At 60.8% G+C, this 57,671-nt stretch carries 48 protein-coding genes and 1 tRNA gene; 23 read left to right on the forward strand and 26 right to left on the reverse strand.

Annotated features, from left to right (window positions below; all coding sequences use genetic code 11):
• Positions 1–183 precede the first annotated feature (183 nt).
• The 8 genes from ACIGGE_RS16940 to ACIGGE_RS16975 form a co-directional block, all read right to left on the reverse strand.
• Positions 184–2,586 carry a glycoside hydrolase family 3 N-terminal domain-containing protein gene (locus ACIGGE_RS16940; protein ID WP_397491208.1) on the reverse strand — a complete coding sequence of 801 codons (2,403 nt, stop codon included), beginning with the start codon at positions 2,584–2,586 and terminating at the stop codon, positions 184–186.
• A gap of 82 nt (positions 2,587–2,668) precedes the next feature.
• Complete coding sequence (locus tag ACIGGE_RS16945) at positions 2,669–3,853, reverse strand: MFS transporter (protein ID WP_397491209.1); 1,185 nt, start codon at positions 3,851–3,853, stop codon at positions 2,669–2,671.
• Positions 3,846–4,907, reverse strand: coding sequence for a LacI family DNA-binding transcriptional regulator (locus ACIGGE_RS16950; RefSeq protein WP_196847822.1), 1,062 nt, complete (start codon positions 4,905–4,907; stop codon positions 3,846–3,848). The genes ACIGGE_RS16945 and ACIGGE_RS16950 overlap by 8 nt, the downstream gene beginning before the upstream one ends.
• 65 nt (positions 4,908–4,972) lie before the next feature.
• Entirely contained in the window at positions 4,973–6,475 is a 1,503-nt protein-coding gene (locus ACIGGE_RS16955) for a tryptophan halogenase family protein (protein ID WP_397491210.1), read from the reverse strand.
• Positions 6,472–7,503 carry a cupin-like domain-containing protein gene (locus tag ACIGGE_RS16960; RefSeq protein WP_397491211.1) on the reverse strand — a complete coding sequence of 344 codons (1,032 nt, stop codon included), beginning with the start codon at positions 7,501–7,503 and terminating at the stop codon, positions 6,472–6,474. The genes ACIGGE_RS16955 and ACIGGE_RS16960 overlap by 4 nt, the downstream gene beginning before the upstream one ends.
• Positions 7,496–8,215, reverse strand: coding sequence for a SapC family protein (locus ACIGGE_RS16965; RefSeq protein ID WP_397491212.1), 720 nt, complete (start codon positions 8,213–8,215; stop codon positions 7,496–7,498). Before ACIGGE_RS16965 ends, ACIGGE_RS16960 begins: the two co-directional genes overlap by 8 nt.
• Positions 8,212–9,765 (reverse strand): tryptophan halogenase family protein, encoded by a 1,554-nt coding sequence (locus ACIGGE_RS16970; protein WP_397491213.1) that lies wholly within the window; start codon positions 9,763–9,765, stop codon positions 8,212–8,214. The genes ACIGGE_RS16965 and ACIGGE_RS16970 overlap by 4 nt, the downstream gene beginning before the upstream one ends.
• Before the next feature lie 110 nt (positions 9,766–9,875).
• Positions 9,876–12,896, reverse strand: a complete 3,021-nt coding sequence (locus ACIGGE_RS16975) for a TonB-dependent receptor (RefSeq protein WP_221598777.1) — start codon at positions 12,894–12,896, stop codon at positions 9,876–9,878.
• A 220-nt stretch (positions 12,897–13,116) separates the two neighbouring features.
• Here ACIGGE_RS16975 and ACIGGE_RS16980 point away from each other — a divergent pair, with 220 nt between their 5' ends.
• From ACIGGE_RS16980 to ACIGGE_RS17005, 6 genes are all read left to right on the forward strand, one after another.
• Positions 13,117–13,707: a flavin reductase family protein gene (locus tag ACIGGE_RS16980; RefSeq protein WP_222827909.1), complete on the forward strand. Its 591-nt coding sequence runs from the start codon at positions 13,117–13,119 to the stop codon at positions 13,705–13,707.
• A 57-nt stretch (positions 13,708–13,764) separates the two neighbouring features.
• Complete coding sequence (locus ACIGGE_RS16985) at positions 13,765–14,742, forward strand: nitronate monooxygenase family protein (protein ID WP_103024153.1); 978 nt, start codon at positions 13,765–13,767, stop codon at positions 14,740–14,742.
• Between the two features lie 14 nt (positions 14,743–14,756).
• A complete protein-coding gene (locus ACIGGE_RS16990; RefSeq protein WP_397491214.1) occupies positions 14,757–15,899 on the forward strand; it encodes an acyl-CoA dehydrogenase family protein in 1,143 nt (380 codons plus the stop codon).
• Positions 15,900–15,909: 10 nt separating this feature from the next.
• A complete protein-coding gene (locus tag ACIGGE_RS16995; protein WP_397491215.1) occupies positions 15,910–16,653 on the forward strand; it encodes an SDR family NAD(P)-dependent oxidoreductase in 744 nt (247 codons plus the stop codon).
• A 14-nt stretch (positions 16,654–16,667) separates the two neighbouring features.
• Positions 16,668–17,690 carry an aldo/keto reductase gene (locus ACIGGE_RS17000; RefSeq protein ID WP_196847830.1) on the forward strand — a complete coding sequence of 341 codons (1,023 nt, stop codon included), beginning with the start codon at positions 16,668–16,670 and terminating at the stop codon, positions 17,688–17,690.
• A 101-nt stretch (positions 17,691–17,791) separates the two neighbouring features.
• Entirely contained in the window at positions 17,792–18,469 is a 678-nt protein-coding gene (locus tag ACIGGE_RS17005; protein WP_103024157.1) for a response regulator transcription factor, read from the forward strand.
• A 93-nt stretch (positions 18,470–18,562) separates the two neighbouring features.
• On the opposite strand, the gene ACIGGE_RS17010 is transcribed toward ACIGGE_RS17005, so the two are convergent.
• Positions 18,563–20,731, reverse strand: a complete 2,169-nt coding sequence (locus ACIGGE_RS17010; protein WP_397491216.1) for a glycogen debranching N-terminal domain-containing protein — start codon at positions 20,729–20,731, stop codon at positions 18,563–18,565.
• Between the two features lie 24 nt (positions 20,732–20,755).
• Positions 20,756–21,886, reverse strand: coding sequence for a glycosyltransferase family 4 protein (locus ACIGGE_RS17015; RefSeq protein WP_397491217.1), 1,131 nt, complete (start codon positions 21,884–21,886; stop codon positions 20,756–20,758).
• Between ACIGGE_RS17015 and ACIGGE_RS17020 the strand changes: the two genes are divergently transcribed.
• Positions 21,885–22,163 (forward strand): hypothetical protein, encoded by a 279-nt coding sequence (locus tag ACIGGE_RS17020; protein WP_397491218.1) that lies wholly within the window; start codon positions 21,885–21,887, stop codon positions 22,161–22,163. The two genes, ACIGGE_RS17015 and ACIGGE_RS17020, sit on opposite strands and share 2 nt — an antisense overlap.
• A 180-nt stretch (positions 22,164–22,343) precedes the next feature.
• Here the strand turns inward: ACIGGE_RS17020 and ACIGGE_RS17025 are convergent, their stop codons facing one another.
• Entirely contained in the window at positions 22,344–25,097 is a 2,754-nt protein-coding gene (locus tag ACIGGE_RS17025) for a TonB-dependent receptor domain-containing protein (RefSeq protein ID WP_397491219.1), read from the reverse strand.
• 122 nt (positions 25,098–25,219) lie between these two features.
• On the reverse strand, positions 25,220–26,794 hold the full coding sequence (locus tag ACIGGE_RS17030) for a hypothetical protein (RefSeq protein ID WP_397491220.1): 1,575 nt from the start codon (positions 26,792–26,794) through the stop codon (positions 25,220–25,222).
• Positions 26,795–27,059: 265 nt separating this feature from the next.
• Between ACIGGE_RS17030 and ACIGGE_RS17035 the strand changes: the two genes are divergently transcribed.
• The 10 genes from ACIGGE_RS17035 to ACIGGE_RS17080 all read left to right on the forward strand — a co-directional run bounded on the left by ACIGGE_RS17035 (position 27,060) and on the right by ACIGGE_RS17080 (position 38,487).
• Positions 27,060–27,443, forward strand: a complete 384-nt coding sequence (locus ACIGGE_RS17035; RefSeq protein ID WP_397491221.1) for a tetratricopeptide repeat protein — start codon at positions 27,060–27,062, stop codon at positions 27,441–27,443.
• Positions 27,444–27,592: 149 nt separating this feature from the next.
• Complete coding sequence (locus tag ACIGGE_RS17040; protein WP_397491222.1) at positions 27,593–28,222, forward strand: lytic transglycosylase domain-containing protein; 630 nt, start codon at positions 27,593–27,595, stop codon at positions 28,220–28,222.
• Positions 28,223–28,226: 4 nt separating this feature from the next.
• Complete coding sequence (locus ACIGGE_RS17045) at positions 28,227–28,526, forward strand: TrbC/VirB2 family protein (protein ID WP_375246122.1); 300 nt, start codon at positions 28,227–28,229, stop codon at positions 28,524–28,526.
• A gap of 1 nt (position 28,527) precedes the next feature.
• On the forward strand, positions 28,528–28,812 hold the full coding sequence (locus tag ACIGGE_RS17050) for a type IV secretion system protein VirB3 (RefSeq protein WP_103024165.1): 285 nt from the start codon (positions 28,528–28,530) through the stop codon (positions 28,810–28,812).
• Positions 28,802–31,240: a VirB4 family type IV secretion/conjugal transfer ATPase gene (locus ACIGGE_RS17055; RefSeq protein WP_397491223.1), complete on the forward strand. Its 2,439-nt coding sequence runs from the start codon at positions 28,802–28,804 to the stop codon at positions 31,238–31,240. Before ACIGGE_RS17050 ends, ACIGGE_RS17055 begins: the two co-directional genes overlap by 11 nt.
• Positions 31,237–32,415, forward strand: a complete 1,179-nt coding sequence (locus tag ACIGGE_RS17060) for a type IV secretion system protein (RefSeq protein WP_397491224.1) — start codon at positions 31,237–31,239, stop codon at positions 32,413–32,415. Before ACIGGE_RS17055 ends, ACIGGE_RS17060 begins: the two co-directional genes overlap by 4 nt.
• Positions 32,412–33,182: a TrbG/VirB9 family P-type conjugative transfer protein gene (locus tag ACIGGE_RS17065; protein ID WP_397491225.1), complete on the forward strand. Its 771-nt coding sequence runs from the start codon at positions 32,412–32,414 to the stop codon at positions 33,180–33,182. The genes ACIGGE_RS17060 and ACIGGE_RS17065 overlap by 4 nt, the downstream gene beginning before the upstream one ends.
• Positions 33,183–33,185: 3 nt before the next feature.
• Entirely contained in the window at positions 33,186–34,316 is a 1,131-nt protein-coding gene (locus tag ACIGGE_RS17070) for a TrbI/VirB10 family protein (RefSeq protein ID WP_397491226.1), read from the forward strand.
• Positions 34,317–34,329: 13 nt separating this feature from the next.
• Positions 34,330–35,355 (forward strand): P-type DNA transfer ATPase VirB11, encoded by a 1,026-nt coding sequence (virB11, locus tag ACIGGE_RS17075; protein WP_397491227.1) that lies wholly within the window; start codon positions 34,330–34,332, stop codon positions 35,353–35,355.
• A 201-nt stretch (positions 35,356–35,556) separates the two neighbouring features.
• Positions 35,557–38,487, forward strand: a complete 2,931-nt coding sequence (locus ACIGGE_RS17080) for a TonB-dependent receptor (protein ID WP_397491228.1) — start codon at positions 35,557–35,559, stop codon at positions 38,485–38,487.
• A 60-nt stretch (positions 38,488–38,547) separates the two neighbouring features.
• Here ACIGGE_RS17080 and ACIGGE_RS17085 read toward each other — a convergent pair whose 3' ends face one another.
• A complete protein-coding gene (locus tag ACIGGE_RS17085; protein WP_397491229.1) occupies positions 38,548–39,276 on the reverse strand; it encodes a queuosine precursor transporter in 729 nt (242 codons plus the stop codon).
• 59 nt (positions 39,277–39,335) lie between these two features.
• Here ACIGGE_RS17085 and ACIGGE_RS17090 point away from each other — a divergent pair.
• Positions 39,336–39,412: transfer RNA gene (locus tag ACIGGE_RS17090), tRNA-Arg, on the forward strand.
• 80 nt (positions 39,413–39,492) lie between these two features.
• On the opposite strand, the gene ACIGGE_RS17095 is transcribed toward ACIGGE_RS17090, so the two are convergent.
• Both ACIGGE_RS17095 and ACIGGE_RS17100 read right to left on the reverse strand, forming a co-directional pair.
• A complete protein-coding gene (locus ACIGGE_RS17095) occupies positions 39,493–39,666 on the reverse strand; it encodes a hypothetical protein (RefSeq protein ID WP_397491230.1) in 174 nt (57 codons plus the stop codon).
• A 77-nt stretch (positions 39,667–39,743) separates the two neighbouring features.
• Positions 39,744–39,965 carry a hypothetical protein gene (locus ACIGGE_RS17100; protein ID WP_397491231.1) on the reverse strand — a complete coding sequence of 74 codons (222 nt, stop codon included), beginning with the start codon at positions 39,963–39,965 and terminating at the stop codon, positions 39,744–39,746.
• 182 nt (positions 39,966–40,147) lie between these two features.
• Here ACIGGE_RS17100 and ACIGGE_RS17105 point away from each other — a divergent pair, with 182 nt between their 5' ends.
• Positions 40,148–40,516 (forward strand): PilZ domain-containing protein, encoded by a 369-nt coding sequence (locus ACIGGE_RS17105; protein WP_103024173.1) that lies wholly within the window; start codon positions 40,148–40,150, stop codon positions 40,514–40,516.
• Between the two features lie 116 nt (positions 40,517–40,632).
• Here the strand turns inward: ACIGGE_RS17105 and ACIGGE_RS17110 are convergent, their stop codons facing one another.
• From ACIGGE_RS17110 to ACIGGE_RS17125, 4 genes are all read right to left on the reverse strand, one after another.
• On the reverse strand, positions 40,633–42,822 hold the full coding sequence (locus tag ACIGGE_RS17110; protein ID WP_397491232.1) for a xanthine dehydrogenase family protein molybdopterin-binding subunit: 2,190 nt from the start codon (positions 42,820–42,822) through the stop codon (positions 40,633–40,635).
• Positions 42,819–43,805: an FAD binding domain-containing protein gene (locus tag ACIGGE_RS17115; RefSeq protein WP_397491233.1), complete on the reverse strand. Its 987-nt coding sequence runs from the start codon at positions 43,803–43,805 to the stop codon at positions 42,819–42,821. Before ACIGGE_RS17115 ends, ACIGGE_RS17110 begins: the two co-directional genes overlap by 4 nt.
• The gene (locus ACIGGE_RS17120) at positions 43,805–44,311 is read right to left on the reverse strand and encodes a 2Fe-2S iron-sulfur cluster-binding protein (protein ID WP_397491234.1); all 507 of its coding nucleotides are present in this window, start codon (positions 44,309–44,311) and stop codon (positions 43,805–43,807) included. Before ACIGGE_RS17120 ends, ACIGGE_RS17115 begins: the two co-directional genes overlap by 1 nt.
• A 150-nt stretch (positions 44,312–44,461) precedes the next feature.
• A complete protein-coding gene (locus tag ACIGGE_RS17125) occupies positions 44,462–46,042 on the reverse strand; it encodes a carboxylesterase/lipase family protein (RefSeq protein WP_397491235.1) in 1,581 nt (526 codons plus the stop codon).
• Positions 46,043–46,269: 227 nt separating this feature from the next.
• On the opposite strand from ACIGGE_RS17125, the gene ACIGGE_RS17130 reads away from it, so the two are divergent.
• Both ACIGGE_RS17130 and ACIGGE_RS17135 read left to right on the forward strand, forming a co-directional pair.
• Complete coding sequence (locus ACIGGE_RS17130; protein ID WP_397491236.1) at positions 46,270–47,415, forward strand: dihydrodipicolinate synthase family protein; 1,146 nt, start codon at positions 46,270–46,272, stop codon at positions 47,413–47,415.
• Positions 47,416–47,431: 16 nt separating this feature from the next.
• Positions 47,432–49,054: a carboxylesterase/lipase family protein gene (locus tag ACIGGE_RS17135; protein WP_397491237.1), complete on the forward strand. Its 1,623-nt coding sequence runs from the start codon at positions 47,432–47,434 to the stop codon at positions 49,052–49,054.
• 56 nt (positions 49,055–49,110) lie between these two features.
• On the opposite strand, the gene ACIGGE_RS17140 is transcribed toward ACIGGE_RS17135, so the two are convergent.
• The 5 genes from ACIGGE_RS17140 to ACIGGE_RS17160 are packed head-to-tail and all read right to left on the reverse strand — an operon-like array spanning position 49,111 to position 53,085.
• A complete protein-coding gene (locus tag ACIGGE_RS17140) occupies positions 49,111–49,509 on the reverse strand; it encodes a VOC family protein (protein ID WP_397491238.1) in 399 nt (132 codons plus the stop codon).
• Between the two features lie 11 nt (positions 49,510–49,520).
• Positions 49,521–50,333, reverse strand: coding sequence for an SDR family NAD(P)-dependent oxidoreductase (locus ACIGGE_RS17145; protein ID WP_301641546.1), 813 nt, complete (start codon positions 50,331–50,333; stop codon positions 49,521–49,523).
• On the reverse strand, positions 50,330–51,094 hold the full coding sequence (locus tag ACIGGE_RS17150; RefSeq protein WP_397491239.1) for an SDR family NAD(P)-dependent oxidoreductase: 765 nt from the start codon (positions 51,092–51,094) through the stop codon (positions 50,330–50,332). The genes ACIGGE_RS17145 and ACIGGE_RS17150 overlap by 4 nt, the downstream gene beginning before the upstream one ends.
• Before the next feature lie 18 nt (positions 51,095–51,112).
• Positions 51,113–52,150, reverse strand: a complete 1,038-nt coding sequence (locus ACIGGE_RS17155; protein WP_397491240.1) for a phosphotransferase family protein — start codon at positions 52,148–52,150, stop codon at positions 51,113–51,115.
• A complete protein-coding gene (locus ACIGGE_RS17160) occupies positions 52,147–53,085 on the reverse strand; it encodes an acyl-CoA thioesterase (RefSeq protein WP_397491241.1) in 939 nt (312 codons plus the stop codon). Before ACIGGE_RS17160 ends, ACIGGE_RS17155 begins: the two co-directional genes overlap by 4 nt.
• Positions 53,086–53,198: 113 nt before the next feature.
• Here ACIGGE_RS17160 and ACIGGE_RS17165 point away from each other — a divergent pair, with 113 nt between their 5' ends.
• Positions 53,199–54,377, forward strand: coding sequence for an amidohydrolase family protein (locus ACIGGE_RS17165; protein ID WP_397491242.1), 1,179 nt, complete (start codon positions 53,199–53,201; stop codon positions 54,375–54,377).
• A gap of 64 nt (positions 54,378–54,441) precedes the next feature.
• On the opposite strand, the gene ACIGGE_RS17170 is transcribed toward ACIGGE_RS17165, so the two are convergent.
• Entirely contained in the window at positions 54,442–55,935 is a 1,494-nt protein-coding gene (locus ACIGGE_RS17170; RefSeq protein WP_397491243.1) for an MmgE/PrpD family protein, read from the reverse strand.
• 158 nt (positions 55,936–56,093) lie between these two features.
• Between ACIGGE_RS17170 and ACIGGE_RS17175 the strand changes: the two genes are divergently transcribed.
• Positions 56,094–56,684: a TetR/AcrR family transcriptional regulator gene (locus ACIGGE_RS17175; protein ID WP_397491244.1), complete on the forward strand. Its 591-nt coding sequence runs from the start codon at positions 56,094–56,096 to the stop codon at positions 56,682–56,684.
• Here the strand turns inward: ACIGGE_RS17175 and ACIGGE_RS17180 are convergent.
• Positions 56,681–57,529, reverse strand: coding sequence for a TetR/AcrR family transcriptional regulator (locus ACIGGE_RS17180; RefSeq protein ID WP_397491245.1), 849 nt, complete (start codon positions 57,527–57,529; stop codon positions 56,681–56,683). The genes ACIGGE_RS17175 and ACIGGE_RS17180 overlap by 4 nt on opposite strands.
• Positions 57,530–57,671: the final 142 nt, after the last annotated feature.

Genomic DNA, 57,671 nt, shown 5'->3' on the forward strand with positions numbered 1-57,671 from the left:
GCCTTGATCCCTTCGCCATCCTCGACAACCGCCGCAGGATCCGTGCTCGCTGCAACATCAGGGGCCAGTGCCATCTCTACATTCCTCCCAGGTGTCGGGCTCAATGACGCCCGACATTGATCTTATCTTTGCGCTGTTTGCCAGTCTTTCGGCACTACACAAAGTGAATACGATTTCGTTTCCTCAAAACGAGCAAGGGGTGCCTTCTGCGACATCTTCACGCGTGATGCTCGAGATCCGGAACGTAATGTCGCCTTCGGTCTCAAAACGGATGCGATTGCCGAGGCCCGGCGCGCAGGCATCGGTAATCAACATCTCGCGCCACCCCTTGCCTAGTGCGAGAGCGAAATGGTCAGTCAGGTTCACCACCGCATCTTCACCCACGCGCAGGGTGACCGGTGCGGCCGGGCGTGTGACGACCTCGTAAGCAATGCGATAGGCCCCGCCGCTGTCCCGATCCTGCCTGAGACCGAAGCGCGAGCCGGCACGCATATAAACTTCCCGCGCATCTTCCTGGGCATCACGGTCATATCCGCGCACTGTCACTCCCGCATCGGTCAGGTCTCCGCGCATCTGGGCGAGATATTCTCCCTCGCCTTCGACATTGGGCTTGACCGCAAAGGCGAATGTGCCGTCGGCCAGCCGCCCTGCTTCGAACAATGCACGCGTCGGCCCGGCCAGGAGAGGCGCGCAATCTTCGTCGAGCTGTTCGGTGGGAGAGGTGTCGGTAAGAGCACGACCATAGCCCACCGGGAAGAGCGCACCATCAGGACCGTTGAGGGGCCCGAAGTCGCATGTCGCAGGCCAGCTGAAGCCCAGCTTGCCTGTAGCAGGCGTCGCGCCTGTCAGAACATCGGCAACACCTGCGCCTTCGCTCCCCGGCAGCCAAGATGCGACGAAAGCGTCAGCCGCATTCATTTCGCGGTTTACCCACATCGGACGGCCGGAAAGGAACACGGCCACAGTAGGCACGCCTTCCGCCTTGAACTTACGCAGCAGACCGAGGCCTTCCTCATCCGTGAAGCCGAGGTGTTTACGGTCCCCTGCAAATTCGGCGTAAGGTTCCTCGCCGAAGACCACGACAGCGGCATCGGGCTTGGAGGAATACTGGCCGTCCGGCGATAACGTAGCGCTGCCGCCGCCTTCCTTCACGGCCGTTTCCAGGCCCTTCCAGATCGAAGTGGCGCCGGGGAAATAGCTGTTGTCGAGATCGCCGCCGCCCTGCCAGGTGAGCGTCCAACCGCCCGAAGCCTGAGCGATATCGTCTGCCGCGCGGCCCGCGACTAGAATGTTCGCGCCCTTCTTGAGCGGCAGGATGCCGTTGTTTTTCAGCAGGACCTGCGACTTCGCGACGGCTTCGCGCGCGATTGCGCGATGATCAGCAGAGCCAAGCAGAGCATAATCGCCGGCATTTGGCCGCTTGGACGGCTGAACCATGTCCCCAAGCAGACCTGCCCGCATTTTAACACGCAGGATGCGGGTAACGGCCTCGTCAAGCCGGGCCATCGGGATCGTGCCGTCCTTGACCTGCGCCACGGTGGTTTCGAGCAGGCCCTTCCAGTCGTCGGGAACCATGTAGATGTCGAGACCGGCCAGCAGCGATTGCGGGCAATCGGTGTTGGTGCAACCCGCGACCTGGCCGTGGCCATTCCAATCGCCGACGACGAGCCCATCGAAGCCGAGTTCGCCGCGCAGGACATCGGTCAGCAGCGACTTGTTGCCATGCATCTTTTCGCCGTTGATCGAATTGAAGCTGGCCATGATCGTTTCCACACCGGCAGCGATGGCTGCCGGATAGGGCGCGGCGTGGATCGCCTTCAACGCTTCGATATCGCCGGTGACTTCACCCTGATCCACGCCCTGATCGGTGCCGCCATCGCCGAAAAAGTGTTTCGCTGTGGCAATCACATGCCCCGCGCCGAGACGGTTCGGGTCGCCCTTGCGACCCTGGAGGCCTTCGACCAGCGCTGCGCCCAAGGGCGCGACGATTGCCGGATCCTCGGAGTAGCTTTCGTAGGTGCGACCCCACCGGTCATCCTGAGCGACGGCGATCGTGGGAGAGAAGTTCCAGTCGATCCCGGTGACCTCGATTTCCACTGCGGTCGCTTCGCCGACGCGGCGAACGAGGTCGGCATCGCGGGTGGCGCCGAGCGCAATGTTGTGAGGGAAGATCGTGGCGCGGATTATATTGGTATGGCCATGAACGGCATCGGTGCCCCACATGGTCGGAATGACAGGTTCGCCGCCTGGCATCGGCTCGACGGAGGCAAGATACATCTCGTCAGCGAGTTTGAGCCATTCACTCGCTTCGGCGTATTCGTTGCCATAAGGCCCACCGTTGCCGCCATTCAGATAGCTGCCGAACCGATAGCGGCGCATGTCTTCTGCGGTGAAACTGTTGATCTGGGGTTGTATCAGCTGAGCAACCTTGCGTTCGACGCTCATGCGCGAAATCAGGTCTGCTATGCGGGCATCTTCGCTCGTGTCCGTGGCTTGAGCCACCGGAAGATTTTCAACACCGGATTGCGGCACGGTGCATCCAGCCAGAGCAACACAGGCAACGGAGGCCCACAAGAACGCTTTCATACTCTATCCCCTCGCGATCCCGATTTGTTTGGGAACGTTATCAATCGAGGAACTGGCACGGGCGGAATGCCAGGTCAAGCCGCTAGGCGCGGGGAAGAGTGATCAACAGGACGCAGGCGATCATGCAGAGCGCTGCGAGCAGCATGAAGAGAGCCGCGAAGCCGAACACCGGTACGAGAGCAAGAGTGAGCCAGGGCATTATCAGTGACGGCACGGTGTTGGTCAGATTGAACAGGCCCAGATCCCTTCCGCGGGTTCGCGGTCTTGGAAGTACTCGCAGCGTCTGGCTGGAATGCAGAGCAAGGAAGATGCTGGTCGAGAAGCCGAATACTACATAGCCAACGACCGCTACGGCCATGCTGTCGGAAAAGGCCATGATCAGGAGGCCGATGCTCCCTACGCCGGATCCGAGGACCAGGGGCAAGATCGGCCGCTGACTACGATCGGACCAGCGACCCACAAACATCGCAAGCGGCACCGATATACCGAGGACGAGGCTGAAGATCGTGGCCGTGTTATTGTCGGTAGTCGTCTCATCAATGGCGATGAACCAGAACAGCAGAAACGCAAAGAGAGCCGCCTCGGCAATCTGCACCAGCAGGCGGGCCAGCCACATGCGGGCGACCGTAGTGTGCGGCTGCGAGGCGACTGCCTCTCCTGTCTCCGACTTCTGCATGAGCTGCGGCATGGGCAAGGGGCGGGCAAAGAGAAGAGCTGGGCCGACCATAAGGGCAACGAGAATTGCGACCAGCACCAGGCGCGTGTCCTGTGCGGCCAGACCGGGAACTGTCACCAATGCACCGGACAAAGCCCCAAGGGCCGGTGACAGGGCGAGCAGACCTCCGAGCAACCCTTTCTGATGGTCGGGAACACAGTCCCCGGCCCAAGCGGCAAGGGGGGCGAGCATCATGTTCAATGCGCATTGCCAAATGACGATCATTGCCACGAGTGCTGGCACGGTTTGCACGAATTGCATCGAAACCAGCAGGAGCGAGGACAAGACGAGCCCGCCGGCTATCCACGGGCGGCGCACCCCGGTCCGATCGCTGATCCAGCCGAAGGCGATGTTCGTGATGCTCGCCGCAATCGCCCCGGCAAAGGCGGCGTAGGCAAGCGATTGTATCTCCTTACCTTCGGCAATGGCGTTCATTCGCAGGGGAAGCATGATGGTCAGAAACGGCACATAGGCCACAGCTCCGCCAGCGGCTGCCAAGGCATAAAGCCAAAGGAAGCGAGCTGGCTGCCCCTGTTTGAAATCTTCAGGCACGAGCACCTGCAGCCACGCGCGCAGTAGAGCCGCGCACGACAAGCTCGCCCTCGAGGACCACCGGTTCGGAGGGATGACCATTTTTCTTAGCGTCGATCAACAATTCGACCGCTCGCGCTGCGGTGGCCGAAATCGGCTGATCCAGCGCCGTCAGTGGTGGGTTGCTGAAGCGAACGATCGGCGTGTTGTCGAAGCTTATTACGGAGAGATCTTTGGGTACGTTGAGCCCGCGTTCCTTTGCGGCTTCGAGCGTGGCCAGAGCCATCTGATCGCTACTGGCGATAATTGCCGTCGGCCTGATATCCCCATCGAGCAGAGCGCGCGCTGCGGCAAGTCCGCTCTCGAAACCGAAATCCCCTCGTTCGAGAAGGCCGTCGCAATCGAATTCGGCATTGGCCATGGCCTCGCGCCAGCCATCGACACGCCAATTCGTAAGGCTGTATTCGGCGGGGCCGGAAATAAAGCCGATGCGTGTATGACCGAGTTCGATCAGGTGGTCGGTCGCCTTGCCGGCCAGCAGTTCGTCGCCCATGGTCATGGCGATGCCGGGGCCAGCCTCCTTGGAGCCGATCCGGGCGAACGGGATGCCGCTTTCCGCCAGCAAGCCTGTGATCTGCGCGTTCTCCGAGTGCGGCGGGGTGACTATCACCCCGTCCGGCTGCAGGGCGGCGATGGCCGCGCCAAGTTCGCGTTCGACATGGTCGCTATGCGTATCGACCAGTTCGAAAATCATCCGATAGCCGAGCTCTGCAGCAGTCAGCATGCCGCCTAACAGCATCTGGTCCACCCAGTCCCGCCCATCACGAGCTTTCCAGTCCGCAATGGTGCGGTCGCGGTCGTTGATGGCCAGGATCAGATAGGAACGCGATCCGCTCATTCGCTGGGCGGCGATCGACGGAACATAGCCGAGCTTTTCGATACTGGCCTGAACTTTTGCCTTCATGGCAGGCCGTACATTTGGCTCGTTATTTATGACGCGACTGACCGTCTGCAGGGACACCCCTGCATCCGCTGCAACGTGTTTGATGGTGACTGATTGACGCCGCCGGCCCATGTTATCGGTAACCCCTCGAGTATTTTTCTGGCTAATACGACGCCGCGTGAGTTGGAAGGCTGCTTTCAGGCAGCAGCGACCTCTTTTGCCCCGCAAAATTGCGCAACATAGGCGTGATGGGCAGGGAGACCTTGCACCGTACGCGCAACATTGGTGCGGAGCATCTCGAGAAACTTCGAAAGTTCCTCGTCGCTCATTTTCTTCGCCACAGGATGAAACGCCTGAGGCAGGATGCCTTGGCCGAGCATCACCTGAACCCAGCTGTTCTCGACGAAGAGCTCGTCGTTCTTGCGGAACACGCGTCCGGTTTCGCGGAACAGTTCCATCTTCTGTGTAAGGCTATCGGGAATATCCATCGTTGCGCATTGACGCCAGAACGCGCTGTCGCGCCTGTCGGTGGCTTTGTAATGCAGGATCAGGAAGTCGCGGACCTGTATCATATCGGTCAGCTGCTGATCATTGAATTCGGCGATGTCGCGTTCACTCACATCGCCGGCAGGCATCATGCGGAGGAGGCGGATCACTGCACGCTGGATCAAGTGGATGCTCGTCGATTCCAGCGGTTCGAGAAAACCTGAAGACAGCCCGATGGCGATGCAATTGCGATGCCACTGCTTGCGCCTTGATCCGGTGGTGAACGGGATTGCACGAGGTTCGCTGATCGCTTTGCCTTCGAGGGTCGACATCAGTCGATCATGTGCGGCATCTTTGGACAAGTATCGGCTGCAATAGACAATCCCATTGCCGCCGCGGTGCTGCAATGGAATGCGCCACTGCCATCCCGCATCGTGCGCGATAGCGCGTGTGTAGGGCACGGGAGACGCAGATAATTCCGTCTGCACGGCAATTGCGCTGTCGCATGGCAAGTGATGAGACCAGTCATCGTAGCCAACGTGCAGCGCACCTTCGATTAGCAAGCTTCGGAAACCAGTACAGTCGACGAAAATATCGCCTTCCAACCGCTGTCCGTTCTCCAAGCCGATCGCAGCGATATTCCCGCTTTCACCGTCGAGTTCGACGTGCGCAATCTTTCCTTCAACTCTGCTCGCGCCGGCACCTTCGGCAATCCTGCGAAGGAAGGCGGCGTAGGCGGTCGCATTGAGGTGGTAGGCATAGTTCAATCGGTTGTCGGGCAAATGCGCGAACTTTCCGGCATATGCCGCGCACAGTTCGAGGCAATAGTCATCATAACTGTAGTCGTGCCCGCGCAGTAGCCCTTCGCCCCAGAAATGCTGGAACCCGGCCGACCAGTGGTCGCGTCCTGTCGAACCGAAAGAATGGAAGTATTTCTCGCCGTCGCGCTTCCAGTTCTCGAACTCGATGCCGAGTTTGAACGTCGCCTGCGTCTCGCGCATGAACTCGGCTTCGTTGATGCCAAGCAGACGGTTAAAGTTGATGAGTGGCGGGATGGTTGCTTCGCCCACTCCGACTGTTCCGATCGCATCGCTTTCGACGAGCGTCAGATCGATCGCATCTCCCATCGTCTTTGCCAGCGCGGCCGCAGTCATCCAGCCTGCGGTGCCGCCGCCAGCCACTACGATGCGCCGGGGCTTATAGTCGCTGCTCATCGATTGAGGGTCCTCAAAAGAAACGCCCGGATCTGACCAGCTGTTCTGGATGTCAGCGGCGACAAGATGCCTCGGGCTTGTTCGGGTATGTGATCTGTTACTTCGGCGGGATTCTCGAACACATAATGATCGAACAACTTCCGCCAGAAATTTCGTTCTTCGGGTGGTAGGTCCCGGATCGCAAGAATTGCGTGGTTAAGGGCCTCTTGTGGCTGACCCAGGAACGCGGGCGTATCGCGCCACCAATAATTCACCAGAACATTGAATGGATCGAGGCCCTCTACATGATGCCACCACATCGAGGGTATGTAGACTGCATCGCCGGCTTCAAGTTCGACGACTTGAGCATGTCTTAAAGCTTCTGCGAACCGAGGATGAGCATCGAAATCGGGCCCGTGAAAATCCACCATGCTGACCGCCCGCCCTGCGGGTGTGTTTTCAAGTGGACCGACGTAAAGGTTCTCAAACTGCTCCGGCGGAAAGATGGTAAAACGTCGCCGGCCAACTGCGCAACACGCAAGGTTGCGCGGGAAGTCGTTGTGGGCGGCAATTCTCGTGGCAGTGCCTATCCAAATGCTGTGGAGCGGGTCGCGGTCATCGACTGGCGACAGGTTGTCTTCAACGAGACCGTCGAAAAACAGCTTCATGTCGACCGACGTGAGATAGATCGCAGGAGCGTCCGAGCGACCTTCGTTGTCGTCAAAGCCGCGGAAAATATCAGGTAATTTCCCACGTGCGGTGCGGAAGTTCATCTCGAAATCGTCGTCGTAGAAGAGGCGACCGTCACGCCCAGGTTGTCCGATCGTGACCGTGAACGGTACGGGGCGGGCCCGTTCGAGCAGATATTCACGCGCCTCGTGCGCAGAGTTCAGCCCGCGAGTTACGAGAGGCCAATCCTTTACCAGCCCTCGCACGACAAATGGCTGCGGGTCGTCGTCAAGCAGGGCCGAAAGCGCGGCAGCGTCTGCTGCCTCGCGGCTCTCGACGTGCTTCATCTGCGCGAAAATAGAGGGAGCGGCTTCAGCCACGATCCTCCTTTGCATTCTTCCGGACGACCAGTTCGGTCAGGTTGGAGAGGGATGCGACAGCCATGAATATCGGCATTAGATGTCCGTCGGCTTGAAGTGCTCCAAGCGCATCGGCGTCCATCGAACGCAGCTTATCTTCATTTATCATGTGGAAGCCGACAAGCGACTGTTTCGATCCGTTTGAAAGAGGCACCTCAAAGACGAACGGTTCGACCAAGTCATATCGCGTCAGCGCTTCAAAGAAGTGTTTGGACGTTTCATAGCCAGCGTGAAGCAAACCCAGCTTTTCCGACATATCATCCAGTAAAGGCGTCGCCTGTCCGTGCTCGTCGAAAACCCGCGTTCCTTCCTCGCCGATTGCTATGCGGGGATGGTCCATATCGATGTGAACCTGCGCGTCACCGCCCTCATCCCGACTGCGACCTATGAGAAAAGGGCGGACGGAGATTGATAGCGGGATGTACCGGGCGTCCCAGGCGTCCTCGCCAAGGAACAGGTTCTCGCCATTTTCAAAACCGAAGAGGGCTAACGCACTGAACTCGTCGCTTTCCGCATCGCGGCGGAACACAATCGGATAATGCGCCTGAACTTGCCGAAACTCCTGAGGAACAACAAGGGCGGCCATGACAGCATCGCCGAGCGTACTGCCTGCTTCGGTACGCACGCGCAGTTCCGCATGATCGGCAGTGTTCAGAACTTCGTGGCTAGTCATTGTCTGGTCGGTACCCCTCGTGCCGAATTCTTGTCCATCGATGAGCACAGTGCATCGAAATAGGCCCGGTTGGAAGGCAGCGCCGCGCTTAGCGCACGACTACGTTCGGCGACCTTCGCGAACTGTCGTTGTACCTCGCTGCTCGGCGCACTGCTGATGTCCGCTGGCTGCGGGAAGCGCATGCCGTAAAGCACATATTGGTGGCTCGTCGCTGAGAAAATCTCGTCGATCTGTGGGAAGTCGCCGCTGGATGGCGCATGATCACGCCACAGATCGAGGTGGGCAGCAAGGGAGGAGGGTATGGTAGCGGGATCGCGGTGAGCCTGCCAATATGGTTCCGTCCGGGTACTGAGAACATAGTGGAGCTTGAGAAAGTCCACGATCCGCTCCCAGCGATAACGGAACAGGCTGTTGAAGCGATCTGCGAGCCGGGGAAGCGCTGCGCGGCTTTGCGGATAGCCGTCGGCCAAGGCTTTCAGCGACAATTCGATCAGTACGATGGCCGAGGCTTCGAGCGGTTCGATAAACCCTGCCGAAAGACCAATTGCCAAGCAGTTGCCTGCCCAGAACTTCTCGCGATAGCCGGTGGAGAACTTGAGCCCGCGCGGAGTAAGAGCCGCCTGCTCGGCGCCGGCTATCTTGGCACCGACATAGTTCATCAAAATGGCTTGGGCCTCGTCATCTGAGAGAAAACGAGACGAGTAGACACAGCCCACACCGCGGCGGGTCGGCAAGCCGATATCCCATAACCAACCGGCCCGATGCGCCGTGCCGATTGTTTGTGATGCGATCGCGCTATCAGGCACGACTGGGACCTGAACTGCAAGAGCGCGATCGTTGAACGAAACGTCGGACCGGTCGACCCATCCAATCTCGAGTTCTTCGCCGATCAACTTGCTGGCCATTCCGGTGCAATCGATGAAGAAGTCGCCCTCGATTGCTAAGCCGTTATCAAGCAGCAACCGAGTAAATAGCCCATCTACTGACCGCTCGGTACCCGTCACCTTCCCATGCACATGACGAACACCAAGCCTCTTTACGCCGTGACTGGCAAGCAACGCACCGAACTTGCCAGCGTCGAGGTGGTAGCCGTAATTGAGCGCTCCGGCGAAGGGAGGCATAGTTCGCTGCCGGGGGGCGAGGTCGCGGTTGCAGATTGCGGCTTGCGGGCTCACCGCCTCGGCATAGGGTTGCCCGTCATTCTGCATCTTCCAGGCCGTCAGAATGTCCGGCATGGAGCCCGAAAGCGGGGCGGAGAAGGGATGGTAATAGCAGTCGCGCTCGGAGCCATCGACCCATCCGTCGAAGCGGGAGCCTTGCTTGAACGAAGCGTCGCATTCCGTGAGGAACTCGGTCTCATCGATCCCGATAACGGCCAATGTCTCGCGTAGCGTTGGCCAGCTTCCCTCGCCCACACCGACCGTCGGGATGTCCGGCGCTTCGATCAAAGTAATTGCGAGTTCCGGCCGCCTGGCAGCCAGGATGCAAGCGGACAGCCATCCGGCCGTTCCCCCGCCTACAATCACCAGATTAGTAAATTCGCCTGACATCGATCTGGTCCATAGCCTTGCTTATCTGCCGTGCCAAAAGAGCCGCACTGCTTGCTGGCAGTGCGGCTCTCCTAACATTCGAATACGAAGGACGTCGCCTCCGCTTTCGATTACCACGTAAAGCGCAGGCCAGCGGTATAGCGGGCGTGGCCCGGAGCGGCAAAGTAAACCGCCTGATCGGCGCGGCGATGACCGCGGCGATCTTCATTGAGCAAGTTGATCGCCTCGCCGAAAATCGTCACGCCATTGCTGAACTCGTAGCTCGCGCTGGCGTCGACTTGACCGTAGGCTTCGATATAGAACGGATCGAGGCCGTATCCGGACAGGAATTCGTCGCGCCAGTTGTAAGCTACGCGGGCCTGGAGGCCGCCCTTGTCATAATACAGGACAGCGTTGGCGCTATCCGACACGCCGGTCACGGCGAACTGCGAGGTGGTATACTGCAGTGTATTGTCGTAGTCCGTATCGCTGTTCACGATTGTGTAGTTCAGGATAACGCCGAAGCCCGTTTCCCAGAAGCTGTGCTGCAGCGCGAATTCGAACCCGTCGAGCGTAGCGGACTGATCACTGTTGAACGGCTGGGTCAAGGTGAACACGAGTTCAGGATCGCCCGGTTGACCCACCAAGCCTACTGGATTGCCATCTGCATCGAAGGTGACCACTTCCGGATTGTTCGCAGCGGCGTAGGCCAGAATTTCAGCGAAAGTGGCATCTTCACCCAGTGCTGCACGGGCAGCTTGTGCCGCGGCGCCCTGGCTAGGGTTCGTAAGGTCAAATGCGGGGGTCTGGGTGGTCGCGTTCGCGATGAAATTGCTTACGTTCTTTCTGAAGTAGCCGGCCGAAACGTAGCTGGCAGGAGCATAGAACCACTCGGCCGATATATCGATATTCTTCGATTTATACGGGAGCAGGTTCGGGTTGCCGGATTGGCCAGAGCCAAAACCGTCGGGTCGCGCCGGCGAGTTAATCGTCAGACCACCATTTAGACTCGCATAGTCCGGGCGCGTAATCGTATGGCTGTATGATGCCCTGAGCACGACGTCGTTGATCGGCGAAATATCGAAATCAACAGCAGGGAGCCAATTGTTGTAACTCCCGGCAAATGTCGTAAAGCCCACGACGTCGTCATCAGTTCTAATAGCAATCTCATTTTCCGACGACTGCTCGGTACCGGTAGGAATGGGAACGAGCGCCGACGACTTCACGTCGGTTGTTTCATACCGCAATCCCAGACGGAGATGCGCTTCGTCCGCCATGAGGTCGAAAGTGTGAAGGGACTGGACGAACGGAGCGAGCGTCTTTTCACGCAGGCGACGATCGACCGAATACTCGGCGAGACATCCCTCCCCAAGTGGAACGCCTACGAACGGATCGGAACAGATACCGATGCTGGATTCGAGCAGATCGATCAGTTGTTCGGTGGCGATATTGTAATAGGTAGGGATGATGTTCGGACTGTCCGCACCGTTCATCCCTTGAAGGTCTTCTGACGTGCTGCGCGGAGTGAAGAAATCGTCCGGCGTTTCGTCTGCGCTCAGCGTTCCGCCCCAGGTTTCATTCTGGAGGAAGCCGTAAGCCGTGCGAACCTTGTTGTCGGTGAAGGTGACGCCAAAGTCGAGGCTTTCGATGAAGCTGTCGTCGAAGTCATATCCACCACGCAGGGACGCCTCGATGATCCGGTCCTTCATATAGGCATTGCGGAATGCGTTGCCGGAAGGACGAATGTTCGAGGCATCGATCTCCGATCCCGGATACATGTTAACGGAGATCACCGGCAGGTCGGTGGTGAAATCGACAGTCTGGCTCTGCACGCCAAAGATCGATGTGCCCACGGCAACGTTGCTGCCGTAAGGGGAGGTCGGCTTCGATTCAGCCGTCGAATAGTGCGCATCCAACACCCACCGCATGCCGCTCGGATGATTCCATTCGAGATTGGTGCCGATTGAATGATTGATGTTGCGGTTGGCCGCCACAGCCCCGGTTATCGCAAGGTCTTTTCCCGCATCGTTTCTTCCCGGATCCGGAGCCGGAAAGACTTCCGAATAGAAGTTTGGACCGGCGACCGGGCCGTCGGTCCAGCTGCTGCTGGTCTCGCCATGGTTGAACCATACACCGATACTGCTCGTACGCGCATCGATGGTGTTCTGAGAGAATGTATAGTCGAGGGTTGCCGTGAACTGGTCGGATGGCTGGAATTGCAGCACGGCCTGGCCGTTGATGCGTTCACGATCGATGTCGGTGAAGTCGTAAGCCGCGTTCTGCGGGACCTGATAGATATCGTCGCCTTCGGGACGGTTTTCGATATTATCGAAACGTGGGTCGCCCGGCATCGCGAGCGAGCCCCAGTTTCCTTCGGTGGCGAGATAGCCTTCGCGCCATTCACCGACCGAGAATTGCGACAGGCTCGCCTTGCGGCGCTGATATGAGCCGGTCACCAGAACGCCGATTGTATCGTCTGCAAAGGTCTTGCTGATGATGCCGGAAACTTCCGGAGTGATTTTCGTGTCCTCGAACGTGTAGTCCAGCACACCCTTGACGCCGATGCTTCCCTGGAAGCCAGGACGGTCCAGAGGACGCGGCGTCTTGATATTGATGACCGAGCCAATCCCGCCGGTTGGCAGGGACGCGCGCCCCGATTTGTAGACCTCCACACCTGCGACGCCTTCAGATGCGAGGTTCGCGAAATCGAAGGAACGCGATGCCGGCGCAGAGCAGCAATCGCCCAGCGTGGAGGCGGGCATCTGGCGACCATTGAGAAGCACGAGGTTGAAATCCGGTCCGAAACCACGGACGGTCACTCGCGAACCTTCGCCATTTTGACGGTCGATCGAAACACCGGTGATGCGCTGGAGCGATTCAGCCAGGTTCGTATCGGGGAATTTACCGATGTCTTCAGCGCTGATCGCGTCGACCACGCCGACGGCATTGCGCTTGATGTTCATCGCATCTTGCAAACTGGCACGAATGCCCGAAACGATGATGACATCGCCCTCGTCTTGCGAAATTTCATCCGAAGTTTCGTCGCCAGCGGTCGCATCCTGCGCCATGGCGAGCGGAGCGCTGGCGCCCATTGCGGCAACCGAGGCGCCGGCCAGAAATTGGACGAGCGAAGGCTTGCGCTTCAAATTCATGCTGATTCTCCTCCCAATTCGTGCGCATGCCACGCACGAAACACTCTTATGTGAACGTTCACCTATTTGATAACGTTCACTTGGTCAATTCTTCTACGAAGGCGGCGCTGGAAAAAGGCGGAAATGTTGCAAAGATGTTGCAGCTTTCATGGGATGGAATTTACGCGGATATCGGCTTCAGCTGTTGCCGAAGAGGCAGTGCAAGGTTAGCTGAGCGACGATGTTCGAACCCAAGGCTTTCCGCGACGCATTAGGTAGCTTCGTTACCGGCGTAACGATCGTGACTGCGAGAGACGCGGAAGGGCGGCCTTTCGGCCTGACGGCGAACAGTTTTAATTCGGTGAGCCTCGATCCCCCGATGGTGCTGTGGAGCCTGTCGCTCAAGTCGGGCTCACTGCCGGTATTTCGCGATGCCGAAAGCTGGGCGGTTCACGTTCTTGCCGCAGACCAGCAATCCATGTCAGACCGGTTTGCGCGCCCGGGCGAAGACAAGTTCGCCGGCATGGATAGTGCCGATGGGCCGGAAGGCGCGCCGCTCTTGAATGGCTATGCCGCACGTTTCGGTTGCCGCGCGCGGTTCGAATATGAAGGCGGCGATCATGCGATCTTTCTTGGCGAAGTGGTGGATTTCGACCGGCGTGAGGCCGAACCACTGATCTATCACGGCGGCCAGTACGGAAGAGTGATGCGTTCGCCGACCGGTGACGATCTGGAGAGGGAAGGCCTGGCCGAAAGGCTGGGTGGTGAGCTTTCCCTTACGACGAGCGGCAAGGAATTGCTCGAGGCTCTCGAAGCCTTGGCGAAGCGCTAGACTCATCGGCTGCACACCGATACCCGTTGCGAAAAGCAACTAGGGAAGATGCAGGCTATGAAAACCCGTATTACTGAAATGTTCGGAATCGAACACCCGATCATCCAGGGCGGGATGCACTACGTTGGCTTGGCAGAGATGGCAGCGGCTGTATCGAACGCCGGTGGGCTCGGCATAATCACGGGTTTGACACAGGGCACGCCCGAAAAGCTCGCCAACGAGATAGCCCGCTGCAAAGACATGACGGACAAGCCCTTCGGTGTGAATCTGACATTTCTCCCCACCGTGAATGCCCCGGATTACCCTGGGCTCGTTCGGGTCATCATCGAGGGCGGCGTAAAAATCGTCGAGACCGCGGGCAACAATCCGCAGCAGGTGCTTCCCTTCTTCAAGGATGCAGGCGTCAAGGTTATCCATAAATGCACCAGCGTGCGGCATAGCCTCAAGGCACAGTCGATCGGATGCGATGCTGTTTCGGTCGACGGGTTCGAATGCGGTGGTCACCCTGGCGAGGACGACATTCCGAACATGATCCTGCTTCCGCGCGCGGCGGACGAACTGGAAATTCCCTTCGTGGCCAGTGGCGGTATGGCCGATGCGCGCAGTCTCGTCGCCAGCCTGGCCATGGGTGCCGATGGGATGAACATGGGCACGCGCTTCATCGCGACGAAAGAAGCGCCGGTGCATGAGAATGTAAAAAAGGCGATTGTTGCTGCGAGCGAGCTCGACACGCGCCTCGTCATGCGGCCGTTGCGCAATACCGAGCGGGTGATGACCAACGATGCTGTCGAACGGCTGCTGGAGAAAGAACGGAAGCTGGGCGCGGATCTGAAATTCGAAGACATCATCGAAGAAGTGGCGGGGGTCTACCCGCGCATCATGACCGAAGGAGACATGGACGCTGGCGCATGGTCATGCGGCATGGTGGCGGGACTGATCGACGATATTCCGACCTGCAAGGAACTGATCGACGGCATCATGGCGGAAGCGGAGAGCCTGATCCGCCAGCGCCTCACTGGCTTGCTGGCCGCCTGAAGGGGAAAACGACAATGCTCGATACAAGCCAGCGCACCGCGTATAACGAAGATCACGAGGCCTTTCGCGATACTGTGCGCAAGGTCTTTGCAGAACACATGACCCCCAATCTCGACCAGCATGAGGAAGAGGGAATTGTTCCCCGCTCAGCATGGAAGGCCTTGGGCGAGGCGGGGATGCTGTGCCCGACCGTCAAGGAAGAAAATGGCGGCCTGGGTCTCGATTTCGGCTTCAACTGTGTGTTGTGCGAGGAGCTGTCCTATCTCGGCAGTTCGGCCGGCTTTACCCTTCAGAACGACATCACCGCCAATTATATCGAACGCCTCGGCACGGATGAACAGCGCGCCAAGTATCTGCCTGGCATGGTGTCGGGCGACGTCATTTCCGCAATTGCCATGACCGAACCGGGGGCCGGGAGCGATCTGCAGGGCATTCGCACGACTGCGATCAAGGATGGCAACCATCTGGTCGTCAACGGGTCCAAAACTTACATCACCAACGGGCAGAATGCCGATGTGATCATTGTGGTCGCCAAGACCGATCCCTCGCAGGGCGCGAGGGGCACCACGCTGGTGTTGGTGGACGCCGACACTCCGGGCTTCGAGCGTGGGCGCAATCTCGACAAGATCGGGCAGCATTCTGCAGATACGTCCGAGCTGTTCTTTAACGACTGCCGCGTGCCGATGACCAATATCTTGGGCGGTGAAGGAAGAGGCTTCGTGCACCTGATGGAAGAGCTTCCGCAGGAACGCCTCGGGATCGCCGTCGGCGCACAGGCGGCGGCACAGCGCGCTTTCGACGAGGCGGTGAAATTCACCAAGGATCGCAAGGCTTTCGGCAAGACCGTGTTCGAATTCCAGAACACCAAATTCGTTCTCGCAGATCTCAAGGCCAAGCTGCAAGTCGGCTGGGCGCATCTCGACTGGGCGATCAGGAAACACCTCGCCGGCGAGCTGACGACGGACGAGGCGAGCGCGGCGAAATTGTGGCATACCGACTTGCAGTGGGAGGCTTGCGACAAGGCGCTGCAACTGCACGGCGGGGCGGGGTACATGAACGAATACGCCATCGCCCGCCTGTGGCGCGATGCGCGCGTGACGCGCATTTTCGGGGGTACGAACGAGATCATGAAGGAAGTGATCAGCCGGTCGATCTGAGGAGTGAAGAGTGTCCGAACCGCTTGATTTCACGGGTAAGACCATTCTTGTCGTAGGCGGGTCGAGTGGTATCGGAAATGGCATTGCGCATGGCTTCCTAAGCCGCGGCGGGCATGTCCATGTCACCGGCACACGCGCGGCACAGGAGTATTCGGCCGAGGAGGGCAGCGATCTTCGCGGGCTCCATTTCCATCGCTTCGACGCCACAAAGCATGTCAATCATACGTATGATTTGAGCCGAACACTGCCCCGAACACTCGATGTGGTGGTCCTGTGTCAGGGTACCGTTCGGTACGGCCGCGAAGAGTTCGAGCGCGAGGGCTGGGACGTGGTGATGGCAGTCAATCTCAATTCGCTGATGGACTGCGCGCGCATGGTGCGGCCCATGCTGGCCGAGCGCGGCGGATCGCTGATCGTCGTGAGTTCGGTGGGGGCCTATCACGCGATGATCGGCAACCCTGCCTATGCCGCGAGCAAGGCCGGTGCGGTGAGCCTGGTCGGCAGCCTGGCGCAGGCGTGGGCTGGCGAGGGCATTCGCGTAAACGGTATCGCGCCCGGCCTGGTGCCCACCAAGCTGACCAAGGTCACCACCGACAATGAGGAGCGGGTAGCAGGTGCCGTCGCGCGGATACCCGCCGGCCGCATGGGCACGCCGCAGGACATGGCTGGCGCAGCGCTGTTTCTCGCCTCGCCGCTGGCAGATTACATCGTCGGCCAGACCATCCGCGTGGATGGCGGCATGACGCTTTCCTGAAAGGAAGAAGGATTATGGAATACGTCAATCTCGGCCCCTCGGGCCTCAAGGTTTCGCGCCTCTGCCTCGGCTGCATGAGCTATGGCGATACCAGCCGCGGCTGGCATGGGGACTGGGTGCTCGACCAGGACCAGTCGCGTCCCTTCATTCGCGAGGCGATGGAAGCCGGGATCAACTTCTTCGACACCGCCAACATGTATTCGCTCGGCGCATCGGAAGAAGTGGTCGGCAAGCTGCTGCCCGAATTTGCCAAGCGGGACGAGATCGTGCTGGCAACCAAGGCCTTCATGCCCTGGCGGCAGGCACCCAATGCCGGCGGCCTGTCTCGCAAGGCGTTGATGCAGGCAATCGACGACAGCCTGACCCGGTTGAATATGGATTACGTCGACCTGTTCCAGATCCATCGCTGGGACAAGGACACGCCGATCGAGGAAACGATGGAGGCGCTCCACGACATCGTGAAGGCCGGCAAAGCGCGCTATATCGGCGCGTCGTCCATGTGGGCATGGCAATTCGCCAAGGCGCAGGAGGTCGCCAGGGCGAATGGCTGGACACGCTTCATCTCCATGCAGAACCACGTCAATCTGCTCTACCGCGAGGAAGAGCGCGAGATGCTGCCGCTATGCGCAGATCAGGGCGTCGGGATCATTCCATGGAGCCCGCTGGCGCGCGGCAAGCTTGCGCGCAGCTGGGACGAGACGACCGTACGCAGCGAAACTGACGGTTTCGGCAAGACGCTCTATCGCCAGCAGGAAGAAGCGGACCGCGCCATCGTGGAGGCCGTGGGTGCAATTGCAGAGGAGCGCGGTGTCTCTCGCGCGACGGTGGCGCTGGCCTGGCATTTCGCCAAGGGCGTGACGGCGCCGATCGTCGGGGCGACCAAGGAGGGCCATATCGCCGCCGCAGTAGCGGCCATGGACCTGGGCCTGACCGAAGACGAGGTCGCGCGGCTTGAAGCGCCATATCTGCCCAAGAGCCCCGTCGGCGTCGAAACCACGGTCCCGCGCAACTGGTCGCTATCGGTCGCGGACACGTAGGAAGCGTAACCGGCGCAAAGTGTTACAATCGCGCCGAACGGGTCACAAACCAGTCACATGAGTGCGCCATCGCAGCCCCGACAGGGTGGGATGAAAACCGCGTGCGCACGATCAATATTTTCCTGACCGATCCGATTGCTGGGGAGCTTCCCGATTTCGAAAATGGCGAGATGCGCTATGCATTCGCCCGTCTGTATTCCGATGGGCCGAGACGGCTGGTCGAAGGGCCGGTCTGCGCTTTCGTCGACTGGGTGATGGAAGACCTTTCGGGTCTGGAGATGTGTCGCCGTCTGCGAGGCGACCCGCGTCTCGACGAAGCGCATATCACCATCGTGCTCGAACAGGATGATGCAGACGACAAACGCCGCGCCCTGCGCGCTGGGGCGGACGACTATCTGGTCGGCCCGGTCGATCGCACAACGATCCTGGACCGGGTCATGGCGTTGCAGGGCGGTATCGGGCAGCCGCGGATCAACGAACGGCTGGAACTGGGCGCGCTGCTGGTCGATCTTGCAGCCCTGCAGGCGCGCTGGGCGGGACAGCCATTGAACCTGCGGCCGAACGAATTCCGCCTGCTGCATTTCTTCGCCCAGCATCCCGACCGCGTGCTGACCCGCACCGATCTGATCGAAGCCCTCGGCAAACAGGAACCGCCGATCGACGAGCGCACCGTGGACGTCTGGATCGGTCGCCTGCGCCGCGCCCTGCGGATCGTCGGGGCAGGCGAGCGGGTACGCACCGTCCGTTCGCTGGGCTATGTTTACGACAGCTACGAATGAAGCGGGCTGGTGAGCCAGCGACGTGAGGAATTTCCGGAGCGATGACGGGAAGACTGCCCGCCGACTGCGCTTTGAAGAACCAGCTTTGACCGATTAAATTCCAATTGCCACTTTAACGTTCTTACCTGCGCGGCGCACGAAAACGCTGGTCGCCGGACCGATCTGCTGGACGTCAAGGTCAACGCTTGCTTCGCCGCAGGCCAGCCCGTCGAGCGACAGGTTGGACAAAAAGGCGGGCAGGCTCGGCTTGTCGAACCGGACCGCGTCAGGCGCGCAAACGTTAAGCCCGAGTGCCGCCTGGATCATGTACATCGGTGCGCCGCTTGCCCAGGCCTGCGGTGCGCAGGCCACGGGGTAGAGCGTGGGTCCGCGGCCATGGCGGCGACCGAAGCCGCAGAACAGTTCGGGAAAGCGCTGCTGGTCGAAATAGAAGGTCGCTTCGAACAGGGCACCGAAGACCCTGGCGACCGCATCCTGCAAGCCGTAACGGGAAAAACCCGCTGCGATCAGGGCGTTGTCATGCGGCCAGATAGAACCGTTGTGATAACTTATCGGATTGTAGCGGCTTTCCCCGCGCGCGAGCGTCCTGATGCCCCAACCGGAGAAGCAATCAGGCTCCAGCAGACGCGCCGCCACCGCTTCCGCGTGGCGCTGCGTGGCAATGCCGGTCAGGAGAGCATGGCCCGCGTTGGAGGAAACGACGCGGCATGGTTGCTTGTCGCCATCGAGCGCAAGGATATAGCATCCAAGCTCCTCATCGAAAAATGTGGCATTGAAGCGCTGCTTCAGATCGGCTGCCTTCGCGCGCCATTCCCTTGCCGCCGCACGGTCGCCACGGGCCTTCGAGATGTCGGCCATGGCCCGCCAGGCGCCATAGACATAGGCCTGCATTTCGACGAGCGCGATCGGGCCTTCGGCCAGCCTTCCATCGGCATGAGAGATCGCATCGTGGCTGTCCTTCCAGCCCTGGTTGCGCAAGCCATTCTGGTTTCGACGGCCATATTCGAAGAAGCCGTCACCATCGCGATCGCCTGCATTTTCGATCCATGCGCAAGCTGACTCGAGGTGGGGCCACAGCGTTTCGATGCTTTCCCTGTCGCCCGTGCGGCGAAAATACTCGCCCGCAAGGAAGATGAACAAGGGGGTGGAATCGACGCTGCCGTAATAATGGCGAAAGGGAACTTCGCCGGTATTGGCCATTTCGTTGAGCCTGGTTTCGTGCAGGATTTTACCCGGCTCCGCATCGGCTGCCGGGTCATCTGCAACTGCCTGCAATTCGGCCAGGCGGAGCAGGGTCCCACGAGCCAGGGAAGGATCGTACCAGAGCATTTCCAGCGCGGTCACGAGGGAATCCCTCCCGAACAGGGTGCAATACCACGGAATGCCGGCATATGCCGCAGGCCCCTGCGGCGTCTGGGTGGTCAGCGTCGTCACATCTGCGATGCTGCGCGCCATCATCGCATCGAAAGAGGTATTGGAAGAGACGATCGAGGGACGTCCGACCAGCGCATCGCGGCGCCCCCGGCGCAGTGCACGATAACCTTCGAGATACGCGCGCGTGGGGTTTTCGTTCTCATTGTCGGTAAAGGCGATCTGGGTGTAGAAAACCTTCCGCTCGCCCGGCGCAAGGCTTACATCGAAACGCACCTTGTGGTCGCTGATGAAGTCCGGCTTGGGAGCGAAACTGATCGCGGTCCGACGCTCGATATCGTCGAGCCCGGTATAACGATATTCGACCCCATCCGGGGTGCAGCGGGGTTGAGCATGGGTTCCGCGCCGCTCGCGCTTGTCGCCGCGCACTTCGAACATGTCGCGAAAATCCGCGCCCAGGGTCAGTTCGATGCTGAAACTGTGCGCACACTGGTCGAAGTTTCGTACCGAAAGCCGTTCGAACGCGCTGCCTTCGTGCAGAAACTTGACCCGCCCGAAATGAAGGACATCATTGGGGATGCGTTGGCCGGTTCGGTTGGTCAGGCTGGAATTGGTCAGATCGACGATCAGGGCATCGACCCGGTCATCCAGCGCCGATCCCAGAAGCATGGGGTAGGTGCCGCAGATCGTGAGGCGCCAGAAAGAAAGTTGCCGCGTATCGCGAAAGTAGACCCCTTCGGGCGTGGCTTCGGCGCCGACGACGTCGCCGTGGGTATCGAATAGCGCAAAGGAATCGCCGTGTTTTACGGCGCGAAGTTCCTGTTCCTGAATCGACGTCGATGATTGCACCTGGTGCTGCCCATCGAGAACGACCGTCCCGTTTTCTAACAAGATTTTCCTGCCCTCCTTTTCAATTCAGGCAGCCGTATCCAGCGCAGGCGGCCGCCCTGTGCGGAAGGAACCCTGGCGCAGCGCATCCGGAAAAACATCGACGGTATCGATGGCGCGCAAATTCTGGTGCCTGGCGATCTGCTGTTCGAACATCTGCACGTAATCGTCGGCCATGCGGCGAACCGTGAAGCGTCGTTCGAAATAGTCCCGAACCTTCGCCCGGTCGAAACCGAACACCTCGTCCACGGCTGCAACGGCATCGTCCATCGTGTCGACGATCCGGCCGCTCACCTTGTCCTGCATCACTTCGGGTACCGACCCGTTTCTCCAGGCGATAACGGGCGTGCCGCAGGACATGGCTTCGATCATCACCAGACCGAAGGGTTCGGGCCAGTCGATCGGGAACAGCAGCGCGCCTGCGCCGCCCAGCAATTCCGCCTTCTGCGCTTCGTTCACTTCGCCGATATATTCGATGTTGTCGTGCGCTTCGACCAGAGGGCGGATTTCCGCGTCCCAATAGGCCTGGTCCACCGCGTCGATCTTGGCCGCCATCTTGAGTGGCCGACCGCTTCGCACCGCTATCTCGATCGCCCGATCGGGGCGCTTTTCCGGCGAAATTCGACCGAGGAATACCAGATAGTCGCCGCCGTCCTTGTCGTAGGGCAGCATCTGGTCCGGGAGACCATGATAGACGGTGTCGATCCAGTTTACCGGCGGCATCGGCATGCGCTGGTTCTGCGAGATGGATACGAGAGGAACCTGCGAGAATGTACGATAGCAGGTCTGCAGATCCGGAATGTCCAGCCGCCCATGCAACGTCGTGACCGTCGGCGTGTCCCAGGTGAGGATGGCGGGATAGTGAAACAGGTCGATGTGAAAATGCACGATGTCGAAATCGCCGAGCCGCCGCCGCACGCGTTCCACCATGCTGAGATGATGCGGTACGAGGTTCTGCGCCCCGTCGACCAGCCTGAGCGCCTGAGGGACGCACGGCACCAGCTCGGCGCTGGTAAGGGAATCGCCCGAGGCGAAAAGGGTGACATCATGCCCCATGCCGACCAGTTCTTCGGTCAGGAAGTGCACGATCCTTTCGGTTCCACCGTATAATTTTGGGGGGCAACTTTCCGCAAGCGGAGCGATTTGGGCTATGCGCATGAAGACCCTTTCAAAGCGTCACAGTCCAAACAGAAATTCCGGCATTCCAGCTCGCGGCTGCCGGCTTTTAGCGATAGAAGGGGCGGCCGGTGCGACGGAAGGAATAATGCTGCCTGTGATGTACTTGGGCGTAGCCTTGGTTTTATTGGCGGCGCCGGACCTTTCCAGCTACATACTGCTATTGGCGGGGATAGGCCTGCATGTGGGTTATCAGTACTTTATGATAGTGTCTTGCAATGCCGGCGATCTGACGCAGGTCTATTCGCTGGCGCGGTGAAGCGCGCCATTGATCGTGGCGCTAGTTTCGGCGGCGCTGCTGGGTGCCAGCCTGCAGCCGGTCGGGTTGGGTGCAAACGCGCTGATCGGAAAGAGGGACGCGGTTACGACCCGGGACGATCGACTTGAGGATGACGAGGGGCCGCCCGAAAGCGGCCCCCAGCCAAGTGTTGGCAGAAGCTTAGAATTCAGCCGATAGCGAGACTGCGAAGTTGCGGCCCACGCGGTAGCTGTTGTTCTCGATCCGGGCGTCGCCGGCCGTCTGGTATTCGAAATGATCGCGTCCGGTCAGGTTGCGCGCTTCGAGTTTCAGTTCCAGCTCGGCGCCTGCCAGCTGGAACCCCTGCCGAGCGACGAGGTCGATCGTCAGGCCCGGGTCTTCGATGATGTCTGGACGCGAGAGGGTGCTGCGGCTGATCACACGCTTGCTGCCGTAATTGAACAGCACGGTAAGCTGGCTGACGCGGTCGAGATCCTCGAGGCCGAGCTGCACATTGGCGATGTGATCGGACTGGCCGGTCAGCGCCGTGCCGTCTTCGAAGAAGTTCGACGCCGGCTGAAGCCCGCCAAGTTCCGGGATGTTGACGAGATCGCCATCCTGAACACTGATGTCGGATTTGGTGTAGGTGTAGTTGGCGATGGCGACGAAGCGCTTGCTGTCCCACCATTCGCCGAGGTCGTAGAGGTCCTTGTTCCACTGCAACTCGACTTCGGCACCGTAGAGCTTGGCCGACGGGGCGTTGGCGAAGCGGCTGACGACCGCGTTGTCGTTGAAGCTCGAGAAGATTTCGATCGGGTTTTCGATATCCTTGTAGAAGCCTGCCACGCTGGCCCGGCTGTTCGATCCCCAATAATGCTCGAGGCGGGCTTCGTAATTGGTTAGGCGGCTGTCGATCAGGCCGGGGTTACCGGTGAATTGCCGGTTCGTTTCCGGATCGTAATAGGTTTGCAGGATCAGTTCGCGGAACTGCGGGCGGGCAATGGTCTTGGACGCGTTGAGGCGCAGCTGGACGCTATCCATCACTTCCCATGTGAGCGTGGCGCCAGGGAGGAAGTAATCGTTGTTCAGCAGGGTGGCATTGGCCGAGCCGTTCGGACGCCCGTCGAGCCCGAGCGGTACCACTTCCTGCGTGGCGTCTTCGTAGCGGATGCCAAGGTCGAGGGACAGGGCATCGGATTGCGTCAGATTGGCCTGCACGTACCCCGCCTTGATCTCCAGCCCGGCGGAAAAGGCCGGGTCGGATGCGGTCGTGTCGATGATCTGATAGCCGAAGGGGCCGATGCCGCCAGCAGCCTGCGCCGCCGTATCGTAGCCGAGATTGATCAGGGCATCGCCAAGCAGATTGTCGGGGCGGAATGCGCCGAAAACGAGCGGATATGCGCCCGTGGCGCGGATATCGAATTCCCGGCGGCGCGAGAGGCGGGTCGTGTCGGTATAGGCACCGCCAACCGTCAGCGTAACCCAGTCGGCGAACTGATAGCTGAGATCGAGACCGCCGTAATAGAGATCTTCAGTCAGATCGGAAAAGGCCACCGTGGTGCGCCCGCGCTGGCCACCGTTCTGGAGGTTCAGATAGATTTCGTCGAGCTGGGTCGTGGGCGTAAGGTCGCGGGTATAGACGAATTCCCATTCATTGGGCGCTTCGCGCTGCGTTTGCGCATAACCGGCCCGCAGATCGACCGAAAGATCGCCGAATTCGAGTTCACCGACAAACTGCGTATCGAACAGCTGGCGTTCGTACCAGCCGGTATTCTGGAACAGGTCGTCATCATCGTCGGTCAGATCGTTGATCTGTGCCAGCGATGCGCGCTTGAGCGAGTCCCGGATAAAGAGATTTGTCAGGCGGAACCGGTGCTCGCCCACCTCGAGACCGAGGCCGAGCATCGCATTTGCGAGAATGCGCTGGTCGGTCTGGAACTGCGTGCCGTCCTGATCGAGATCGAGCGCGCCGTTCACCGCGACCTGGCGGGTGATGAAGCGGTTGCGCCATTTGTTGCTGAGCGAGGCGGTGGCGATGATGCCGAACCGTCCGTCGGCAAAAACGTCGAAGCTCGTGCCTGCCGTGATGCCTGCCGACCAGTTGACCGGCAGTTCATCGGTGCTCTGGAGGAGGATCTGATTGGGATCGCCCAGTTCGAGCAGGATCGCCTGCTGATCGACCTGCGGGTCGGTAATCTGGAGGCCACTGTTAAGGAAGGACTGCAGGTTGGGACCAGGTTCGCGGCGACCGTCGTCGAAACCGAACCAGTCATAATCCGAGCCGTAATAGCTGTATCCGGTCCCAAATGTGGTTTCGGTGTCGCCGGAGATGCCGGCGCTGACCTTGACGAAGCTTTCGTCCGGTACCGCGCGGGTCGTGAGATTGATCACGCCGCCGCCGAATTCGCCCGGGAAGTTGGCCGAGTAGGTTTTCTGCACGAGGCTGGACGCGATGACGCTGGTCGGGAAGATGTCGAGCGGGACGACACGGCTCAGCGGCTGCGGCGAGGGCAGGGGAAGACCATTGAGCAGGGCGAGCGAATAACGATCGCCAAGGCCGCGAACGAAGACGAGACCGTTCCCCACGGTGGAAAGACCTGTCACGCGGGTAAGGGCGCCCGCAATGTCGCCTTCGCCGGAGCGGGCGATGCTGGCACTGTCGAGCACGGACACGACCTGCGAGGACGCGCGGGTGACGTCCTGCCTGCGGCGACCGGTAACAACGATAGAACCGCCGGGCACCGAAATATCGGGTTCTTCGAACTCTTCTTCCTGCGGCGTGTTGTCGATGCCCTGGGCTTGCTGTGCCTGAAGGGCATCGGTAGCGGCATCTTCATCTGCGGGTACGCCTTCGGCACCGGTGCCGACACCCGCATCCTGAGCGAATGCCGCTGCGGGCAGGGTGAGCGCGGTGGTGAACAGGAGCAGCGAAGTAAGCTGCTTGCCGGTCGACATGGTTCGAGACCCCCTCATATTCAGGCCTTTGAAACTGGAGTGGGCGAAGCGATCGCCCCACTTGAAAAGCGTAGGCGGCCGGGGACGCTCGAATGCGTTTGCCCGGCCGCCATGTGTTCAGATCAGTAGATCGGCAGGCTGGTGCAATCGGACACCGCGGTGTCGAAGGTCACCGTTGCCGAGTTGCAGGTCCACCCCTGGAACCAGGTATTGTTACCGGGATAAACGGCGCCGATATTGGTCGGAAGCGTGAAGAAGGAACCAAGCGAAGTCGGATCGAATACCGCAACACCGTTTTCGTTCGCGCCATTGATGAAGGTCATCGACAGCGTGTTGGTGAAGCCTGCATTGTTGTTCGAACCAGCATTGAAGCGGGTCTGAACGTCGGCTGCGGTGACACCGCCCGATCCATCGCGGAAGTCCGTTGCGCAATCGAGGACGAACGAATTGAAGACGACCGGGCCGGCTTCGTCGATGCTGGCATTGGCAGCGCGGTTGAGCGTTTCGGGGTTGTCGACCCGCAGGCACGGCGTGTTGCCCGATTGATCGATGAGAACCGAGTTGACGATGGTGAAATCGGCAAAGCCGCGAATGCGGATGGCCTGATCACCAACACCGCTGTTGGCAATGAAGGTCGCGTTCGAGATCTTCACATTCTGACGCGGTGTGTCTTCTTCGAGGCCATTGGAAGAGTCCGCTTCGATGATCGTGTCACCGAATCCAGGGCGCTGGATGGCGATCACGTTCTGCAGATTGGCCTTCACGCCGGTATCGGTGTCGATGCTGTCGTCTTCCGCACCGACAACGATCAGGTTCGAAACATTCATAACGCCGCCGAAGAATTCGACACCGTCGTCCGAGCTGTTGTAGCTCATGATGTTGTTGAGCGTGGTTCCGGAGCCGACGCCGCCGGTGGTAAGCGACTGCAGTTCGTTATCGCCGGAGAGGACGAAGCCCGAATAGCGGATCTGGACGAAAGTCATGCTGCCGGAACTGTCATCTGCAGTGGCGCCGCCGAACAGAGCCGGCTGCGCTGCACCCTCGACCTGACGTTCGCAAGCTGTGGTGCCAGGCGTCGCCCCAGGAGCAATACAATCGGTGACGGGAGCGCGGCCGGACAGGACAACGCCGCCCCAACGACCCGAAGTATCCTGGTTCAGATCTACGCCGGTCACGTTGTTAGTCGACGTGAAGATGATGGGGCGCGAAGCCGTGCCGTTGGCCTGGATGGTGTTGCCGCGGTTGACGTTCAGGAAGCTCGATCCCGAAGCAACAATGATTGCGCCGGGTTCGATCGTCAGTTCGACATTCGTATCATTCGCCGTAGCAGTGGGGCCACCGTCGGTGCCGACATCGACCCGGCCGTTCATGCGATATACCAGGCCTTCCACGAAGGGCAGCGTGGTGCTGGCGCTGAACACTGCTGGCAAAATGCAGACGCGGTATTCGCCGGTTGGACCGGTTTCCGTGCCGTCATCGGCGAGACCCGCTGGATTGGAAATCGTTGGGCATTCCGCCGCAGCGGTTACCGGGCCCGAAGTCGGTGTCGGCGTCGGTGCCGGGGTGGGCGCAGGGGTAGCAGGTGGGTTGATGATGATGTCACCGCCAGTGCCGGGCGAGACGATTTCGTCGGCGCCGCAGCTGGCCAGAGCCAGAGCCGAGCAGCCGAGTACGAGCGAACGTTGGAGATTTGTCACGGGTAGCGGTCCCCTCAAAAACCGGAAGAATCGAGTTGCGAACTCTTGATCGCGACTCGTCCGCTACGGACGCTGTGTGACAGTTTGTGTCGGTAGATGACCGTTATGTTGCAGTTTCAACAGATAATGCGACGCATCGAAGCACGCTGTGAAAATCCCGCGGGCGCCGCGATGATTGCAGAAATATGACAATGTTACAGTTTTGTTGCGATTGTCCATGCGGTGAGGCATTCCTGCTCTGGCAAAGAGAGTAGGGAGAGCTGTCATGGCAATTATCACGAGCATTGCGCTGGCCCTTTTAGCGCAGGGCCCTGTCGAAGTCGTCACAGGCCCGCAGGCCGATTACGATGTCGGGTATGAAGAGCTGGTTTCGAACGAGAATGCCGCTGCCCGCAAAGCTATCGAGAACTGCGATGAGCTGGCCGAAAACGATCCGGCCCGGTTGATCAATCATGGCATCGCGCTTGCGCGGACAGGCGAATACGATGCCGCGCGGGCGGAGTTTAAAACCGCCGCCATGGCCCGCGACAGTGTCGAACTGCAGACCGCGGGCGGTGCCTGGGTCGATTCGCGCCATCTCGCGCGCAAAGCGCTGGCCATGCTCGATAAAGGCGAGTTCGCCCGTTATTACGCCCTGTCGTTGCGCTAACTTTTACAGAAGCCGAAAAGCTGTTTAGGCCCGCGCTCCGGGGAGCACGGGCCTTTATTCTTTCGTCCCGTCGACACATTCCCGGATATTCAGTTTTGTGTCACTCGCCTGTCATGTAGTATGCTCATGGGGGCCGGACGGAGGGTGCAATGATTCTAGCACGCTTGGCGCTGGTGACAGGTTTGTCCTGCGCGGCGCTGATCGCTTTCCCGGTGAAGGCGGATGTCATGGAGATTAACGCGGACGGAGCGCGCTGGGTAACCGGCGGAAGCACCGCGCTTCCTGCTGCGCCAACCGAACTCATCTCCGCCGAACCCATTTCAGAAGTCCCGGCCGATCTGTTCGTTCCCGATATTGCGGTCGCCGATCCCGGCGAGCATGCGCGCCTTGTTCCCCAAGGTTATCAGGCTAAGGTCGACGAGCTTGCAGCGCGCTTCGATCTTAGCCCGACATTGATAGAAGCTCTCGTCTGGCAGGAAAGTCGCTGGCGTGCGAACGCGGTGTCGCCTGTCGGCGCGCGCGGGCTTGCGCAATTGATGCCGGGCACTGCACGCGACCTGGGTGTGGACCCGAACGATCCGTTCGCCAATCTCGAGGGTGGGGCACGTTACCTGCGCGAACAACTCGACCGGTTCGACGGCGATCTGGAAAAGGCACTGGCGGCCTATAATGCCGGACCCGGACGCGTTATCCGCGCCAACGGCATTCCGCGCATCCGCGAAACCCAGCATTATGTGGCGGCCATCATGGGTCGTCTTTCTGACCACTCACGGGAGTAGTTACTTGAATCGCAAGTTCATCGTTCCGGCAGCTCTTGCCGCCCTGTTGACGCCGAGTGCAGCGTTTGCACAGGCTGCCGATCCGGCCGGATCGGGCCCGATCGTGGCAGCACTCGGTTGGTTGCAGGGCACTTTGCTCGGCAATGTCGCTACGGCCGTGGCAGTCATGGCTGTTGCTGCCGTCGGCTTCATGATGCTGACCGGCCGCCTCAACTGGCGTTTCGGCGCCACCGTCATCATCGGCGTCTTCATCCTGTTCGGTGCAGCGTCGATTGTCGCCGGTATTCAGGGCGCGGCCAGCTAGGATGACCGCGCTCGTCCGCCATCCCGTTCACCGCGCGTTGACGCGCCCGCAGATGTTTGCGGGCGTGACGTACAACTATTTCATCATCAACGGGATGGTGACGACCGAAGCTTTTCTGATCACCGGCAGCTGGCTTGCGCTGCTGGTCTTCGCTGTGATGCATGGCATCGGCTATTTCGCCTGCCTGCGCGAACCGCGTATTTTCGACCTCTGGATTACGAAGGTCAGCAAATGCCCGCGGGTGAAGAATTACAAGCGCTGGGGGTGCAATTCCTATGCCGCGTAACGACAAATGGAAGGGCGCCGCTGCCTGGAGCGCAAAGGAAGCGCGAGCCGGCGACCGTCTGCCCTATGTTCGCCTGATCGACGAAAACACGCTGCTGTTGCGCGACGGATCGGTCATGACCGCGATCCAGGTTCCGGGCCTACTGTTCGAGACAGAGGACAGTGAAGCGCTGAACGCGCATGCCGCCACACGCGAGGTCGTATTGCGTTCGACCCTCGATGCGCGGTTCGTAATGTATCACCACGTCATCCGTCGCCGCGTGTCCGTTGAGCTTGAAGCTGAATTTCCCGATCCGATCAGTCGTCATATCGATGAACGCTGGAGCGAGCGGCTCGGTTCGGGACAGCTGTTCGTGAACGATCAGTTCATTACGCTTATCCGTCGTCCTGCCCGCGGCAAGGCGGGGCTCGTGGAACGTGTCGGCAAGAAATTTCGGCGCAAGGATGGCGACAGGCTGGAGGCCGATCCGAAGGATCTGCGGAGCCTGCGCGCTGCATCGCAAGGGCTGGTTGCTGCTTTGCAGGCGTATGGCGCAACACCGCTGGCCGATTACGTCGGGCCGCAGGGCAATATCAATTCGGAAATGCTCGAGCTGCTGAGCGCGCTGTATAATGGCGAGATGCGCCCGGTGCGCAAACCGGCGGACGATGTCGATGTCGGGTACATGCTGCCATACCGCCGCGTCAGCTTCGGTCTCGATGCTATCGAGATGCGCGGCTCCGGCTCGCCCGACTTCGCTGCAGTGCTAGGGCTCAAGGATTATCCAGAAGCGACGAGCCCGGGTCTGCTCGACAGCCTTTTGCGCTTGCCGTTCGAAATGGTGGTGAGTGAAAGCTATGCCCCGACCGAAAGGCAGACTGCCCGCGAACGCATGGATCTGGCCATTCGCCGGTTGAAAAGTGCGGATGAAGAAGCGGCTGCAGAACGCGCCGATATGCTGGCTGCGCGCGATGCGCTTGGCAATGGCGCGGTCGGGTTTGGCGACCATCACCTCACCGTCATGGTCAAGGAACGCGATCTCGGTCGACTGGACGATGCCATGGCAGCCTGCGCCGCAGCTCTTGCGGATACCGGTGCGATAGCCGTACGCGAGGACACCAATCTCGAACCCGCCTTCTGGGGGCAGTTCCCGGGCAACGAGAGCTATCTTGTGCGCCGCGCGCTTATATCCAGCGCCAATATGGCGAGCTTTGGCAGCATGCATGGCTTTGCGCTCGGTCAGGCGCAGGGCAACCATTGGGGCGAAGCCGTAACGCTGCTGGAAACGACCAGCGCGACGCCGTTCTTTTTCAACTTCCATCACGGCGATCTTGGTAACTTCTCGGTCATCGGTCCTTCCGGGTCGGGCAAGACCGTGGTCATGAATTTCCTCGCTGCGCAGGCGCAGAAGTTCAGCCCGCGCACGATCCTGTTCGACAAGGATCGCGGCGCCGAACTGTTCGTGCGCGGTATTGGGGGCCGGTACGACAGCATCCGTGCCGGAGAACCGACCGGCTTCAATCCTCTCGCTCTGCCGGACACGGCAGGCAACAAGGCTTTCCTGCGCGATTGGCTTGGCGTGCTGCTGAAGGCCGAAGGTCCCGAAGAGGAACAGACCATCGCTGCAGCGGTGGATGCCACCTATGCCAACGATGCGTCGCTGCGCCGCTTGCGTCACTTCAAGGAACTGCTTTCCGGCAGTCGTCGCCCGCAACCGGGCGATCTGGCGGATCGGCTGGGAGCCTGGATCGGCGAAGGCGAACATGCCTGGATGTTCGACAATGCCGAAGACCGGCTAGATTTGACCGCCCGCGTTCTTGGTTTCGACATGACGGCGCTGCTCGAAAATCCGCGCCTACGCACGCCCACCATGATGTACCTGTTCCACCGGATCGAGGAGCGGCTGGACGGCAAGCCGACCATGATCCTCATCGACGAAGGCTGGAAAGCGCTCGATGACGAAGTCTTTGCTGCACGCATCCGTGACTGGCTCAAGACGTTGCGCAAACGCAACGCGCTGGTCGGTTTCGCCACCCAATCGGCCCGGGACGCGCTGGAAAGCCGCATTTCGACCGCATTGGTCGAGCAGACCGCGACCATGGTGTTCATGCCAAATAGCCGCGCGCGGCCAGAGGATTATTGCGATGGCTTCGGCCTGACCGAACACGAGCTTGCTCTGATCCGTACGTTGCCGGCACACAGCCGCTGCTTCCTCGTTCGCCAGCCCGATGCGAGTGTGGTGGTCCGGCTCGATCTGTCGGGCGCGCCCGAAGTGCTGACACTGCTTTCAGGCCGCGAGAGTTCCGTCCGCCGGCTAGATCTGCTGCGCGAAGCGCTGGGCGATGCGCCGCGCGAATGGTTCCCTGCACTAACCGGCACGAAATGGCCGGGCGGGGCGAATGATCATGGAGATGCCGGGATCGAAGCCCTCGGTCTGGCCGCGGAATGAGCGCCAATTGCCAGCAGGCTGCCGAACAGGTCGGCAATGGCGTAGCCGCCGCGCTGCGCGGTGTGGATTGCGTAGCGGGCGAGGCAAGTGCCGCCGCGTTCAACCGATTGTTCGCTTCCGGTGGACAGCTCAGCATGGTGCTGACGCTAGTCCTCACTCTGTTCATTGCGCTCTTCGCATTCGCCCTGCTCACCGGGCGCGCCAATATCGGCGTGCGTTCGCTAGTTCCCCGCATGATGACGCTCGGCCTTGTGCTGACTTTCGCAACCAGCTGGATTGCGTACCAGAGCGTGGTCTGGAACCTTGCGGTGCTGACGCCGGACTATCTCGCAGGCCTTCTTACCGGAACCAGTGGCTCTGCCACCGATGTGTTCGCCCAGAAGATCGATGTGGTGTTCATCGCCATTCAGGAAGCAAGCGGGGGTAACGAGGACTTCTCAGCATTTTCGCCCGAAGGGATGATGTGGCTCGGTGCGATGTTGTTCATGCTGGGTACGGTCGGTCTGCTGGTAACGACCAAGATTGCACTCGGTGTCCTCGTCGCCTTGGGTCCGCTTTTCGTCGTGATGGCGCTGTTCAATGGCAGCCGCGGTCTCTTCACGGGCTGGATAAAAGGGCTCACGATGTGCGCGCTGGCCCCGCTTTTTGCCGTGCTGGGCGGGAGCGTCATGCTCGAACTGGCTGTTCCCATACTCGGTGCGTTGACAGCCACGCCCGGGCAAGTCGATCCACAAGCAGCTATGGGCTTCTTCATGATCGGCGCTGTCCACGTAGCGTTGATGATATTGGTGCTGAAGGTCGCCGGGGCGATGGTGTCCGGCTGGACGGTTTTCGGGCTGGTATCCGAAAAGGACGAGAAACCTGCGGTCGCCCAGCATTCACAAGCAGCCGCACCGAGCGCTGCCGCACTTGCCCAGGCACAGGCTGCCAATCAGGCCAGTTCGCAGGCCCGCAGGATAGACGTGTCCGCCGTCCCCACTGCCTATGCGGCGAACGATAGCGGGGCGTCCGGTAGCAGCGGTGGTTCCCGCGTTACCAAAGTTTACGCGACGTCTTCAGGATCCGGTCAGCAATCGATCGCCAGCAAGGCCCGCGCGCGCGGTTCCGGCATCGGCAGCAGGTTCAAATCCGCCACACCAAAAGCCCTCGACCGTTCGATGGAGAAACACGCATGACCCGCGCGATTATTCCCGCGCTCGCTCTCGCCCTGATTGCCGCGCCCGTTGCGGCGCAGGATTCCCGCCTCGTCGAAGTGATGTATGACGAAGCAAAAGTGGTTCGGATCGATGGCCGCGTATCGGTGCAGGCGAGCATCATGTTCAACGATGACGAGGTCATCGAGAATGTCGCCATCGGCGACAGTGCGACATGGCAGGTAACCCCGAACAAACGGGCCAACATCCTGTTTGTGAAACCGCTCGAACCGCGTGCCTCGACCAATCTCACGGTCGTGACGAGCAAACGAACCTATCTTTTCGATCTTGTTGCCACGCCTAACGCAAAGCCGCTCTACCTCATGCGCTTCGCTTACCCGGACGAGCCCGAGGAAGAGCAAGTGCAACTGGCCGCAGCCCCAAATGCCGTGGAGCAGCAGGCGGCGAATGACCCATATGCTGTGGTTGATCCGGCAGATCTCAATTTCGCCTGGCGTGCTTCGGGCGATCCCGAGCTCCTTCCCGAGAACACCTATGACGACGGCACAGCGACATTCCTGACCTGGCCGGTTGGAAAAGACGTTCCGGCAATTCTGGTCGTCAACAGCAAGGGTGTCGAAGGCCCCGTCAACTTTACCGTTCGCGGCGATACCATCGTTGTCGACGGTGTTCCGCGCACGCTCGTTCTGCGAGCGGGCGAAGATAGTGCCCAGCTCACGAATACCGGGCCCGAACGGCCTGCAGCCACAGCGAGTGTTAACCCGGCCCTCGCTTCGAAAGGGAAGTAACCGATGCGTCTTGCCATGCGACTGCCCGAAAAGAAGCCGGGCAATGAAAATATTGCCAACGATGTCGATCCGCGGGACGACACCGATGCAGAGATCATCGATCTTGCGCAGCGCAATTCGTTTCCTGCAGTCGCCCGGCCGGCGGGCAAATCCGATGCGCTCGGTCTCGTTGCAGGTATTGCAGTGGTCGCGGGCCTTGGCCTTGTCACGCTGTGGAGTATGAATTCCGCCCGTGTTGCCCCACCGGAAGGGATAGGCGGTCAGGCAGCGGCCGTGCAAGCGCCGCCTCCGCCCGCAGCAGCCCCTGCCGCAGCGACAAATCAGCCGACCGAGCAGCTTGCTGCCACACCGCGGCCCGACCCGGCACCTCAACCTGTGCTGGCAGCGCAGCCCGAACCCGGTCTGGCCAGCAATCCCTATTCCAATCCGACGGTTGTCTACGACGCGGGCAACTCCCCCGCTACGCTGGCGGCCGCGGAGCCGACCGTCGCCGGCGAACTGGCGGCTGCGGGGACCTCCGGCGGTTCGGCAAACGATTTCGCCAGCCGGATCGGCGGCGTGGGCGGGGCACCCGCCCAGGCCAGGGCGATGGTCAATCCAACGACAACAGTCACGCAGGGTACGCTAATCCCCGCTATCCTCGAAACCGCGATCGACACGAATGTGCCGGGATATGTCCGGGCGGTTGTCAGCCAGGATGTGCGCAGCTTCGATGGCACCAAAGTACTCGTACCGCGATCCAGCCGATTGATCGGGCAGTATCAATCGGGACTGCAGAACGGCCAGAGGCGCGCCTATGTCATCTGGACACGATTGATCCGTCCCGACGGGGCATCGGTCAATCTCGCCTCGCCGGCTGTAGGCTTCGACGGAACCACCGGCCTCGCCGGTAAGGTTTCGGGCGCCAGTTTTTTCAAACGCTTCGGTTCGGCAATGTTGCTGTCCGTCGTGGGGGGCGTGGGATCGCTGGCCACCGGCGGTGCTGCAGGCGTCCTGATCGGCGGCGCAAGTTCCTCTGCAGCGGCAACAGCGGCACAGCAGGACGGACAGCGTGGGCCGACTGTGCGCGTCCGGCAGGGCGAACCCATTCGTATCTTCACAGCGCGTGATCTGGACTTCTCGGCAGTAAGCTGAGCCGGACACGATCGTGAGCGCCGATATCCATCCCTTCCATCCGGACGACAACCCGGCAGAGGACGCGCCGCCCGTCGATCTGCACGGGGAACGGAGCGTCTATCTCGATGCTTACCTTGCGCCGTTCCGGGAATGGCTTGAACGGGATACGGTAACCGAAATCCTTGTGAACGGTCCGGGCGAGGTTTGGGTAGAAGATGCCAGTGTCGGGGGCATGCAGCGCATCGTTCGCCCCGACATCGACGACCGGCTGATCCAGCGCCTTGCCGAACAGGTCGCCCGCGTCAGTCACCAAGGAATCAACCGCGAACACCCCCTACTCGGCGCGACTTTGCCCGGTGGCGCGCGCGTCCAGTTCTGCGGTCCGCCCGCGGCGCGCAAGCACTGGGCGATGGCGATCCGCCGCCACCGCCGCCTCGACCTGCCTCTCGATGCCTACGACACGGGGCCGCTCGCACCGTCGCAGCGGGGGCCCATGCCCGATGCGCAGGCCGAACCGATCGCCTTTCTGCGCGAAGCGATCCGGCAGCGCCGTACCATTCTGGTTTCGGGTGGAACGAGTACCGGCAAGACCACATTCCTCAACGCCATGCTGGGCGAAATCCCGAAACACGAGCGCGTGGTACTGGTGGAGGATACCCCGGAGCTCAAGTTGCCGGGCAAGAACGGTATCGGTCTGGTGGCCGTGAAGGGTGAGCTGGGCGAAGCCAAGGTGACTGCCAACGAACTGCTCCAGGCTGCGCTGCGCCTTCGTCCCGACCGCATCGTGCTGGGCGAACTTCGCGGTGCCGAGAGCGTCAGCTTCCTGCGAGCGATCAACACCGGGCACCCGGGAAGCTTTTCGACCATTCACGCGAACAGTCTGCGCGGCGCGCTGGAGCAATTGTCGCTGATGGTCATGCAGACTGGAATCGGCCTCACTCGAAGCGATACGATCGCCTATTCGGCAAGTGTGATCGACGTATTCGTGCAGCTCGGTCGCGACGAAGCCGGCAGGCGCGGTATCACCCAGATAGCCGAGAGCGCGACGCTGGTCTGAAAAATCGGCTGTTGGCATCGCGCGGAATCAAGCATTCCGTAGCGTAAGCGCATCGCCACGTCTGATCTCCAAAACAACACTCGACAAAAATATGTGGGCATATGCGCAACAATCGTGCGCAATCGCTTGCGTGCATACGAATGTGTGATAACTATGAGACCATAGGCCGCATTAGACGGCCATGTGGAGAGGAGAGGGTTTATGAGGGTAAGGGCTTCCCTGCTCGCGGGAATTTGCGCGAGCGCGATTTCGTTTCCGGCTTTCGCACAGGAAACACCAGATGACGATCTTGATAGCCGCCGTATCGGTCCGAATGTCATTATCGTAACCGCCCAGCGCCAAAACCAGTCGCTACAAGAAGTCCCCATCGCCGTCAGCGCCTTCGATGCCGAAGCTCTGGAAGCCCAGCAGATCGAGAACGCGAGCGACTTGCAGCTTACGCTGCCCAACGTCTCTTTCACGAAATCGAACTTCACCAGTTCAAGTTTTACCATTCGCGGTATCGGCGACCTTTGCGTTGGCGTTACCTGTGACAGCGCGACAGCCATCCACACCAATGGCTCGCCGCTCTTCGGTACCCGACTCTTCGAAACCGAATATTTCGATCTTGAGCGGGTTGAGGTGCTTCGCGGACCGCAGGGTACACTGTTCGGCCGCAATGCCACTTCGGGCGTCGTAAACGTAGTCACCGCCAAGCCGGAGCTCGGCACTTTCGCCGCGGCGGGCGACTTCGAATACGGAAATTACAACAGCATCAAAACCCGTGGCATGATCAACGTGCCGATCGGCGACACGCTCGCATTGCGTGCTGCCGGGTTCTATCTGAACCGGGACGGTTATACGACCAACCTTTACGATAACAGCGATATCGATGGGCGCGACATGTACGCGGTCCGCGGTTCATTGCGCTTCGAGCCGACCGCGTCGACCACTCTCGATCTGATGGCGTTCTATTTCCGTGAAAAGGACGACCGTCTGCGGATCCAGAAGCAGGCCTGCCAACGTGATCCGACAGGGGTGCTGGGCTGCCTCAACAATCGCCTTGATTTCGACAAGACTAACGCGAATTCTACACTCGCGACCGTACTGTCGTCGGTCGAACTCTTCCGCATTCAGGGCATTCCCGAAGCGCTTGCCCTCGGCAGCGTATACGGCACCGATGGTTATGCGAACTTCGACGAACCGAACGACGTTCGTACCGTGAATACATCCTTCGATCCTGAATACTTTGCCGATGAACTGCAGTTGCAGGGCCATCTTAGCCAAGGCTTCGGTTCGATGAACCTGTCGCTGACCGGCATCTATCAGGAAACGACCGTCGACTCGCGCCAGGATTACAACCTCGGCGTTCTCGACCGGTCGGGTTATGCTACCGGGCTCAATACGCTGGCGTTCTTCGCTGCCAATGGTCTGCCGACTGGCCTGCCGGCGCCGGCCCCTGCTTTCATTCCCGGATCGAGCGCTTATTTTGCGCCAATCGCCGCAGCCCTCATTCCAAATGGTCCCAATGGTCAGCTGTGCACGTCGGACAATGACGATGGTAATCTGGGAGCTTACGAAGGCAATTCGATTTGCTCTGATGCGCCTTTGGCATTCGACCGGTCAGTCCAGTACCAGACGGCGTGGTCTGGCGAAGCGATCCTGTCGAGCGATTTCGACGGGCCGTTCAACTTCCTTGTTGGCGGGATTTATGCGCAGACCGATGTCAGCGAGAACAGTTATTACGTAAACTCATTTGGTCTCGATTATGCGACCGGGATACTCGGGACGTTTTCCGCCTTCGCGGCAGGTGCCCCGCCGTCCTACCTCGCCACGTCGATGTATCGCAACAATACGACCGACTTCAAACTGAAGAGCTTCGGGATCTTTGGTGAAGTCTATTTCGATATAACCGACAGCCTGACCCTTACCGGAGGTATTCGTTACAATGACGATACGAAGTCGGTATCTGCACGCACAACTCTTGCAAACTTCCTGAATCCGTTCGGGAATGGTGATCCGTTTACCTCGCCCTTCGTCGGAAGCTTCGATGCCGATGCCGGGCTGGACGGTAACCAGTTACTGCAACAGCGGGACGTCAGTTTCGATGCGATTACCGGACGCGCGGTGCTCGATTATGCGATCTCGCCCGACAACAGCCTCTATTTCTCTTATTCGCGCGGGTATAAATCGGGCGGTATCAATCCGCCGCTCTCGCCGGTCTTTGCCGTGTCAGAAAGTTTCGGTTCGGAAAAGATCGACGCTTTCGAAATTGGCTCGAAGAACACCTTCCTCGATGGGGCGGCGCAGATCAATCTCACGGGCTTCTATTATAAGTACAAGGACCTGCAACTCAGCCGTATCGTCGCTCGGACGTCCGTCAACGATACGATCGATGCCAACATCTGGGGACTCGAACTCGAAAGCATTTTGCGCCCGAGTTACAATTGGGTGATCAACATGAACCTCAGCTACCTCAACGCGAAGGTGGCCGGTGACCAGTTCTTCAGCAATCCCCGCGATCCAGGGGGCGGCGATCCGCTGGCCGTCATCATCAAGGACATCTCGAACGGCTCCCTGTGTGCCGTAACGGGTGCTGGTGCTAATACGTTCGTTGGCCTGGTCAATGGCGGGCTCGGCCTTCAGGGGCCTGGACCATTTCCGGCAGATGGCGGCATAGCGTCCAACGGCGCGTTCAGCATCTGTAGTGTGCTGAGCGCTCAGGCTGCCAATCCCGCCTTCGCGGCGCTCGGACCCATCAATGTCTTAAGCCCGGGCGTAGAGGTTAATCTGCGTGGGAACAGATTGCCGCAGGCGCCCGAATACAAGGCCTCGGTCGGTGTTCAATATACTGCTGAGTTCGGGGACGGCATGTCGCTCGTGCCGCGGTTTGACCTCGCGCTTACCGGCGAGCAGTTTGGCAATGTGTTCAACGGTCGGGTCAACCGCATCAAACCATTCGTCCAGTCGAATGCATCGATCCAGTTGAATGGAAGCGATAATGGCTGGTTCGTTCGCGGCTTCGTCCAGAACATCTTCAACAGCAATTCCGTCACCGGGTTGTATGTGACGGATGCTTCATCGGGTAATTTCACCAACATCTTTACGCTTGATCCGCGGCGCTACGGCATCGCGGTCGGCGCGAAGTTCTAAGACCACCCATAAATTGGGGGAGAGGGGAGGGGCGGCCTGCGGGTCGCCCCTTTTTCGTCGCTATCTGTTCCTTGAAGCAGAGAACGGAGAAAAATCGGTATCGGTATCGAAGACTTCCACGCCCTCTGCTTTTTTGAGAGAACCGACAACTGCATAGGTCACGGGGGTAAGCAGGGCTTCCCATGCTGTCTTGACGGCCCATTGGGACAGGACAACCTGCCACAGCAGTTCAACGGGCCAGCCCGCCAGACCCCAGAAAGCCAAGGGATAGAAGATCAGACTGTCGAGCCCCTGGCCGACTACGGTCGAGCCGATCGTGCGCATCCACAGGTGGCGGCCGCGCGTCCAGATCTTCATTTTCGCGAGCACATAGCTGTTGGCGAACTCGCCAGCCCAGAAAGCGATCATGGATGCGAGCACGATCCGCCAGCTGTTGCCGAACACGAATTCATATGAAGCCTGCCCCGGCCAGCCAGCAGCAGGTGGCAATTTCACCACGACCCAGGCCATGAAGGCCATGAACAATAGCGCTGCAAAACCTGTCCAGATGACCCTGCGGGCGCGGGCATATCCGTATACCTCGGTAAGCACGTCGCCGATGATATAGCTGACCGGAAAGAACAGTACGCCTGCGCCGAACGACCATTCGCCAATAAAGGGCAGCGTCACATAACTCGGCTTCGATGCGCCGATGAGGTTCGACAGCAGCAGGATCGTGACGAATGCCGCCATTACGAGGTCGTAATAGCGGAACTGCGTCTGGGACGAGGCCGATCGCGTTTTTTCCATGAAAGACGATTAGTGCCGATTGGCCTGGCGCGAAAGTGACGTTATGGGGAACCGCGAGCGCGCCCGTAGTTCAACTGGATAGAGCACGAGCCTTCTAAGCTTGGAGTTGCAGGTTCGAGTCCTGCCGGGCGCGCCAATTGAACATGCACCCTTGTCCATTTCTGCCACGCTGGTGTGGCACCCGAAGGTCTTCGGCTGGTGCAGGCCGAAATCGGATCAGGCTGGTTTGATGCCTCGGTCCGGATAATCTTCCGGATCAGCCTTGCTCTGGTTCTTTAGAGCTTGCCGGTCTTCCTCTTTCAGTGCCGGGTTCTTGTCGGTCTGTTCATTATCGGGATGTCGTTCTTTTGCGCCACCCTCATCGGGATGCTTGCGATTATCCTGACCCATGCTTTGCTCTCCGCCTTGTCTATCTACCTTCAACGGTAAAGCGGGCACCCATCAGGGCGCCCGCTCAATGTCGCTCGTCAACGGCGGTGTCTGCTGGCAGCGCCGGTCGCCGGCTCCGAACCTCGTGACAGGTCCTTGCCGCCCGGCGTGTGTCCGCTTCGCTGGATCTGGCCCTCGTCCGCGTCCTTGCGTGAATCCCGCGTCTCGCCTTCGCGCGGCCCCGTTCGTTCGGGCTCGCCCGGCACATTCGATTTCGTCTGTGTGACATTGCGGGAATCGTTGGGTTCATACTCGCCCATGATCTTTCCTTTCTCCGATTGCTCTCTAGCTGAAGAGCGATTGGGAAGTTGGTTAAGTTCCAATCAAACGGTCCGCGGCGGAGTTGGCGCCCGGAACTGGGAGCATTCAATGCCAGAGGGTAGGCATAATTGCTTAGGCTACCGCTAGGCCGCGCCTAACCAGCCAAGATTACAGGGCAATCATGGCTTGGCTTTGGGATCGCACTCCGAAAGAGACCGAGAGGTCCCAGCGCAAGATGGTGTCCATGCCAGTCAAGATGCGATCCGGTGATGGATGGCAGGATATTCTGATTGTGAACGTGTCGGAAAGCGGCTTGTTGTTGAAGGCCGAGATCACGCCGGCCTTGGGCGATTGCGTTGAGATCCGGCATCGCAGTCTTTCCATTCGCGGTGAGGTGGTGCGTACGGCGCATCGCCGCTTTGCAATCCATGCGTTCGAACCGATCGATCTCGACACTTTGCTGGCAAAGGCTGCAATCAGGGTGCGAAGTGACGGACGTTTTCTGGCGCCGGTAGAAGGCGATCCCTGGCACTGGCGCCGAAACCGTTGATCAATCGCGTAAATTTCTCCTGCGCAGTGTAGTCAGGCTCTGGGATTGCTGGGAATAAGCATGGTCGGCAGTGACAGTGCCGGTCGAGGACCTTGGCCACTCCAATTGTCAGCAATTCAATCCGGCAAGGCAGCCAATACGCGATCCGGTGTCATGGGATATTGGAAGAGCCGCGCGCCACATGCATTATAGATTGCATTGGCGATTGCCGCCGCGCCCCCGCACATTCCAAGTTCGCCGATGCCTTTGGCCTGAATGGGGCTGGCAACGGGATCGCGTTCTTCCAGCATCAGGACATCTACATCCGGCACATCTCGATTTACGGGTACGTGGTATTCGGCCAGATCGCAGTTGACGAGATGTCCGTCGACAGGATCGAACAGCAGGGCTTCCGTCAATGCGACTCCGATGCTCCAGGTGATGCCGCCCAGGCACTGGGACCTCGCCGTTTTTTCGTTGAGTACGCGGCCGAAACCAAAGGCGCCGAGCATACGATCGACGCGTGTTTCTCCGGTGAAGCGGTTCACCCGAACCTTAGCGAAAAATGCGCCGAAGCCTGATGCGGTGTGGCTGTCCGCGATCTCGCCGGGTTCGTAATGACCGACTTCGGAGATGTCTTCGCCATCCAGCAGTTCAACAAGCAAATTGCCTCCGACGACAGAGCCGTCGCGCAGGTCCAGCTCGGTTTCGCTTGTTCCGGCTCGATGGGCGAGCTTTTCGCGCAGCGCTTCGCAGGCGACGTACACGGCCGATCCGATCGACGCCGCGCCCCAGCTGCCACCGGAACCCGGGCCTCGGGGATGTTTCGTATCACCCAGTTCTACCAGCACTTTTTCGATCGGGATGCCGAGCATCTCGCCAGCAATCTGCGCCACGATCGTATAGGTACCCGTACCGATATCGGTCATATCGCTCTGGACCACGGCAGTCCCATCGCTCTTGAGGGTCACACGTGCCTTTGCTTCGCCGACATTATGGACGCGCGCCGCACTCGCCATGCCGGTGCCGATCCACCATTCGCCCTCGCGCTGCTGACGCGGTTTTCTGGGACCGCTGTCCCAGCCGAATTTTTCTGCTCCCTGCCGCAAACAATCGGCCAGCTTATGCGATGAAAAGGGCAAATCTTCTTCCGGGTTGCGATCCGGAATATTGCGCAGCCGCAGTTCGACAGGGTCCACACCCGACTTTTCGGCGAGCATGTCCATCGCCACTTCGAGAGCGGGCATGCCAACGGCTTCGCCCGGTGCACGGACCGAGCCAGCAGTCATTCGATGAATGCGGGCAACTTCGAGCTTCAGTTGCCGGTTCTCGCCGCCGTACAGAAAGTGCGATGATTGCAGCACGGGTTCGGCAAATTCCTCGCCCGGGAGATTGGACACCAGCGCACGATGCGCAAAGCCGTCGAGTTTCCCTTCCTCGTCACTTGCCAATCGTAGCTGCTGCGTCGTTTCGGAGCGGCGCATGATGCATTGAAATACCTGCTGGCGGCTCATTACCACCCGGACCGGGCGGCCGAGCTCGCGTGCAGCGATCGCTGCGGCAACGGTCTCCTCGCTGATGCCGAGTTTCGAGCCGAACCCTCCACCGACATACCGGGATACGAGGCGGATATCGCTTTCTTCCATCCCCAGACTGTCGGCCAGTTCGGCGATATTGTAATTTGGCATTTGGAGAGATGCATGGACAGTGAGCTTATCGTCTCTCCATTCGGCGATGGCTGCATGTGGTTCCATGGCTGCGGACGCATGCCCCTCGGTCGCAATTTCCACATCGACCGTATGCGCGGCCCGAGCCATGGCGGCATCAAGATCGCCCTGATTGACGGTCTCGTCATCCTGCTCTTCTGGCGTGACCTGTTGGGGATCGAGCGGCGCTCCTTCGTGGACGCGGTATTCCACCTTGAGATGCTTCGCCGCATCGCGCGCCTGTTCGAACGTTTCTGCGACTACTACCGCGATCGGCTGACCCCAATAGCAAACCGTGGCCGGGTCTTGTTGCGGCGCCTCGTTAGCCGTGCCTTGCGCCGCGCGTGTTGTAAGGCGCTCATCGTTCAGGACCGCCAGGACGCCGGGCATCGACAGGACGCTGTCCTTGTCGATGGATGCGACTTCACCCCGGGTTATCGGCGCAGTGACCAGAACACCTTCGGCCACATTATCGATCTTGTATTCTGCCGCATACGGGGCGGTGCCGGTAACCTTGGCCAGACCGTCGACACGGGAAAGGGGTTGGCCGACGATACCCTGCTTCATCCCATCCAGCCGGTTCGACGTGACAGGTTCATCCTGCTTCAGATGCGCGCTCATATCTCGGTCTCCGTCGCTTCTGCCATCACCGCGGCAAGGGTGCGGCGGGCAAGCGGTATCTTGAAGTCATTCTCGCCGTACCCGCGCGCGCCTTCGAGCAGCAGGTCGCCCGCTTTGTCGAACAGCGCAGCAGATGGCGCCTCGCCGACCAGAAGTTCGGACAGACGAGCGTCGTGCCAGGGCTTGTGCGCCAGCCCGCCAAATGCAAGATCGGCTCGGGCGATGACGCCGTCCTCGACAGCCACGACGGCGGCGACCGACACCAAGGCGAAGGCGTAGGACGATCTCTCGCGTACCTTGCGGTAAAGGTGTTTGGCTTTGACGGGACGAGGAAGGGTAACCGCCGTGATGATCTCGCCGCGTTCGAGTACGTTATCGCGCCATGGGGTGTCGCCAGGCAGAAGGTGGAAGTCGCGGACGGGAACGGAACGCTCATCGTTTTCTGGGCGCGCGATCTCCACCGTCGCATCGAGCGCGCTCAGGGCCACAGCCATGTCGCCCGGATAGGTCGCGATGCAGCTTGGACTCGTGCCCAGAACGGCATGCAAATGGGCGATACCGTCGATGGCACCGCAACCCGATCCCGGCTCGCGCTTGTTGCAGGGCTGATCGATATTGGTGAAATAATAACAGCGCGTGCGCTGACACAAATTACCGCCGGTCGTGGCGCGGTTGCGCAACTGCTGGGTTGCACCAGCCAGAATAGCGCGGGCAAGGACCGGATAGTCCGCCCGGACCCGGTCATCATTGGCGGTCGCGGTATTGGTCGCCAGCGCGCCGATGCGCAGGCCGCCGTCAGCGGTTTCCTGTATCTCGGTCATGCCTAGGCGATTGATGTCGACCAGTCTTTCGGGCGTTTCGACCTGGAGCTTCATCAGGTCGAGGAGGTTCGTCCCTCCGGCTACGGCGGTGGCGTCTTGGGGCGCGGTGAGTTCATGCGCGTGGGCAAGACTATCGGGACGCTGGAAGTCGAATGGTCTCATCAGGCGTCTCCCTGCGCGACTTCGCGGATGGCGGTGACGATATTGGCGTAGGCACCGCAGCGGCAGAGGTTGCCGCTCATGCGTTCGCGGATTTCTTCGGGGCTCGCCTGCATTTCGCCGAGCAGGTCCTCGCTCGCATCGCTGGCGAAGCCGGCGGCGATTTCATCGAGCATCGCGGTGGCGGAACAGATCTGGCCCGGTGTGCAATAGCCGCATTGAAATCCATCATGTTCGACGAATGCGGACTGCAGGGGGGAGGGGGAGGTGGGGGTGCCGAGGCCTTCGATGGTGGTGACGCTGTCGCCATCGTGCATGGCGGCAAGGGTCAGGCAGCTATTGATCCGCATGCCGTTGACGATGACGGTGCAGGCCCCGCACTGGCCATGGTCGCAGCCTTTCTTGGTGCCGGTAAGCCCTTCATTTTCGCGGAGAAAATCGAGAAGGGACACGCGAGGGTCGCTGGGGATCGGACGCTCGGTTCCGTTGACGGTGATGGTTTTGCTCACAAAGGGCCTCCTTGCTAACCTAACTGCGGTCGCGCGCGAAGGGTCCGGGGGCGAGCAAGAAACACCCCGAAAGCATGTCAATCATACGTATGATCCGGCTGCCGAACACCGCCGAAACGGCAGTGTCCGGCAGATTTCGGGATCATGGGTTCAGCGCCAGTATTTACGGAATTCGGCGCGCGGATCATCTTCGACCCGCAGGTCTTGATCGAAGATCATGGTCGTGCGCTGGGGCGCGGAATAGGGTCTCCATTCGGGCACGCGTTCGTTGTTGGGATCGCCATTGGCGGCAAAGGCGGCCCAGCTTCCGGCGATGGCGGCGGCCAGTTCGTTGGCGGGCGGGCTGGACCCGTTGAGAGCGCCGCGCGTGTTGTAGAGGCTGGGCGCGACATCGATGCCGTGCACCGCGCCGAACCGGCCATCGACCGCGGGGCTGGGTTCGGTCCACAGATAGGTCCAGACCGGGGCACCGCCCTGCCGGGCCTTGAGTTCGGCCTGCGCGAAAGCGCCCTTGCGGAAGGTGAGATCGGAATCCATGCGCGCGGCAAGGAGGAAGGGCTTGGCGTCGGGATCTTCCGCCCGGTAGGCGGCGACCGCATCTGCCGCCCGTTCGCCAAGGCGTTCCTTCGCGAAGGCGAGGAGGCCCGCTTCGTCCATCGCGAAATCCCCCATCCGATAGGAGCGTTCGTCCAGCACGGAGGAGACGATCATCGGCACGTCGGCCGAGATGGAGGGCGCGTCCGGGTCCCACGGATGGCGCGGCAGGGTAATGCCGTCCACGACGGGGGCGAAGCTGCGAGGCGCTTCCCCGCGCGCACGGTCGGCCGCTTCGAGCCCGGCCTGCGTTTCGAGCAGGGTGGTCCAGGGCACCTGTTGCAGCTTGCGCACATCGCCGGGCGCGATTTCCAGCGCGTCGAGCAGCCGCTTTGCCGTGGCAGATGCCATTTCGGGAGGCATCATCTTTAGCGCAGACCCGCTCATGACGCCGGCGCGCTGGAACAGCCCCTTGCCGCCCGGCATCGCCATCAACACGCTGGTCTTGGCGCCGCCGCCCGACTGGCCGTAGACGAGGACGCGATCCGGATCGCCGCCGAAGGCCGCGACATTTTCCCGCACCCAGCCGAGCGCGGCGACGATATCCTGCATGCCCACCGTGCCCGAGGTGGCAAAGTCATCCCCGCCGAATTCGGCCAGATGGAGGAAGCCGAACGCGCCGAGGCGATGGTTGATGGCGATGACCACGCTGTCGGAAAAACGCGCCATCTGTTCGCCGTCCATGCCGACCGAATTGCCCGACCCCGAATAGAAGCCGCCGCCGTGCAGGACCACGATGACCGGCTTTTTCGCATTCGGATCGATCTTGGGTGTCCACAGATTGAGCGAGAGATTGTCTTCCCCCATTCCCGAAGGATTGCGATCGACCATGATGAGATCGGCATAGACATGGCGCCGGTCGCCCGGGATTTGCGGGGCGACATCGGTCCAGTGGAGCGCATCGCGAACACCCGACCACGGTTCGACCGGTTGCGGCGGCATGAAGCGGTTCTTGCCCGAGGTATCGGCCGCATAGCTGACCCCGCGGAAGATCGAGACACCACCCGATTCCAGACCGCGAAGCTTGCCGCGGGCCGTTTCGACCACCGGGAACATCGTGGCCCCCAGAGCGGGTTTGGCCATTACCGCTGCGCCAAGAGCCAAAGCCGATCCCAAAGTCTGCCGCCGAGTCATCATGTCAAATTCTCCCTTGTCCTGCCGATTGACACTAGAACCAATTGTGGGTGCGTGTTAAGCCTTTTTCGTATTTCGAGTATGGGTGAAATATCCAAAGCCAAGGATATGAAGCTGTATCTCTGAAAGGCAGGTTCGGTCGTCGAGCGTGCCGGACAAAGCGGGAGAGCGGAAATTTGCAGGGTTTGGGCTTTTCGCGCCGAGCGGCGCTTTGCGGGGGTGCCGCGCTGATGGCGGCGCCTGGACTTGCGGCCCGTATCCCGGTTGCCGACCGCATCGCGCCCGCTGCCAATTCCAGCCAGCGGGTCTGGGGGCAAAGCCATCTTCGTGGACTGATGAACCTGTTCCTGCCGACATTTCGCGAAGACGGGCGGACGCTGGACGAAGAAGCGATCCGTCACGATGTCCGCCATGCGATCGCGCAGGGGTTTTCCGGCACCATGCCGATGATTAACTGGACGCTTCCCGGCGATCCGAACTGGCGCGAATTCTATCGCATCGTCATCGACGAGGCGGGCACCGATCTGCCTGTCCATGGCATTATCGCCAGCCGGGAGGTGGAGAACGACAAGGCCCTGCTGGGGACGCTGGAAGAGATCGGGACCAGCCTGGTGCTGCTGGCATCGACCTATCCCGCGGATAGCAGCGCGGATCAGTTGTACGATCTGATGGCACAGCGCATTTCGGCGACCGGGCTGCCCGTCATGCTGTATGCGGCAACGGGCAGGCGTGCGTTTCCCCATCTCGGCCCGGCTGGTCAGCCGCTGGACGTTTACGACCGCATCGCCGATCTCGAGAATGTCGTGGCGGTGAAAATTTCGCAGCCCGTATCGCTGACATCGACCATGCAGCTGTGCGAGCGATTGGGCGATCGGCTGTCAATGGGGCCGGTCAATCTCGATTTCCTGCCGCTGCTGGCGCGCCATTTCCGGATCGGCTGGAGCGGTCAATGGAACGCCGAGGCGGTGCAGACCCCGCAGCAACAGCTCGGCAATCGGCTGCTGGAGGCCTGTGCCGCAGGCGAGGCGGCGCAGATCGATGCGCTGGCACAGCAGATAGAGCCAGCGCTGTCGCATTTCTTCGCCGTGCAGGCCCCGGTGATCCGGAAGGGGGCACATCCCTGGCAGCACAATCGCTATTATCAATGGCTGGCAGGCGGAAACGGCGGCCTGCTGCCGCGGGACAGCCACGCACCCGAAGGTGCGATCCCGGTGCTGGACGCCAGGGCACGCGAAGGCATGCGCGCGGCCTTCGTCGCATCCGGACTGGAGCCCACCGAAGCGCCGGAAGAACAATTCGTGGTCGGCAGGGCCGCCTGGGCACGCGGTGTGCGGGCCAGCGATCTGAGCGATCTGCCATATTATTCCGAACAATAAATCGAAGGGGAGAAACATGAGATTACGTGCTGCAATGATCGGAGTGGCTGCCGCTGCACTGAGCCTTTCCGCCTGCACCACCATGGACGGGGCAGGGGCAACGGCATCGGCCGGCAATGTGCCGCAACTGCAAACCGCATACGGAGCGGTGACGGGAACGCGCGAAGGCGCAGCGAACGACGTGAACGTATTTCGCGGTATCCGTTATGCCGCCACGACCGAAGGGCGGCGCTTCCAGCTGGCCGCCGATCCGGAACCGTGGACGACTGCGCGCCCCGCGACGGAATTCGGCAGCGAATGCCCGCAGCGTCCATCGGGCGATGTGCCCGTGTTCAAATCATGGGAAAATTCGGTCGGGACCAGCGAAGACTGCCTGTTCCTGAACGTGTGGACGCGCGGCCTGAGAGACGGGAAGAAACGCCCGATCATGGTCTGGCTGCACGGCGGCGGTTACGTCACGGGATCGGGATCCAGCAATGGTTATGACGGATCGCGCCTTGCCGAGCGCGGAGATGTGGTGGTCGTCACGCTGAACCACCGGCTGAACGGGCTGGGGTACAGCTATCTGGCCGGCCTGTCGGACGATCCAAAATATGCCGATAGCGGCAACCTTGGCAGCCTGGACATCGTGAAGGCGCTGGAATGGGTGCGCGACCATGCGGACGAGATCGGCGGCGATGCCGGGAACGTGACCATTTTCGGCGAGAGCGGCGGGGCAGCCAAGGTATCGACGCTGATGGGCATGGAGCAGGCCAAGGGGCTGTTCCAGCGCGCCATCGCCCAATCGGGATCGATGTCGCTGGCCGGCTTCACGCCGCGTCTGGCCACGCCGCTGGCAAAGGATCTGATGGCCACGGCCGGCGTGTCGAGCGTGGAAGAACTTGCGGCCATGCCGATCGATGATTTCGTGGAAGCGATGATGAAATCGCGCAGCAAGGCGGCCTTCTATCGCCCGGTGGTCGATGGACGGTCGTTGACCCGGCAGCCCTATGCGCCCGACGCCAACCCGGTTTCCGGGGACATTCCGCTGCTGGTGGGGACGAACAATAACGAGATGCGGTTGCAGGGCGGGCTGGGCAGTCCGGAAAACTTCGCCCTGACATGGGAGCAGTTGCCCGCGAAACTGACCCCATTCGTGGACGATGCCGATGTCGAAGAAATCATCGCCGGGATGCGTAAGGCCCACCCCGATTACGATGCGAGCGACGTGTTCTTCCAGGTGGCCACGTTCCGCAATTACCGGAACACGGCGCTGCGCCAGGCGGAGCGCAAGAGCGCGCAGGCGGCGCCGGTCTACATGTACCGGCTGGACTGGAAGACGCCCGTGGAAGGCGGCCGGCTGGAAACGCCCCACGCACTGGATATCGCGTTCGTGTTCGACAATGTGGCGCGTTCGCTGAGCTATACCGGGCCGGAAACCGCGCAAACGAAGCGCATGGCGGATCTGATGGCGGATGCCTGGATCGCCTTTGCGCGTACGGGCAATCCGAACACGGCCGCATTGCCGCAATGGCCGGCCTACAATGTCCAGCAGCGCGCGACGATGATCTTCGATGTCGACCCCGAAGTGGTGAATGACCCGGACAGTGCAGAGCGCGAACTGCTTCAGCGCCTGCTGCCTGAAGGACGTTCGCTTTAGGTCCCCTGGATCGACGCCGTCCAGGCAATAGTCCGGGACGGCGACTTACCGAGCGATCAGGCGGCGGATTTTGCCGCCATCTGCATCATTTCGATTTCATGCCCGTCGGGCGTGAGGACGAAAGCGATCCGGGCGGGGCCGAAGCTGACGGTTTCGCCCTTCTGTTTTGCCCCTGCCTTCACCGCGCGCGCCAGATCGGCATCGAGGTCGCGGGTCAGCATGCCGACAGGGCCATAGCCATTGCCGGTTTCGATGGCGCGCCCATCCTTCCAGTGGAACAGCACGATGGTTGCCGAACCTTGCCGGCCCGTCATCATGTGTTCGCGGAACGCGGGGGTATCGACCGTATCGGCATGGGTCATGCCGAATGCATCGACGAAGAAGCGGGTCGCCGCATCGATATCGGATACGGTCAGCTTGACGAAAGAGAAGAGGGCGGGATCGGTGTCGTCCAAGGATTTGTCCTTCACGAAGTGGGGCGGGCGGGATCGCCCGGCGGGCGCGAGGTCGGGTGCGAGCTGGACAAGCCGCCATCCACGGCCAGCGCCTGACCGTTGACATAGCTTGCCTCGTCGCTGGCGAGGAACAGTGCGGCATGCGCGATCTCTTCCGGGCGACCGCCGCGCAGCAGCGGGTTGAGCTGGCCGATCTTGTGTTCCTTGCCCGCAGCGCGCGCGCCGTCGAACATCGGCTGGGTCATGCCGGTTTCGGTAAGGCCGGGCAGCACCGCGTTGACGCGGACATTGGTGCCCGCAAGCTGTTGCGCCGCGGTCTGGACCATGTTCACGACGCCTGCCTTGCTGGCGGAATATTGCGCCGGGCCGGCACCGCTGCGCAGGCCGGCGACCGAAGCGGTGCACACGATCGATCCGCCGCCGCAATCGCGAATGACGGGCGCGGCGTGTTTCACCGCGAGGAAGGGGCCGATAAGATTGACGCGGAGCACTTCCGCCCAGACTTCCGGCGTGGCATCGAAAAAGCCGCCGCGCACTCCGCCGGTGATACCGGCATTGGCGAACATGACGTGCAGGGCGCCGAAGCTGTCGGTTGCCCTGGCGACGAGCGCCGCGACATCGCTTTCTTCGCCGGCATCGCCGACCATCGCCAGCGCACGGCCGCCTGCGGATTCGACCATGGCCGCGGTTTCTTCCACCGCGTCGGTCTTGTCGAACAGCACGAGGCGTGCGCCTTCGGCAGCGAAGAGCCGTGCGCTGGCCCGGCCGATGCCCGAACCCGCGCCGGTGATAGCGGCGACCCTGCCTTCGAGCCGGCCGCTCATATCGTGGCGCCGCCGTCGATCACGACCATCTGGCCGGTGGTCCATCTGGCGGCAGGCGAGGCGAGATAGACCGCGCCCCCGGCGATATCTTCCGGTTCGCCGATACGGCGCATGGGAAGCTGGCCTTCCACCCGTTCACGCGCCTTGGGATTTTCCCATAGCGCCTTGGCGAAATCGGTCTTCACCAGACCCGGCGCGATCGCATTGATGCGCACGCCGTGCTGGCCGTTTTCGACGGCGTAATTGCGCACGAGCTGGAAATCCGCCGCCTTGGACACATTGTAGGCGCCGATGGTGGTCGACCCGCGCAGGCCGCCGATCGAACTGATCACGATGATCGCCCCGTCCTGCTTTTCGCGCATATCGGGCAGGGCCAGCTGGATGAGCCAGTGGTTGGAGAGGATGTTGTTATCGAGTACCTTGCGGAACTGTTCGTCCTCGATCCCGTCCATCGACCCGTAATAGGGGTTGGACGCGGCGTTGCAGACGAGGATGTCGACAGCGCCGAGCTGTTCCTTCGTGCGCGCGAAAAGGTCCTGCAGCTGCGCCTTTTCCGAAATGCTCGCCGCGATGGCGATGGCGCTGCCTTCGCCGTATTCGGCATTGATGGCGGCAGCCACTTCGTCGCAGGCATCCTGCTTGCGGCTGGAAATGACGACCTTTGCGCCGTGCGCGGCAAGCTGCTGGGCGATAGCCTTGCCGATGCCGCGGCTGGAGCCGGTGATGATGGCGACCTTACCGGTCAGATCGAATAGCGACATGGTGCTCTCCCTTGCATGTCAGTGTTGTGCCTGCTGTGCGAACGCCCAGGCCTGCTGCGCCAGCGGAACGATGCGGGCGGTTGCCGCCTCGGCATTGGCGCTGGACGCATTGCCGTCGAGCGTGCGTTTCTTGATGCCCTGGATGATGCCGACGAGGCGGAACAGATTGTAGGCGAAGAACCAGTTGAGATCGGGAACGCTGTCGCGACCGGTGGCGGCGCAGTAGCGCTGGGCCATCTCCTCCAGCGTGGGGATGCCGAGCGCGGGCAGGTCGAGCCCGCCGAGCTGCGCGCCGCGCCCGCCATGCGGCATCGCCCAGTTCATCGCCAGATAGGCGAAATCGGCCAGGGGATCGCCGAGGGTGGACAGTTCCCAGTCGATGATCGCCAGGATGGCGGGCCGGTCGGGCGCGTAGATCATGTTGTCGATGCGGTAATCGCCGTGGATGATCGAGGTGCGATCCTGCTGCGGAAGGGTCCGGGGCAGCCATTCGATCAGCCGTTCGACCTCGGGGATGTCGTCGGTCTGTGCGGCGCGGTACTGTTTCGTCCAGCGGCCGACCTGGCGGGCGAAGTAATTGCCCGGCGCGCCGTAATCCCCGAGGCCCACGGCCTGATGGTCGACCGCATGCAGCGCGGCGAGGGCATCGATCATGGCATTGTAGATGGCGCGCCGTTCCTGCGGATCGCAGTCCGGCAGCTCGCCCTTCCAGAAGGTGCGGCCCTCCACCATTTCCATCAGGTAGAAGGGGGCACCGATGATGGCGGGATCCTCGCACAGCGCGATCGGGCGCGCGACGGGCACCGGGGTCGGGTGCAGGGCCTCGATGAGGCGATATTCCCGGTCCACCGCATGGGCGGAAGGTAGCAGTTTGCCGAAGGGCTTGCGGCGCAGGACCATCTCGCCTTCGCGCGTCAGCACGCGATAGGTGGGATTGGATTGCCCGCCGGGGAATTTCTCGATCCGCTCGACCGGGGAAGGAGCGGGGACGTTCTGCGCCATCCATCGCTCCAGCGCGACGATGTCGAAATCGGGGGCGGTGTCGTCATTGCTCATGGAGTTTTGCCTTCCCGGAGTCTGTCGAGCACGTCCCCCTTGGGGCGCATCAGGCTTTCCTGGCTGACCGTTGCCACCATGCGCCCGGTTTCATCGAAGAAATGACCGTGGTTCAAGCCGCGTGCGTGGCCCGCCCAGGGGCTGTCGGTCGCGAAGAGATGCCACTGGTTGAAGTCGGGCGTTTCGTGGAACCAGATCGCGTGGTCGAGAGAGGCCGCCTGAACCGAAGTGCTTCCCGGACGCACGGCATGGGGCAGCATGGCGTTGCGCAGGAACATCATGTCGGAGGCGTAAGCGAGCAGGGCGCGTTGCAGCAGCGGATCGGTGCCCGCCGTATCGCGCAGGCGCATCCACACGCCCGTTTTGGGTTCTCGCGAACGCGCGCCGAAGAGCGAGCCCGGATCGAGCGGGACGATTTCGATCGGTCGGTTCTGCAAACGGTCGATGATCGGCGAACTGCTGGCTTCGCTATTATGTCGGCGCCAGCTTTCCAGCGCGTCGAGCGCTGCGGATACATCCATGTCGGCGGGGGCAGAGGCGGAATGGGTGAACCCCTGCTCGGTCACATGGAAGGACGCGATCATCGAGAAAATCAGCGTGTCACCCTGCGATCCTTCCACGCGGCGCGTTGCGAAGCTGCGGCCTTCCGAAAGCGTGGTGACACGATAACGAACGGGATGCGCGCTGGACCCGGCTTTCAGAAAATAGGCGTGGAGCGAGTGGGGAAGACGCCCTTCGCTTTCCGCTTCGCACGCCGCCAGCAGTCCCTGGGCGATAGCCTGTCCGCCGAAAAGGCGCGGCCCGATGGCAGGCCCGATCCCGCCTTCATAGGCGTCGGCAGCGATCTGCTCGACGCCGAGTATCGTCGGTAGGTGAATAATTAGACCTCTCCCGTCCTCTGCATACCCGATATTCGAACAATGTCCGACCTTCAAGCTCGGAATTCGCCGGGCATCTTCGGACTCCTCCGTGACATCAATTTCCACAATGCGTTTGACGAACTAACAAATAGTGTGAGATAAGCGTGCCAGATGTTCAGGAGACAAGCATGACGTACACCGCCGGACGAATCGTCAACGACGCCGATGCCCACACCATGGAAACCCAGGACTGGCTGGTCCCCTATCTGGAAGGCGAGTACAAGGAGATGTATTCGCAGGTATATTCCAAGCGGGAAGGCGGCGACCGCATCGTCAAGATGATCGACGCGGCCAAGGCCCGTAAGAACGATCCCGCAGCGCGGGCAAAGGCGCTGGAAAATCCCATCGAAGGAGCCAAGGGCTGGCTGGGCTACGGCGGTTTCGACAAGGATGAGCGTGTCGAGGCGCTCGACTGGCTCGGGTTCAACAGCCAGCTCGTATTTCCGACATTCGGCCTGGGAGCTATCACCAAGGCCACGGATGACGATCAGCGATATGCCGCGGCAACCGCCCTCAACAAGGCGCAGCAGGATTTCTGCGATGCCGATGCCAGGATGGACTGTGTCGCCTTCGCGCCGCTTGACGATCCCGATCGGGCCTTGGCGGAAGCAAAGCGGGCGGTCGGCGCTGGCGCTAAGGCCGTAATGTTCAGTGCGGGTCCGGCGGGCGACAAGAGCCCGGGCCATCCAGATCTGGACCCGTTCTGGCAGTTCCTGCAGGATAGCCGTATCCCGTTCATGCTGCATATCGGGCCCGGCACGAAAACCCAGCCGCCCAAGTTCAAGAACAATGGACGTGACCGGGCGGCAGATCTCCACGGCGGCGGCGAGAACCTCCGCTTCCCGGATTTCCTGTGCCTGTGGTTCGCACCGCAGGAATTCCTTACGGCCATGGTCTATGACGGCGTATTCATGCGCTTCCCGGAACTGCGCGGCGGCGTTATCGAAAGCGGGGCCGGCTGGGTTCCGGAGTTTCTCCGCATGCTCGACCACGGATGGCATTCTTTCAGCAAGACTGATCAGTACCTGAAGGATATGGATCTGATGCCGTCGGAATATCTCAAGCGCGCCGTCCGGTTCACGCCGTTCCCGAACGAAGATGTCGGACGTATGATACGCGACAGTTCGCCGGAGCTTTACATGTTCTCCAGCGACTATCCGCACCCCGAAGGAACGCGCGATCCCTACGGGAAGTTCGAGACGTCGCTCGAAGGGTTCGACGAGGACGTGAAGGACATGTTCTACCGGACGAATTACGATCACATGATGTTTCGTGAGAGCCAGCCGCTCGCCGAAGCAGCCGAGTAACCACGAACAGAGTGGAATGTGAATTCAGGGGGCATCGGAAGATGCCCCCTTTATTTAATCCGCCTCAACTGCGGGCGGCATCTCCGTCGAAGCGCATAAGATCGATGATCGGTTCGATGCTCGGCGCATCGTCGAGACCGTCGCACAGAGCGACCAGCCGATCTGCTTTCGACCGGCCCAGCACCGGCTCGATCAATTCGTTGGCCTTTTCCTCTACCTCCGCCTTGCCGAGGGGATGCGTGGGGAAGCCGGGGACATAAGCGACATAACGTTCTTCCGTTCTGCCATCCTTGAGGGTGACGGTTACGCGCGCGCTTTCCGTCCGGTCCTCGCCTTCGCCCATTTCCTGCGCTTCATCGCGGACTACGGTTACCTTGCGGGCAAAAGCTCTCGCCTGCTCGTCCGTTTCCTGCCTGCTCAGGGACTGCGCGTCCACGAAATCGAGCCGGCCATCGATCATGATGATCGCAGCGAGATAGGGGATATTGAGCGCGGGCATGTTCGCGCGTTCGAAAGTGGCCGCTTCACCCGGCATGGCGACCACGATCTTTTCCACCTGATCGGGAGCGATGGTTTCGCGTAAATCGAGCAGCGCGCGCACGGCGGGCTGCGTCGGGCCGCCCACCGGATAGCGTTTCATCGCTGCGAGCGAGAGTTCGTACCGTTCGTGCAAACCATCGACCAGCGATGCATGGTCCTTGCCTTCGCCCTGAAATGCGCGCCAGCGGAACCATGCGTTTTCATTGTCGAAGCTTTCGGGCACGCCGGTAAAGCCTAGCTGCGCCATATAAGCGGCCTGTAATCCGTTACGCGCTCCCATGCCGCCGAAAACGAAGGCTTTTTCGATGTGGCGAACATCGAGCAGCCATTGCCAGGAGCCCGACGCCTGCTGCGAGCAGTAGGCGAGCATGTGATCGACCTGTTCCGGTGACAGGGCCATCAGGCTTGCCGCGGCAGATGCTGCGGCAAAGGTTGGCGCGATGCCATGATTGGCGAGCCCGGCAAGGTAGAGATTGCGGGTCCCGATAGCCTTGGGCAGGCGACCGGCGATCTCGTATCCGGCAATCACCGCGCCGACCAGATCCGAACCGGTTCGACCGTTTGCGCGTGCTGCTTCGATCGAAACAGGTACGATCGCCGGGCCCGGCTGCACATAGGCGGAAGGAATGAAGTCGTTTATTTCTGCTGCGTGCGCAGTCATGGCGGACGCAAAGACTGCATCGACGGGCGAAGCCGCCTGACGCGAGCCGAGGATGGGGCTCTGTCCATCGGGAGACATTGCAGCGGCATAGGCGCGGCCCAGCGTTGCCGCTTCCAGAGAATTGCAGGCAATGATCGAGGCCAGCGTATCGAGAATGTGCAGTCTTGCGCGCTCCCGGATGGCCGCGGGAACGGTGTGTGTCGCCGCGCCTGAAATGTAGTTCGTCAGGTCCGGCGTGATTTCCTGCCAGCCACTATCACCGGGAGATTCCATCGTTTTCTCGCCCTCGTCGGACTGTGCGCTGACAATCGATGCCTTGGTCGCCAATACCGTGGCTGCAACATACCCGGTCTTCATCAAACCTCTTCTCGTGAAATCCAGCGCCACGGTTTTCTCCCATCTTGTTCAGCAACGAGGGTGCCCCAGGGTCGCCTGACAGTCAAACCAGTAAGGATTTCCGGCGCGATTGGAGAAAGGTCCTTGCCTTCGATGGCCGCTGGTTTCACACCCTCCGCATGACGGAATTCGAGGATGGTGGCGATCGGGCCGGTCAGGTGCTGGAGGTGGCCGAGGCAATCATGCTCGAAACGCGATCGGTCAGCCTGACGCTAAATGATATTGCCGACCGTATCGGAGTGAGCCGCAGCCTTCTGTACGTCTATTACGACGGGGTTCCCGCCATACTCGATGCGATCTTCCAGGTTCATCTTGGCCGGCTGGAAGAACACCTGCCCCTGCAAGGTGATGATGGCGAGGCCTTCGAGCGCAGGGCGATCGGCGCCAATCTGGCATATTTTCACTATCTGGTGGAAGCAGGGCCGGTGCTCCAGCTGATCCTGAGGGAACGCAATCAGGATAGCCCGCTGGGACAGGAAAGCCGCAAACGGTTCATGCGCCTGGCGCGTTCATTGGCCACTCAAACCTGCCATGCGCTCGCACTGGAGCCGCGCGAAGCATTCGTCCTCATAGAGCTGAATGGGGCCATCCCGGAAGCGCTGGCCCGTCTCGTGCGCAGTGGAGAGATCGATCAAGAAACTGCCGCACAGACCTGCGAGCGACTGATAGCGGCATCGCTGCAATCCTTCGCCCTGAGGCCGACGCACTAACCGGCGCCGGACGCTATCCTTTCGTCGCTCTCGGTGCCCGCCATGACGATATGAAGGCAAATCGCTTCCACCGTCGCAAAAGGCGCCCGGCGACTGGCGACGATACCACCCGCCTTCAACGAAACCGCTGTCAGGGCGGCCGTTGACGCCTTCGCGCTGGCAAGATCCATGCTGCCACTCGCGACGAGTTGCTTCAGGATGGGCTCACGAGCCGCTTCGCCCTTGGAGGCGCGTTCGTGCTTCAATGCTTCGCGCACCTCCGGCAGATGCAGAAGCATCTGCATCAGCGGCCCGCGGCGATGGGCTTCATGGAGATAGCCGATCGTCGACAGCATCACCCGGGTGTGATGCGACGATCCGCGCGATATATTCCTGCGTCGATGGCTTTCCTGCGCATCGATTTCCCGGCGCGCGAGGGCTGCCAGAAGATCCGTCCGTCCGCCAAAGCAGTTGTGAACCTGGGTTTCGCTGATCCCGACGCTGCCGGCGACCGAGCGCATGGTGACCGCCGATATTCCGTTGCGAACGGCGATCTCCCCAGCGGCATCGAGCAATTGCTGCCGCCGGGCTTCCGCAGACATTCGCGTGCGGGTGCCGGGCGACTGGCGAGGCTGGCGGCTCCCCAAAGCGAATGTGTCGCTCAGGCCAAGCGGTGCCGGGGGCAAAGGGGGCTGGGCGTCGCGTGCTTCGACGCTCCTGGTCCAGTGTGATCTGGGCGGACGCGGAATGGCCAGCCGATCGCAAATCTTCGCAAGCCCATTCCCGGTCAGGCCGTAACGCGATGCCACATTCCCCAACGGTTCCGACCAGACCGAGTTGAACAGCTCTGCGCGAGTGACTTCCATGAGGGAAAGATATGCCCGATCCGGTCGGTCTGTCTACCGCCGGGACCGTGGTTTCAGCAGCCAGTTTTCATTTCGTACCCGATCTTCTAAAATCTTTGTTGTTAGATCGTAAATATCGCGCTAAGCAGATGGTGAGGAAATG

It is taken from the genome of Qipengyuania sp. NPDC077410 (assembly GCF_044543405.1).
In the GTDB taxonomy this organism is placed as follows: domain Bacteria; phylum Pseudomonadota; class Alphaproteobacteria; order Sphingomonadales; family Sphingomonadaceae; genus Qipengyuania; species Qipengyuania pacifica.

What these genes read in the sequence shown, in the direction of transcription:
- ACIGGE_RS16940 (WP_397491208.1), bottom strand. Translation starts at nt 2,586, where the DNA reads ATGAAAGCGTTCTTGTGGGCCTCCGTTGCCTGTGTTGCTCTGGCTGGA.
- ACIGGE_RS16950 (WP_196847822.1), bottom strand. Translation starts at nt 4,907, where the DNA reads ATGGGCCGGCGGCGTCAATCAGTCACCATCAAACACGTTGCAGCGGAT.
- ACIGGE_RS16955 (WP_397491210.1), bottom strand. Translation starts at nt 6,475, where the DNA reads ATGAGCAGCGACTATAAGCCCCGGCGCATCGTAGTGGCTGGCGGCGGC.
- ACIGGE_RS16965 (WP_397491212.1), bottom strand. Translation starts at nt 8,215, where the DNA reads ATGACTAGCCACGAAGTTCTGAACACTGCCGATCATGCGGAACTGCGC.
- ACIGGE_RS16970 (WP_397491213.1), bottom strand. Translation starts at nt 9,765, where the DNA reads ATGTCAGGCGAATTTACTAATCTGGTGATTGTAGGCGGGGGAACGGCC.
- ACIGGE_RS16975 (WP_221598777.1), bottom strand. Translation starts at nt 12,896, where the DNA reads ATGAATTTGAAGCGCAAGCCTTCGCTCGTCCAATTTCTGGCCGGCGCC.
- ACIGGE_RS16980 (WP_222827909.1), top strand. Translation starts at nt 13,117, where the DNA reads ATGTTCGAACCCAAGGCTTTCCGCGACGCATTAGGTAGCTTCGTTACC.
- ACIGGE_RS16985 (WP_103024153.1), top strand. Translation starts at nt 13,765, where the DNA reads ATGAAAACCCGTATTACTGAAATGTTCGGAATCGAACACCCGATCATC.
- ACIGGE_RS16990 (WP_397491214.1), top strand. Translation starts at nt 14,757, where the DNA reads ATGCTCGATACAAGCCAGCGCACCGCGTATAACGAAGATCACGAGGCC.
- ACIGGE_RS17000 (WP_196847830.1), top strand. Translation starts at nt 16,668, where the DNA reads ATGGAATACGTCAATCTCGGCCCCTCGGGCCTCAAGGTTTCGCGCCTC.
- ACIGGE_RS17020 (WP_397491218.1), top strand. Translation starts at nt 21,885, where the DNA reads ATGAAGACCCTTTCAAAGCGTCACAGTCCAAACAGAAATTCCGGCATT.
- ACIGGE_RS17015 (WP_397491217.1), bottom strand. Translation starts at nt 21,886, where the DNA reads ATGCGCATAGCCCAAATCGCTCCGCTTGCGGAAAGTTGCCCCCCAAAA.
- ACIGGE_RS17025 (WP_397491219.1), bottom strand. Translation starts at nt 25,097, where the DNA reads ATGTCGACCGGCAAGCAGCTTACTTCGCTGCTCCTGTTCACCACCGCG.
- ACIGGE_RS17035 (WP_397491221.1), top strand. Translation starts at nt 27,060, where the DNA reads ATGGCAATTATCACGAGCATTGCGCTGGCCCTTTTAGCGCAGGGCCCT.
- ACIGGE_RS17040 (WP_397491222.1), top strand. Translation starts at nt 27,593, where the DNA reads ATGATTCTAGCACGCTTGGCGCTGGTGACAGGTTTGTCCTGCGCGGCG.
- ACIGGE_RS17050 (WP_103024165.1), top strand. Translation starts at nt 28,528, where the DNA reads ATGACCGCGCTCGTCCGCCATCCCGTTCACCGCGCGTTGACGCGCCCG.
- ACIGGE_RS17055 (WP_397491223.1), top strand. Translation starts at nt 28,802, where the DNA reads ATGCCGCGTAACGACAAATGGAAGGGCGCCGCTGCCTGGAGCGCAAAG.
- ACIGGE_RS17060 (WP_397491224.1), top strand. Translation starts at nt 31,237, where the DNA reads ATGAGCGCCAATTGCCAGCAGGCTGCCGAACAGGTCGGCAATGGCGTA.
- ACIGGE_RS17065 (WP_397491225.1), top strand. Translation starts at nt 32,412, where the DNA reads ATGACCCGCGCGATTATTCCCGCGCTCGCTCTCGCCCTGATTGCCGCG.
- ACIGGE_RS17070 (WP_397491226.1), top strand. Translation starts at nt 33,186, where the DNA reads ATGCGTCTTGCCATGCGACTGCCCGAAAAGAAGCCGGGCAATGAAAAT.
- ACIGGE_RS17080 (WP_397491228.1), top strand. Translation starts at nt 35,557, where the DNA reads ATGAGGGTAAGGGCTTCCCTGCTCGCGGGAATTTGCGCGAGCGCGATT.
- ACIGGE_RS17085 (WP_397491229.1), bottom strand. Translation starts at nt 39,276, where the DNA reads ATGGAAAAAACGCGATCGGCCTCGTCCCAGACGCAGTTCCGCTATTAC.
- ACIGGE_RS17095 (WP_397491230.1), bottom strand. Translation starts at nt 39,666, where the DNA reads ATGGGTCAGGATAATCGCAAGCATCCCGATGAGGGTGGCGCAAAAGAA.
- ACIGGE_RS17100 (WP_397491231.1), bottom strand. Translation starts at nt 39,965, where the DNA reads ATGGGCGAGTATGAACCCAACGATTCCCGCAATGTCACACAGACGAAA.
- ACIGGE_RS17105 (WP_103024173.1), top strand. Translation starts at nt 40,148, where the DNA reads ATGGCTTGGCTTTGGGATCGCACTCCGAAAGAGACCGAGAGGTCCCAG.
- ACIGGE_RS17110 (WP_397491232.1), bottom strand. Translation starts at nt 42,822, where the DNA reads ATGAGCGCGCATCTGAAGCAGGATGAACCTGTCACGTCGAACCGGCTG.
- ACIGGE_RS17115 (WP_397491233.1), bottom strand. Translation starts at nt 43,805, where the DNA reads ATGAGACCATTCGACTTCCAGCGTCCCGATAGTCTTGCCCACGCGCAT.
- ACIGGE_RS17125 (WP_397491235.1), bottom strand. Translation starts at nt 46,042, where the DNA reads ATGATGACTCGGCGGCAGACTTTGGGATCGGCTTTGGCTCTTGGCGCA.
- ACIGGE_RS17130 (WP_397491236.1), top strand. Translation starts at nt 46,270, where the DNA reads ATGGCGGCGCCTGGACTTGCGGCCCGTATCCCGGTTGCCGACCGCATC.
- ACIGGE_RS17135 (WP_397491237.1), top strand. Translation starts at nt 47,432, where the DNA reads ATGAGATTACGTGCTGCAATGATCGGAGTGGCTGCCGCTGCACTGAGC.
- ACIGGE_RS17145 (WP_301641546.1), bottom strand. Translation starts at nt 50,333, where the DNA reads ATGAGCGGCCGGCTCGAAGGCAGGGTCGCCGCTATCACCGGCGCGGGT.
- ACIGGE_RS17150 (WP_397491239.1), bottom strand. Translation starts at nt 51,094, where the DNA reads ATGTCGCTATTCGATCTGACCGGTAAGGTCGCCATCATCACCGGCTCC.
- ACIGGE_RS17155 (WP_397491240.1), bottom strand. Translation starts at nt 52,150, where the DNA reads ATGAGCAATGACGACACCGCCCCCGATTTCGACATCGTCGCGCTGGAG.
- ACIGGE_RS17165 (WP_397491242.1), top strand. Translation starts at nt 53,199, where the DNA reads ATGACGTACACCGCCGGACGAATCGTCAACGACGCCGATGCCCACACC.
- ACIGGE_RS17170 (WP_397491243.1), bottom strand. Translation starts at nt 55,935, where the DNA reads ATGAAGACCGGGTATGTTGCAGCCACGGTATTGGCGACCAAGGCATCG.
- ACIGGE_RS17175 (WP_397491244.1), top strand. Translation starts at nt 56,094, where the DNA reads ATGACGGAATTCGAGGATGGTGGCGATCGGGCCGGTCAGGTGCTGGAG.
- ACIGGE_RS17180 (WP_397491245.1), bottom strand. Translation starts at nt 57,529, where the DNA reads ATGGAAGTCACTCGCGCAGAGCTGTTCAACTCGGTCTGGTCGGAACCG.